Here is a 45,564-nt window from a genome sequence, read left to right as displayed (position 1 = left end):
TCGTCGGAAAAAGCGACACCGGTCTCCCAATCCACCTTAACCGTCATCCCCGGCCGCCACTTATCTGGAGCCCGATAGCAACAACCGCCACCACCGCCCTGATATGGGCCGATACTGTCGATACCCGGTTGATCATCCACAGTGAACCGGTTAATCGCCCATTTGGTATGGTTAATGGCGATAATGATGCCTGCCTGCGCCGAAAATTGGCTACAGGCGACCAACAGCAGGCATAAAACCGCCAGCCTCAATTGTTGTTTTTTCATCTTCTACTCCTTCACATTAGTGACAATCTGGACTTAAGGTGCCTGTATGCGTTACTTCGGACATACTTTTGGCTCCTTCATTTTCAAGGGTTCTTTAATTGGGTAGTTCGGGCTACCGTAGGTGTTACACGAAGTGGTGACTTTGACCTGATCACAGGGTAAGAAATGCACTGTAATACCGCAGGTGCGCTGCCCGGTATAATCGGGCAGCGGTACTACCTGGCTATGCTGGCGTTTCTGGGCGTTAATCTTGTCCCTCCACGCCAAATACTTCTCATCATTTTCATAACCGGGAAAGTCGTCGGAAAAAGCGACACCGGTCTCCCAATCCACCTTAACCGTCATCCCCGGCCGCCACTTATCTGGAGCCCGATAGCAACAACCGCCACCACCGCCCTGATATGGGCCGATACTGTCGATACCCGGTTGATCATCCACAGTGAACCGGTTAATCGCCCATTTGGTATGGTTAATGGCGATAATGATGCCTGCCTGTGCCGGAAATTGGCTACAGGCGACCAGCAGCAGGAATAAAACCGCCAGCCTCAATTGTTGTTTTTTCATCTTCTATACCTTCACATTAGTGACAATCTGGACTTGAGGTGCCTGTATGCGTTACTTCGGACATACTTTTGGTTCCTTCATTTCCAAGGGTTCTTTAATTGGGTAGTTCGGACTACCGTAGGTGTTACACGAAGTGGTGACTTTGACCTGATCACAGGGTAAGAAATGCACTGTAATACCGCAGGTGCGCTGCCCGGTATAATCGGGTACTGGTACTACTTTGCTATGCTGGCGTGTATAAGCATCCATCTTTTTTACCCATGCCAAATATTTTTCGTAATCTGCATATCCAGGAAAACCCTTCATGCTCGCCTCTCCTGTCTCCCAATCCACCTTAACCGTCATTCCCGGTCGCCACTTATCTGGGGCCCGATAGCAGCAACCGCCACCACCGCCCTGATACGGGCCGATAATATCGATACCCGGTTGATCATCCACAGTGAACCGGTTAATCGCCCATTTGGTATGATTAATCGCTTCAATGGTTCCGGCCTGTGCCGGAAATTGGCTACAGGCGACCAGCAGCAGACATAAAACCGCCAGCCTCAATTGTTGTTTTTTCATCTTCTATACCTTCACATTAGTGACAATCTGGACTTGAAGTGCCTGTATGCGTTACTTCGGACATACTTTTGGTTCCTTCATTTCCAAGGGTTCTTTAATCGGGTAGTTCGGGCTACCGTAGGTGTTACACGAGGTGGTAACTTTGACCTGATCACATGGTAAGAAGTGCACTGTAATACCGCAGGTGCGCTGCCCGGTATAATCGGGCAGCGGTACTATCTGGCTATGCTGGCGCTTTTGGGCATTAATCTTGTCCCTCCACGCCAAATATTTTTTTCTATCTGCAAAACCGGGAAATCCCCCCATGTCCCCAACACCGGTCTCCCAATCCACCTTAACCGTCATCCCCGGTCGCCACTTATCTGGAACCCGATAGCAGCAACCGCCACCACCGCCCTGATACGGGCCGATAATATCGATACCCGGTTGATCATCCACAGTGAACCGGTTAATCGCCCACTTGGTATGGTTAATGGCGATAATGATGCCTGCCTGTGCCGAAAACTGGCTACAGGCGACCAGCAGCAGGCATAAAACTGCCAGCCTCAATTGTTGTTTTTTCATCTTCTACCTCTATGACGATAATCTGGCTTTAAGGTGTTTAAGTACGAATGACTCTCTGTCGTCATCCAGTAAAATGTCTTCACCAGATGTCTCTATCATCAGGGCATAACAATTGTTGAACAGTTGTTCGCGGGAAAATTCTGAATATTCGACCTTATTATTCAGTTGCAACATCAGTACGTGAGCATCAGAAACACACAAGAGATGTTCTAGCTGCTCATCTGTGAGCTCAATTTTCTGAAAGGTTTCATCAACCGGCCCTGCATGGCCTTCACGCCAGATAACATGCGGAGCCCCATCACGATCAAGCCAGCTCCAGAACAGCGCGGGCCAGAAAAATTGTTGTTGCTGTTCCTTGTCCAATACATGGGAAAACAACACAGGAAAAATACGCGGGTCATAAAAGCGTAAGATCCCGCCTTTCCCTGCGTAGGCTGCATCCACGCACTGAATCAAATATTGGGACAAGCGATCAAACGACCATGAAGAACATAAAACCAGCAACACAGGATTTCTACCTAAGCGCATCATGATTTCATTCATCCATTGCCGTTGAACAGGTTGTGTTAAATCAATCCGAATTAAGATCGGGGCTTTATCTGTCACAATCTCCTCCGGCAACCCCTGAAATAGCGAGCACCAATCCATCTCAGATGAAAAACTTTTTAATGCCGGGATTAGGGGGAACTTACCCCCTGATTGATCCACAATCATATCGATACAACTTATGCCGGTTTCCGTTACAGACGATGCAAGTGATGCAATCCAGTCAGCTATTTGATGGTCATTCATTGGTTAACTCCTCAAAACAAACCCTTGCGCCAATTCCTGCGCTTTTTCCAAACACGTTTTACACACCGATTCAGGCAGGTCAGGCAAAGGAAAGTCCTGTTTCGCCGGTGACGTCATTTTGTGCTGCCCTTTCAGGCTTAACAGGCCCGGCCCGTGAATTTCAATTTCTCCTGCCGGAGAAAGACGGATGTACGCGCCGCCACACGCCAATGTCAGGCCATTTTTCGCCGTAATCTGGACGTGACCCTGTGTTGAATTGACGGTGACATCGTTTAATGCGGTGATACCTAAACTATCGCCATGTGATTCAATGGTGAGCGGCCCTTTCCCTGACACCAGACGCATCCCTTCGTTTTGTGCTAACAGGGAGATAGCCTGTGTCGCATTCATCCCAATCCGGTTTGCACTGGCAATATGCACATCCCCCGCACTTTGGGCATAGAGCGCCTGACCACTTTGCACCATCACGGTCTGCGGGCTGACAATCCCCACCCCTTCCGGCGCACTGAGCAGCATGGCTGCCATTTTCAGTTGATCCACATGCTGTAAGTAGGTTTTCAGGCTTTCAGTATCCGGCTGATGATTCAGGTGAGTTTTGGTCACCGTTCCCCACTCCAGCACCTGATTCACCGCACCTTTTACCAGACTGATTGCCGGGGCCATCTCCAGCACTTCACCACCCGCTCGGGCCTGTTTATCCGCGCTGATAAACAATCCCTTACCGGCCCGGATCGCGCCCCAGTCGTCGGTTCGCAGCTCAAAACCTTCACCCCGTTTATCCGGGTGTGGGCGCTGGCTATCGACGAGATGACCGAGATTCAACTGGCTTTTTCCGCCATATTCGGTACTCAGTTTGATATGTTCCCGACCGCGCTCGTCATCCATCCGCAGTTTGTTATTCGCCGGGGTGCGCAGGACGTTGCGTTTGTAGTTGTAGAGATTGACATGATCCGGGTGCATTGAATCGTGCAACGCATGAGCGATATAGGGCCGGTCCGGGTCGCCTCCTTCAAAGGCGATCGCGACTTCGGTGCCTTCCAGCAACGGCCAGTGAAAGCCATAGGTCTCCCCCGCGTACGGGCGTGCCAGACGCACCCACAGGCTTTCGCCCCCTTGCGGCCATTTCTCCCGGTCAAAGTTAAACGCCACCCGATACAAGCCGTCTTTGTCGATATCGCCGTAGGTATCATTCACTTTGGTACTGCTCACCCGCGCGGGTATCGTGCCGGCCATCACCGGTTTCGGCACCCGTTCCGGGCGAAAGCACACGGTCTCGGAATAGGGAATGGCGGTGAACGCCATCTCGAAACTGCTGTCCCGGCGGGCGCTGTTGGTGATCTGGGTGATGATCGCCCCTTTGCGAAACGCTTCCGGGGCGTCCCCCTTCACTTTCAATTCCTGCCCCGGCACCAGCGTGGCGGAGGTGGTCATTCCCCGCAGGCGGATGCGTTGATTCAGGTAACGCTCGTGATGCAGGCGGGCATAAAACACCCCGCTTTCCGTCTCCGGTTGATAGGCGTAACGGTCGCCGGGTATCCGGTAGTCGTCGCGGTAATGGTATGCTTCGCCATAGGTGGTGCGGTCGCCCCGTGTCACATCCGCCTCGGTGTTCAAGCCGGGATACGGCCGGGCATCGTGGTAGTCATAATTGCGGGTCGCAATTTTTCCCTCCACCACCTGATACGCGGTCTCCATGCCCCACACCACCGCGTCCTCCCCGCCGTGCATGCCTGACGGATTACGGGCAGGCAGGTAGACGTTGAACTGGTAGTCACGCTGGTCGTCGTAAAATTCCACCACGTCGATCTTTAACCGGTCATCCGCCGTCACTTTGTACCAGATCCCCACTTCCGCCAGCAGGCGTTGGATAAAGCGCAGGTCATCTTCGCCATACTGCATCACCTGTTCCCGCCTCGGGTAGCTGTACGCCAGACTGAACAGGAAATCCTGCCCACGAAAGCCATGCCGCTCACGCAGAATTTTCTCCACAATCTCCGGCACGGACAGTTTTTGGTAGATGGCGTATTGATGGCTTCTCGCCAGCAGCGCCAGCCGAGGCTCCAGCGTCACTTCATAGCGGCTTTCGTCCCGCGAGGTGGAGAGCAGTTTAAAGCCGCTGATCACCCCGTAAACCGAACGCAGCGGCTCCGGCGGCACAATCGGCATCCACCGTATCCCCGGGTTGATCGCAGGCGAAGTCAGGGTAAATGAAGCCTGCTGCATCAGCATCTGTGCCGGTTCAATCCCTTTCTCCGAACTGGTGAATTCAATGACATAGCGAAACGGCTGGCTTAAGGCTTCCTGCCCGGTAAAGGCCAGCACATCCAGCGGCGCTTTGTTACGCCACACTTTTAGTCTGTAGCGGCTGTGATCAAAGATGATCACCGGTGTTGGATTCGTCATATTTTCTTCCGATTATTCCTCAGTCGTTTGGGTACGCTACCGCCCATAGCCGTATACCGAGGCCCATAAGGTCATGATTTATCTGGTTTTCAATTTTTTTATCACGGGGCCTCCCGCCCCCGCGATCACGCAAAAAATGAAAAAACAGCAGACGGATTAATCCGTCTGCCAAGCTTGTTACGCCGTCGTGCGCTCATTCCACGCATCAGCGTGAATGATGTTGCCGTCTTTGTAGGTCCAGGTGATTTTTTCATAACGCAATTCAATGCGTTCCAGATGGTTGTGCTTCTCTTTGGCAGGGTCTTTGATGTCATGCATCAGCGGCGCCACTTTCACCACTTTCACGTTGTCCAGTTGGGTGATGAAGTACTCTTTCTCCTGACCTGCGTCATCAATGCTGTACCATTTGATTTCAGCAGATTTCAGGGTCTGGCCGGTAGTGACCGCTTTATACAGATAGGGACTTGATGCATCCACCTCTTTGGTGAATACCAGCGGAGCGTGTACACGGGTCCCCGTCAGTTTGCCGGTGTTGTTGTCCGTCGGGATGTGCAACATATGTTCCAACGCCACAATCTCAATACTGCCTTCCCGGCCCTGTACATCGACAGAACCCTTGATGTCAGCACCGCCGTCATCTTTTAGCCATAAATAAGCGGGAATCGCCATAATAATTACTCCAATTGTTACTTGAGTGATGTCGCCGGTAGCGGCGACGTTGTTGATGTGTCCGGTACTTTCTGCGGTCGCGCACAGGCGGCTGCATGCGGTATCAGACGAATTTCAACCCTGCGATTGGCGGCTCGCCCCGCAGCGGTTGTGTTAGTCGCGATCGGACTTGTTGCTCCCTTGCCTTGTACAGTGAAACAAGTCGGCGATATGTCGCTGGTTTGTAACATCCAATCGCGTACTGCTTCGGCGCGTGCCAGTGACAGCGCCTGATTTTTCGTGGCATCACCGGTGGAATCCGTATGGCCGGTGATGAGGATCATCCAGCCCGGTTTGGCGCGGATGTTGATTAGCGCGTTGACTAATACTCTGGTCGAACCCGTTTTCAGTTTCGCCTGTCCCACATCAAACAGCGCCAGACTGTTAAGGCTGATGGTCTGTGGTTCCACCGGCGTTACCGGCGTTTTCTCCCTCGGTTTAGCCTGATAACCGGCGATGGCCGCATGCAATGGCGGACGTAATCGCGCTCCTTGATATAGCCCCAATCCCAAACGCCACGGCACGCCATCCCGGTGATAGTTCTCAAGCCGATCAGCGTCACTCCTCAGTACTGCTTCCGCCTGTGCCTTGCGGCTATCATCCGTCGCGGCAATGGACCGGTAATGCAGCAGGTCACTCTCCACCTGACGCAATAACTGTCGGTTATGCCAGGCCGAGCAACCTAACGCAGTTATGCCCGCCAGCAGAAACAGCCCCAGTGCTATCCCCACGGCCCGTTGTACCGCTGTTTGTAGCGCACTTGTGGGCAGCAAGCGCACTACACTGTCCGGAAATGGCAATGTAACGGCAGCATTACCGGTGGCCGATGTGACTATCGGATCGCCCGCCCTGTTCAGCGCCGTTTTGGTCTGTAGCCACTGTTGCCAAACATGGCCGGTTAACCAATGCGGTAATGCCGGTACAAACTTCAATACCATCGCCAGCGGCGGACAAGGAGATAAGCCATCTTCCGGGGTCAGGCAGACGGGCAATACCTGCGCTTTCATCCAATCAGCCCAACCAGTCAGCTCAACCCCACGCTGAAAACGCGCCATCTGTTCCGACAACGTGCCCTGTTCCAACCAATCCGCGAGTGGTTGAAAAGAGGCGCCTTCACGCCAGGCCGTCACCGTGGTTCGTCCCGATTGCCACTCAAACCACGGTGAGTCGTCAGGTTGTCGGGATGGTACGGCTAAGTAGCCCGCTAACAGCAAAGGCAGCGGGATAGCATGTCGTTGACGCGCTTGAGATAGCTGCCAGCGCAGTTCTCGCACCCAACCTGCCAACACGGCGGCGTCACGGTATTGCTGTGGGTTTATCACCGCCATCACACTTAACTGTCCGCCCCAAGAGGGCCGGGCGGCCAGCAAGCTAGCTACCCCGTCGGACAGAGAAGTCCCTGACGGTAAGCACAACCAGTAGCCTTGCGGCGTCTGACGCAGCAGTTCATCACCAAACAGGCTGTCTTGGATGTTGCTATATACCAACACTACCGGCAGGCGATTACTTTCAGGCGGCAGTACCGCAGACAGGCTGTTAAAGCACTCTCGCCGTTGAGAACGCCCGCGATAAAACAGCCCCACCAGCGTGCAGAGCAGGATAATGACTGCCCCCTCCCACCGGCCCTCCGGCGATAAGGGTAGCCAGACCAGACAGAGCAATAGCGCCAGCCCGGCTCCCCATCCCCATAACACCCGTCGCAACATGACACTCATCTCGCCAACCCCGGAAATAGCGTTGCCAGATAGTGGCCTAATCCCCACCAGACACCGAGCAACACGATAACCATCCCGGAGATCGCCGCGGCTAGTTGGCCGACGATGGGACGTAGCCTGTAACGGGATGGCGGCACAGTGGTTAACGCCGGTGATTGTTGAGCAGTGCCGAAAGGTACGACCTGTTGACGTAAGCGAGTCACCAGTTGTTCACGTATCAATGAGGTATCCTCCTGACACTTTCCCTGAAATCCCAACAACAACACGCGGTGAAAACAGGTCAGTACTGCCCGATCGGGGGCCGGTTCATGCAGTACAGTACGCATCCGTTCATACAACTGATTACCGGCCTCGGCGGTATCAAAGAAATGTTCCTGTAATGATGTTGCCCGCCAGGCTGCATATCCCTTTTCCGGCGCTCGCTCCAGTACGGTTTCATCCAACAGGGCGCAATGAGCGTAGCTGATATGATTAATCGCGGATTCACTGACATCCGCATCACGCAGCGCTTGCCGTGTCTGTTCTATCTCACGGGTGCAGTGCTGCCACACCACTTCCGCCTGTTCCACCGCTGCGCCCTGACAAAGCTCTGCCACCAACAGGTAGCTGTTCTGTAACAGGGCATCGATATCCGGTGGCGATTTTTTAGTTAATAAAGGTGATTTATTCATGTCCTCAATACCGCAAACAGTTCAAGCTGAATATCGCCCAGTACTCCGGGCACGTAGAAAGCACAGCTCCCCGCCGCCAGCATGGCTTTGCCCGCCGGATGGGTGAGATCAAGGGCAAAGTACTGGTTCTCCAGCCGCAACGGGATCGCGGCCGGGACATGGCTAAGTGCGACTAAGGGGATGCCGGTTAATGCCCGGCTAATCATCCGGTCAACCTCGTCCGGCGCACCGGCTTTACATAACAGCGGAAACCGGGTGTACAACTGGTGCGCCGGTATGGAAGAGCGGACAGAGAGATAAAAATCCGCCGCTTCACATAAGCGAGTATCGTGGAAAGTGGCTATCCACTGCTGTTCCGATGGTTTCTTCAACTCAATCGTCACCATCCGCGACGGCAAGCTGATCTCCAGCAATTGACTCAGCAAGTCAAATAGCGGCGGGAATACCGCCGTCAAATTATCGTGCTGATAACGCGGGATCACGCTGGCGTTATGGTCCAGTGAAAAGGTCAACAGACTGCCCGCCAGCCTTACCGCTTCACGGTAGAACAGTTCTGGATGCACATCTGGATGAGCCTGAAAATCACTCAATATCGGTTCATAACTGTTAAGCGCGTTAAGCAGCCAGAACAACGACACATCCGCCACCGCAAAATCCGCCATCCGCTCATTGCTCTCTCGGCGCATTGCCATCAATCGAGCCTGTTTTGCACGTAGCTGCGTCAACAGCCGATCGAGCCGAGCTATCGAACCGGCATGTGCGCTAAGACGCAGTAATGGCGGTACAAATTGCTCATCAAAGACCCACTTTCCCTGAGCGTCGCGCAACAGACGCGCCACCGGGCAGGTGAGATATTGACCGTTTTCCATGCTGTCAAAACGCAGCGATATCGCATAACGAGCGACCGCCATCGATTCACTGCGATCACTGAATTCATCCTGTACCGGCACCCATTCCTGCTGGTAACGCACCGGTCGATCGGCGCGTTCATCTGGTTTAAGGCAGTTACCGCCATTGGCGTGAGTGTGCGGCAATGCCAGTAAGACCGTGACCTGCTGCGCGTCTGTCGGCAAAACGGCTGCCAATTCCAGCACCGGCGGTAAGCGATCCGCCTGATCGGTGTCAATCAGCGATCCATCGGCAAAACGCACACACAGGTGATCCGCTTTCAACTGCCCCAACGCTAAGGTGTGTTGATCAAACACTGCGGTCAGCACGCCCCAAGGATGCGCCAATCCCAGACGAGCAATCGACTCATTGGCATATGCCTCCCAACGAGCCTGTTGCTGAAACTGTTGGGGAGACAAGATGGTTCCTGTCGCCCATAGCGGGCGCTCAATTTTCATGATGTTCCCCTATTGTTAACCTTTGGATTTCGGCATTTGAGAAACCAGAGAGAGGTTGACGTCGAGTCCCTCTACCTGAAAATGCGGCACTGCATACAACTTGACGCGGAAGAAACCTGGGTTGTCGTCAATATCTTCAACCGTGACGTGCGCTTCACGCAGCGGATGAGAAGCCTGCAAATCATCGGAAGGATCGGTCATCTCAGTTACCAAGGTGTTGATCCAGTTGTTCAGTTCAATTTCGAGCAGACGTCGATCTTTCGTGGTGCCGATGTTTTCCCGTTGAATCAATTTCAAATAATGGGAAATACGCGACAGTAGGAAGATATAGGGCAGACGCGCATTGATACGGCTGTTAGCCGTCGCTTCATCGGTGTCATACAACGCCGGTTTTTGCGCCGAGTTAGCGGAAAAGAAGCAGGCATAATCCCGGTTTTTGTAGTAAGAGAGCGGAATGAAGCCCAGATTGGCAAATTCAAATTCGCGGGTTTCTGGAATCATCACTTCTGACGGAATTTTGACCTGATTACCGGTCCCCAAATCGTAGAGATGGATCGGCAAATCAGTCACCGCGCCCCCTGCTTTTGGACCGCGGATCTGGACACACCAGCCATTACTGACAAAGCTCTTGATCATGTTTGCGCCAAAAGCAAAGGCGGCGTTGGCCCATAAATATTTATCGTGATCCGGACCGGCCACCTCTTCAACATAGTTAAAAGTCCGCACCGGTACGGTGTCTGGGCCATAGGGCAAACGCCCTAGCACGCGGGGTAAAGTCAAGCCGATATAACGAGCATCATCACTGTCGCGGAATGCTTGCCACTTGATGTATTCGGCACGGTCGAAGTAGTTGCCGATATCTTTAATCGCGGCCACTTGATCCATCGTTTGTTTGCCAAAAAAAGCCGGGCCAACAGCGGCAATGAATGGCATATGCGCCGCCGCCGAGACTTTGGCGATATTACGCAACAGCGCAATATCTTGCGTTCCGGCATCAAATTCATAATTGGCAATCACCGATCCGATGGGTTCACCGCCCGGCGTATCGTATTCTTGAATGTAAGTGTGGTGATAAAAACCGCTCTGAACAATTTCCGGCGCATCGTCAAAATCTTGCCGCAAATCCTCTTTGGTGACGTCCAGTACTTCAATCTTGACGTTCTGACGGAAATCAGTGCGATCAACCAAGAATTTCAGGCCGCGCCAGGCAGATTCCACCTGCTGAAACTCAGGGTGATGCATGACCACATCCAATTGACGGCTGATTTGCTCATCCAACTCGCGGATATGGTTATCCAATAATGCTTTATCCAGCCGTTTAACCCTTTGCGCCGAGGTTTTCAGCATAGAGAGAAAAACGCTGACGGCCGCCGTGACTCGCTCGTCCGCCGTCACATCAGCCAGCGCATCACTGCTCTGAAAGCGTTCAATATCGCTTAACTGTTCTACCGGCTGTAAATTGATTTTCTTAAATAACGATTGATAAACACTGCCTTCGGCGTGAGTCGTTATCGCCGCCGCAGCGGTTTGTTGTTCTTGTTCAGTCATTAATCCTATCTCCTGATATCAATACTGTAATAATCAAATAGTTTTTGGCGCCAGTGCGGCCAATTCAGCCCGTAACTCATCGCTTAACGCTTGATCCTGGAGGATATGTTCCAGCTCCCGGCGAAAGGTGGCGTTGTCGAGCAGGTTAGATCTCAGATCGCGCAATAGATGGCGCATAGAAAGCAAGGCCCGCAGTTGCGGGATTTGGCGAGCGATTTGTTCAGGCTCGAAGTCTTTTATTTGCCGAAAAATAAGGGCGATATTCTCCTCGCTGCCATCTCCGGCCAAGGTATTTTCGACCGTCAAGTTAATAGCGGGGCTGAATTCAGCCAGTACGCTATCAAAGTTATTTTTGTTGATAGCCACTTTTTTTCTTTCCGCGAGAGGACGATGCTCCTGCCCGTTGCTGTAATCTCCCATTACCAATAATTTCAGCGGCAGCTCGACTTTTTTCTGCGCACCTCCTGTATGCAAATCTAATTTGATATTAATACGCGATTTAGGGATCTCGTTTTGAAAACTATGTGTCATAAGTGACTCCTCAACAACAAAATAGAATGAATGGCATGATGTTCATGCCACAACGCATTTCAGAAACAAAACCGGATTCAGATATTTAAAAGCAGGCACTAACCAAGCGGAAAATAAGAGAAAACCGACAACACCCGCCTCAATAGATAAATTGATTTATCAGACAGGCTATTTTCTGGGTAAGGGGATTTTCTAAACAGATTTATATAAAATCAAGTCATTTTTTATCAAAAAGCATTTTTTGCTTCACTCCACCAGATATAAAACATCTTAATCAAGAGATTAAACAAACAATATATCAACGAAATCTAAACGAAATTGAATTTATTTTCATAAAAATTGAACTTGTTTTAAAAATATCAATCGGCCGGTAAATCATATTATTTATATAGGTCAAAAAAATGATTAAAATATAAAATAATCATTTATTTTCATTGACTTAACAACAAAATAAACGACCAAAAAAAATTTTCACCCCTACGGCACAACAGGTAAAAACATTTAGTAAAACAAGTAAAAGAAGCATGATTATCAGCTTAAGTTAATGCGAATGAGAATAAATTCAGTTACACAGAAGAGAATAGTCGATTACGATGGATTAATAAGAACTGCCATTACTGACATTTTCATAGAATATCTTCTGTTTTAAAGGATAGCAACATAACTATTATTATTTTAAACCTCATAGGATTATAAGTGCGTAAATGACAGAAAATAACTCCCATTACATTCGACATTGAAGCGTTAAGAGTGTTTAAATTCATTTAAAAGTGTAATAATTGTTTAAAAGTGTAAACATCGTTTACATGTGTAGGCAATGCTGAAAAATAGGATTTCTCCGCTAGCATCAGGTTTAAAATTTGATAAAAAAATAAGGCACCGAAGTGATTAACATTCGGTGCCTTATACTCAGCGAGATTGTCCGGCTATTATAAAAATCTTTAACCGGACAAACTGATCTTTAACTATTTTTATTTAAGTATAACTTTTCATCCCGCAATATCACTGGCATTACAGTGCCTCCTCCTCACAATTCATTGCCAACGCCATGCTTAAGGTCTTAGCCAAAATAGTTTTATTTTCACTATCCTCCATCAGGCTAAAATGGTCCCCCGGCACCGAGGTTAACTGTAGCGAAGAGTCGGGAACTATCTGTTCCCAACCTAACGACGGTTCCATCGTTACGGACTGTAGCGCAACATCGGTGACAAACGGGATCTGCGGATAAGATTCCATTGCATAGAATTGATGTAGCGTTATCGCCAGAGCTTTCGGCTGATAATCCTTGACCATTTGGACATAATTTCCCATCTGTAGCCAACGTTTGGCAATTAAGTCAGGACGCAGATTTGATGGGTATAATTCCAGTTCCTGCGCTGCGGCAATAAATTGCACTAAATTTAGTTCGTCCATTTTCTCATGCAATGCGGCAATCTCTTGAGGATGCTCATCCACTGACTGCCTTGCCAATTCAGCAAGGAACTGAAGTTTAGGTTGATCGACTCGTGTCTTGAAGCAGTGCGGAGCCGGTGTATCAATTAGCCCCAAGAAATTAACTGTCTCTCCGGCATGCAACAGTTGCTGAGCAATGGCATAAGCCAGTATACCGCCAGAAGAGTAGCCGTATATCCGATACGGTCCTTCTGGCTGCACCGCCTTCATAAAGGTGATCATTCTGCTCGCCAGCGCTTCAATGGTCGATGCCTGTTCCTCATTGATAGACGGCCAAGGTAGCGCATAAATCGGGTAATCCGCCTGAATATGCTGAGCCAGCCCGAAAACATATGAGTAATCATCCATGCCGCTCGGTACGAAGAATAGCGGCGGCTCGGTACCATCCGGTCGTACCGGTATGGCGCTGATTTGCCACTGAGACAGCGGATCTGAGGTGATCTCCGCCACCAGTTCCGCTAACACCGGGAATTGGAACAGATTATTCAATGAACAAATCAATCCCCGTTCTGCGGCCAGATTGATCATCCGCATAGCGAGCAGCGAGTGTCCACCCAAGGTAAAGAAGTTGTCATGCCGACCAATCCGCTCGACCCCCAGTAATTCACGCCAGATAGCCGCCAAGGCGATCTCTGTTTCTCCTTGCGGCGCCTCATAGATCTGACGGGCAAATGCGTTCTGATCAGGCGCTGGCAATGCCCGGTGATCCAACTTGCCGTTCGGCGTCAACGGAAAAGCGTCCAGACGCACAAAGGCTGACGGCACCATATAGTCAGGCAATAAGGCTCTTAAATGACGATGTAATTGGCTTGCCAACTCGTTATTCTCTGGCGCCGCCACATAAGCCACCAGACGTTTATCCTGATTATCACCTAACGCCAAAACAATCGCCTCACGCACATCAGGGTACTCCGTCAACCGCGCTTCAATTTCACCCGGTTCAATGCGGAAGCCGCGGATTTTAATCTGCTGATCGTTACGACCAACGAACACCAGATTGCCATCCGGCAGGTAGCGGGCTAAATCCCCGGTGCGGTACATACGAGCATCAGGTTGATCGCTGAACGGATCGACCAGAAAGCGTTCAGCCGTCAAATCAGGGCGGTTGAGGTAGCCACGGGCAACACCAGCACCTCCAATGTACAGTTCTCCCACCGCCCCAAACGGCACTGGCTGGCCGTGATTATCCAGGAGATAGATACATGTATTCGCTGTCGGGCGCCCAATCGGGATCAGCACATCCGCATAGTCTGACGGGCAACGCCAACAGGTTGCACAGACGGTGATTTCTGTCGGGCCATAAGCATTAAATAGCGTTGCCCGATCACGTAGTGTCTGCAACAACGCCGCACCGGGCGCTTCTCCGCCCAGGATTAAAGTGGGCTTTATGGTTATCGCCGGTAAATCGGCCCCATCCCGTAGCAGAGCCGGGGTTAAACAGGCATGGGTTACTCGCCGCTCTTCCAGATAATGCCAAAGGCGCAGCGGGTCCTGACGAACCGTATCAACCGGAATGTCCAGTGTCGCTCCCCCACACAGCGCCATCATGATTTCCCAGACACTGGCATCGAAACCAAATGAGGCAAATTGCAACAGCCGACTATCCGCGTGAATGTCAAATTGAGTGATTTTCTCCCCAATCAGATTGACCAAGCCACAGTGTTCCACCATCACCCCTTTCGGCGTACCGGTGGAGCCAGAGGTGTAAATCACATATGCCAAATGTCGTGAGGTCAGCGCCGGGATGTGTGGATTGCTGTCCGGCTGATCAGGCAGGATCGTGGGATCAAGCACCGTTAATGCAGCAAGCGCCTGTTCGCCTAGCGCAGTACGGCCCGCATTATCCGCCAGTACCACTGATGGCGCCGCATCCGTAAGCATATAAGCCAACCGATCACTCGGATAGGCTGGATCTAAAGGAACATAAGCGCCGCCCGCTTTCAGTACCGCCAGCAGCGCTATCACTCTCGACGGTGAACGTGTGACGCAAATCGCCACCCGTTGATCAGGCTCTACGCCGAGTTCAATTAATTGATGAGCCAGTCGGTTAGCACATGCATTCAATTCTGCATAGCTGAGGGTTTGCTCTTCGTATATCAGTGCTGTAGCCTCGGGATTGCTCGCCACTTGCTGTTCAAACAGGTGGTGAATGCACAACAGGTCGGAATAGGCCGTTTGCGGACCATTGCCGATTTCCAGTAACAATTTCCTTTCTACTGCCGGTAAAACTTCTAACTGCCGAATCGGAGTTTCTGGAGCGCGTTCAAGTGCTTCTGCCAGACTTTCCAGCGCCCGTTGCATATAACCACACACCCGCTCGGCATCAAACGGCTGGACGATTTGCGCGGTCAGTCCCAGTGCATCGCCAAAATCTTCCACCGATAGCGTAAACGGATAGTTGGTCCGCTCCTGCGCACCGAGGAATTCGACGCCGCTCATGATTTCATTCGACGTCGCCGACGACGCATTGTGTCGATAGTTCAGCAAAGTACTAAACAGCGGCGTTCCACCTTGTACGCCACTACAACGTTGAGCCAGTGCCAACGAAGCATATTCGTGTTCCAATAATCCCGCCAGCCGGTGATGTGCTGCCTGTACGCTGTCTCGCACCGAGGTATCATCCATATTCAGGCATAGCGGCAAGGTATTGATAAACAGCCCCATGCCATTTTCAGCCCCTTCACCCGCCGCCATACGTCCAAACAAGACGGTGCCAAATACCACTTGCTGCTGTCCGCTGGTACGCGACAATACCTGCGCCCAAGCCAAATGGCACAGCGCCGCCAGACTGACGCCCAACCGCCGCGCCTGACCACGTAAACGGTCATTTAATTCAGGGGCCAACATCCGGTGCGATTCGGTCATCTGCGAACCATCATGGCGAACTTCCGCCAACCCGAACGGTAATGTTGGTTCAGTCACCTCAGCCAACATTTCAGTAAAGAAATCCGCATGTTCTGCCTGGCTCATCCCTAACCGGGACTGGGCCACCAGATTACGGAATGGCGCCGGGTCAGATAAGTTGCTTTCCTGACCGTCAAGGTATGCCTGAACTTCGTGGCTCATCACATCCAGTGCGGTATGGTCGCCAATCAAATGATGCATCAGTTGCAACACAATCCAGCGACCATCACGCTCCTGCGCCACCACAAAGCGCAACAGCGGCGCCTGCCCCAAATCGAGGCGATATTGGCGTGGGTTAAAACGTTGCGTTAGTTGGTCGCTGATCGGCCCGTCCGCCGGATCTAATGTCAATTCCGTCACCGACAACCGCACCTGACGGCAGACAATCTGTGCCGGTACGGATAATCCTTGCCAGATAAAGGCAGTCCGCAAGATGTCATGACGATTAATCACCTGTTGAACCGCCGCCAGATAACGATCCAATAATGGCCGATTAGCAAAGGCCATTTGACCGGCCAACAGATAAGGATCGCCTTCGTCTGCCAGCAAATGGTGGAACAAGATCCCATCCTGTAACGGCGATAATGCATAGATATCTTGAATATTGGCTACCCCGCCCGGTACCTGTTCGACGAGGTGATCAATTTCAGACTGAGTGAGATCAATCAGCGGCAACATTTCTGGTGTTAATAAGGTGGTGTCCGGTGTAATAACGTTGACCGGCACTTTCTCGATCTGATTCAACTTCAATGTTTGCGCCAGTTCAGACAGTACCGGGGTTTGGAACAGATCACGCACTGCCAGCGTTAATCCCAAGTTACGCAGACGTTCAACCATGCGTACCGCGAGCAATGAATGCCCTCCCAAAGCAAAGAAGCTGTCGTATCGGCTGATCTGCTCAATGCCCAATAATTCACGCCAGATATCGGCCAATACGGTTTCAGTTTCTCCCTGTGGCGCGGCGTAAATCTGGCGGGCAAAAGCTTCTTCCCCCGGCGCAGGCAGCGCCCGGCGATCCAGCTTGCCGTTAGGCGTCAGCGGAAAAGCCTCCAGTCGCACAAAGGCCGCCGGTATCATGTAATCAGGCAACAACCCGCTCAGATATTCTCGCAGGCAGTTAACCAACCCGTCATCTTCTGCCGCCACTACATAAGCCACCAGCCGTTTGTCCTGACCATCACCCAAAGCCAGTACCAGCGCTTCACGCACTGCGGGGTGTTCTGTCAGCCGGGTTTCGATTTCCCCCGGCTCAATGCGGAAACCACGGATCTTAATCTGTTGGTCATTACGGCCAACAAATACCAGATTGCCATCCGGCAGGTAACGCACCAAATCCCCGGTTCGATACATCCGGGCATCAGCAATTTCACTAAATGGATCTGCAAGGAAACGCTCGTCAGTCAACTCAGAGCGATTGAGATAGCCACGCGCTACACCGACGCCACCAATATAGAGTTCACCTACTGCTCCCAATGGCACCGGCTGGCCGAGGGCGTTCAACAGATAAATACGGGTGTTGGCTGTCGGGCGCCCAATAGGAATGAATTCATCCCCACAGTTTGAATAACTTGCATAGTTTGATGGGCAACGCCAGCTAGTGGCGCAAACGGTGATTTCCGTTGGACCATATGCATTGAACACTGTGGCCTTGTTGCGCAGCGCCTTAAGCAATGCCGCACTGGGCGCTTCACCCCCCAGTATTAATGTGGGCTTTATCGCTATCACAGGCAAATCAGCGCCATCCCGCAACAGAGCCGGTGTCAGGCAGGCGTACGTTACCGCGTGCGCTTCCAGATAATGCCAGAGAAGATTGGGGTCCTGACGAATAGTGTCAACAGGAATATCCAAAGTAGCGCCACTGCACAGCGCCATCATGGTTTCCCAGACTCCCGCATCAAAACCAAATGAGGCAAACTGTAACATTCGGCTAGCGGGCAGAATGCCGAATCGGGCGATTTTATCCCGAATAAGGTTAACCAACCCACGATGTTCCACCATCACCCCTTTTGGCGTGCCGGTCGAGCCAGAAGTGTAAATCACATACGCCAGATGGCGAGCGGTCAATGTAGGCAGTTGTGGATTGCTATCCGGTTGATCAGGTAATGAATTTGGATCAAGGAGAGTCTTCCCGGCAAGCATCTCCTCGCCTAAAGCTGAACGTCCGACATTATCGGCCAGTAAAATCATCGGTTCAGCATCAGTCAAAATATGGGCCAGACGTTCACCCGGATAGGCCGGGTCCAATGGCACGTAAGCGCCTCCCGCTTTTAACACCGCCAACAGCGCCACTATCCGCGCCGGTGAACTTGCTACGCAAATCGCCACCCGCTGATCCGGCGTTACACCCAGTGCAATAAGTTGATGCGCCAACCGGTTAGCATCAGTATTCAATTCCGCATAACTGAGGGACCGCTCTTCACACTCCAACGCCGTGGCATCCGGGGTCTTCTCCACCTGCTGTTCAAACAGTTGATGAATGCACAACCGCTCAGGATACGCGGTTTCAGTGGCGTTCCAGGTTTTTAATAACAATGTGCGTTCGGTTGTCGGCAGAATGTCTAACTGCTGTACCGGCATATCGGGCGTCCGCTCAAGGGCATCCACCAGACTTGCCAACGCCTGTTGCATATAACCGCATATCCGTTCTGGATCGAATGGTTGCACTACTTGCGCTGTCAGCCCTAAATCAGAACCCCCATCCTCTACCGACAAGACAAACGGATAGTTGGTCCGCTCCTGTGCGCCAAGGAATTCAATACCGCTCATAATTTCATCCGGCGTTACCGGCCGGGTGTTATGTCGATAGTTCAACAGCGCATTAAAAAGCGGCGTTCCACTGGCTACGCCACTGCAACGTTGCGCCAGCGCCAGTGAAGCGTGTTCATGTTCCAACAATCCCGCCAGTCGGCTATGTGCTGTGCGTACACTGTCACGCACCGGGGTATTATCGATATCCAACCGTAACGGCAAGGTGTTAATAAATAGCCCCATGCCACTATCAAATCCTTCACCCGCCTGCATACGTCCAAACAGCACGGTGCCAAACACCACTTGTTGCTGACCGCTGGTACGCGACAATACCTGTGCCCAAGCCAAATGACACAGCGCCGCCACACTGACGCCCAACCGCCGCGCCTGACCACGTAAGCGATCATTTAGTTCCGCTGTCAGCATTCGGTGAGATTCCGTCACCTGTGAACCATCATGATGTGCTTCCGCCAACCCAAACGGCAACGTTGGCTCATCCACCTCAGCCAGCATGTCAGTAAAGAAGCGAGTATGTTCTGCCTGACTGACTCCCTGCTGAGCCTGTGCCACTAAATGACGGAACGGAACCGGCGCAGGCAAGCTGTCTATTCTCCCGGTGAGGCAAGCCTGTACTTCGCTGTTCATCACCTCCAACGTGGTGTGGTCGCCAATTAGGTGATGCAACAATTGCAATACAATCCAACGGCCATCACTCTCCTGTGCCACAACGAAACGTAATAACGGCGCCTGATTCAGGTCAATACGATGTCGGCGCGGGTCAAAACGTTGAGCCAGTTGGTCACTGATCGGTCCATCAGCCGGATCGAGGGTCAATTCCGTCACTGACAAAGGCGCCTGACGGCAAACCACCTGAGCCGGTACGGATAATCCTTCCCAGATAAAGGCAGTACGCAAGATGTCATGACGGTCAACCACCTGTTGAACCGCAGCCAGATAACGGTCTAGTAAAGACCGATCAGCAAAAGCCTGTTGAGTGATTAGCAAATAGGGATCACCCTCATTTGCCAACAAATGGTGGAACAAAATACCATCCTGTAACGGCGACAGCGCATAGATATCCTGAATATTGGCAATCCCACCCGGTACTTGCTCAACAATGCGGTCAATTTCAGCTTGTGTCAGATCAATCAGCGGCAACATCGCTGGCGTCAGCACTGTCGTATCCGCTGTAATACGGTTATCAGGCACGCTAATTTCACGATGCTGCGCCAAAGATTGGGCCAATACACTTAATGTCGGATGCTGGAATAGCGTTTGCACCGATAGGCCCAAACCTATACGTCGTAAACGTTCGATCATCCTGACCGCCAACAGCGAGTGACCGCCCAAGGCAAAGAAACTGTCATGTCGGCCAATCTGCTCAACATTCAGTAATTCGCGCCAGATAGCAGCTAATGCTATTTCAATTTCCCCTTGTGGCGCTTGGTAAGCCTGACGGGCAAAAGCGTCCTCCCCCGGTGCGGGCAGTGCTCGGCGATCCAACTTACCGTTAGGGGTCAGCGGAAAGGCATCCAAACGCACAAAAGCCGACGGTATCATATAGTCAGGCAAAATATCACTCAGGTGCTCACGCAGTCTGGTGGCCAGTCCGTCATCCGCTGGCGCCACCACATAAGCCACCAGACGTTTATCCTGCCCGTCACCCAACGCCAATACCAGCGCTTCACTTACCTCAGAGTGTTCAATCAGCCGTGCTTCAATTTCTCCCGGCTCAATGCGGAAACCACGGATTTTAACCTGTTGGTCATTACGGCCAACAAACACCAGATTGCCGTCCGGCAAGTAGCGAGCCAAATCTCCGGTACGGTACATCCGGGCATTCGGTTCATTACTAAATGGATCATTCAGGAAACGTTCAGCCGTCAATTCAGGGCGATTGAGATAACCACGCGCTACCCCAACGCCGCCAATATACAATTCCCCCACTGTACCCAATGGAACAGGCTGGCGGTGTTCATCCAGCAGATAGAGACGTTTGTTGGCGGCCGGGCTGCCGATGGGGATGACTCCTCCGGTATAATCGGCCGGACAATCCCAAGTGGTCGCGCACACGGTGGTTTCCGTCGGTCCATAAGCGTTAAACAAATCGGCCCGGCTGCACAGTGCCTGAAATAACGCGGTACTCGGCGCTTCTCCTGCAAATATTAAGGTTGGTTTTATCGCTATCGCCGGTAAATCGGCGCCGTCATGAAACATAGCTGGCGTCAAACAGGCATGAGTTACCGCCTGTTCTTCCAGGTAATGCCAGAGACGCTGTGGATCTTGCCGCACGGTTTCGGTAGGAATAACCAGCATGGCCCCACAACTCAGCGCCATCATGATTTCCCAGACACTGGCATCGAAACCAAATGAAGCAAACTGCAACATGCGGCTGGTGGCACAAAAATCAAACTGGTCAATTTGTGTCAGCGTCAAATTAACCACGCTACGATGTTCAATCATCACGCCTTTTGGTCTGCCGGTTGAGCCGGAGGTGTAAATCACATAGGCCAGATGCTGTGAGGTCAGTCCAAAAACTTGCGGGTTACTATCCGGCTGCTCCGGTAAGGTATTCGGATCGAGCACCGTCAGCGTCGCCAGAACGTCTTCACTTAATGCTGCCCGCCCGGCATTATCCGCCATCAAAATAACCGGCGTCGCATCAGTGAGCATATAAGCCAGACGTTCACCGGGATAGGCTGGATCTAACGGCACATAGGCCCCGCCCGCTTTCAACACCGCCAACAACCCGATTATCCTCGCGAGTGAGCGTGTCACACAAATCGCCACCCGCTGATCCGGCGTTACACCTAAGGCGATAAGCTGATGAGCTAACCGATTGGCGCGGGCATTGAGTTCCGCGTAACTGAGCGTCTGGTTTTCATAGATTACTGCTATGGCGTCCGGGGTCTGCTCTGCCTGTTGTTCAAACAACTGATGCACACATACCTGAGTAGGATACGATTCTTCGGTCGCATTCAAATTCTCCAGCAATAGCTCCCGTTCAGCGGATGATAAAATGTCGATAGCCGTGACAGGCTGTTGAGGCTGGTTCACTATTGCCCGCAATATAGCCTGCAAATAACCCACCTGTCGTTCAATGGTTTCATGGTCGAACAGGGCAGAAGAGTAGTTCAGCTCTCCAACAATTTCGCCCGCCTTCTCCGTTAATTCCAGTTGCAGATCGAATTTCGCTATATCATATTCCAGCTCGAAGGGTGTTACCGTCAATTCCGGTAATTGCCATTCCTCTGTTTCATTCTCCTGCCAGGCAAACATTACCTGGAACAGTGGTGTATGCTCCGGTCTGCGCGGCGGTTGAACAATTTCCACTACCTGCTCGAAAGGCAGATCTTGATGCTCCTGCGCTCCCAGTGTCGTCTGCCGTACACGCCGCAGTAGTGTGGCCACATCCGGCATGTCGGATAAATCGATACGCAACGCTAATGTGTTAACAAAGAAGCCAAGCAGTGGTTCAATTTCCCGCAGATTGCGGTTAGCGCTTGGTATACCAATGACGACATCATCCTGACCAGACAAACGTGACAACAGCGCAGCCCAAGCGGTCAGCAATGTCATAAACAGTGTGGCGCCGTGTTGTTGCCCCAGATGTTTTAGGGCCTGTACCAACGGAGCATCAATGTGCACCGCTACCCGGCCGCCGGTAAATGATTGTTGGAAGGGTCGAGGTCTGTCTATCGGCAACTCAAGCAATACCGGTGCGTCTGCCAACGTCCGGCGCCAGTAATCACTCTGCGCCTGTACTCCTTCACCAGAAAATACCTGCCGCTGCCAGGCCGCATAATCAGGATATTGAATGGTCAATAGCGGCAATGGATCAGGCTGTTGATTTAGACCAGCAGCGTAGAGTGCAACCAGTTCTGATTCAAGTATCTTTAAAGACCAAGCATCGGAGATAATATGATGCTGAGTCAGTAAGAATATATGCTCTTCATCGGCCAGTTGGATCAATGCGCAACGAATTAGGGGGCCACGAGCAAGATCAAACGGCGTTTTGGCTTCCTGTACACACAAGAGCTTAAATTGTTCGTCCACGTTAGATGCTTTACGTAAATCGTATTTTTTCACCGGTAGACCAAATTCCGCCGGTAACAGTTCAACCTGAGGCTGACCATCAACTGTGATAAAAATAGAACGAAGCGCCTCGTGGCGAGCGAGCAGGCGATTCAGGGCCTGCTGCCAGGCAGAAAAGTTTAGCCGTCCACGTAAACGCAAGGCTGTCGGAACATGGTAGGTATCACTCACCCCCTCAAATTGCGCCAGAAACCACAGACGCTGTTGACCAAACGATAAGGGCAAGACACTATCGCGAGATATTGGCCTAATTGCAGGCAATTTATCATTGGCCGCATGACGTTGTGCGCAGATCTTCTCGGTAAACGCAGACAATGACGGAAACATAAACAACTCAGCCAACGGCAGATCGACACCGAAAACCGCTATCCGGTTCATCATCCGTACCGCCAACAGGGAATGTCCGCCCAAGGCAAAGAAATTGTCATGTCGGCCAATCTGCTCAACGCCTAGCAATTCACGCCAGATAGCCGCCACTGCAATTTCCATTTCCCCTTGTGGCGCGACATAAATTTGACGGGCAAAGGCATCTTCCCCCGGCGCCGGTAATGCCCGATGATCCAATTTACCGTTTGGCGTCAGCGGGAAAGCCGCCAGACGCACAAAAGCTGCGGGCACCATATAATCAGGCAGCATAGCACTCAAATGGGTGTGCAAACTGGCCGCCAGTCCGCTATCCTCTTCGGCTACAATATAGGCAACTAAACGCTTATCCTGTCCATCCCCCAAGGTCACGATCCGTGCTTCGCGCACCATAGGGTGTTCTGTCAATCGAGCTTCGATTTCACCCGGCTCGATACGGAAACCGCGGATTTTAATCTGCTGGTCGTTACGACCAACAAACACCAGATTGCCGTCCGGCAAGTAGCGCGCCAAATCCCCAGTCCGGTACATTCTGGCATCGGCAGCGTCACTAAATGGATCAGCCAGGAAGCGTTCGTCGGTCAGATCAGGACGATTGAGATAACCGCGAGCAACACCATCTCCACCAATATAGAGTTCCCCCACCGCGCCCAATGGAACTGGCTGACCGTGGTTATCCAGTAGGTAAAGACGAGTATTCGCCGTCGGGCGACCAATAGAGACCAACACATCAGTATAGTGTGACGGGCAACGCCAATTGGTGGCACAGACGGTAATTTCTGTCGGCCCATAGGCATTAAATAGAGTCGCCTGATGACTAAGCGCCCGTAGTAGCGCGGGGCTAGGGGCTTCACCGCCCAATATCAAGGTCGGTTTTATTGCTATCGTTGGCAAATCAGCCCCTTCTCGCAACAAAGCAGGAGTCAAGCAGGCGTGCGTCACCAATTGCTCTTCCAGATAATGCCAGAGGCGACGCGGGTCTTGACGAACGGTTTCGTCTGGAATAACCAAGCAGGCTCCACCGCCTAATGCCATCATGATTTCCCAAACACCGGCATCAAAGCCAAATGAAGCAAACTGTAACATCCGGCTAGCAGGGCGAATGTCGAATCGGCTGATTTTATCCCGGATAAGATTGACCAGCCCACGATGTTCAATCATTACCCCTTTGGGCGTCCCAGTCGATCCGGAAGTGTAAATCACGTAGGCCAGATGGCGAGAGGTCAATGCAGGAACTTGCGGATTGCCGTCCGGCTGGTCAGGTAAGATATGCGGGTCTAGTACCGTCAGCTCCGCAAGCGTTTGCTCACCCAATGCAGCCCGCCCGGTACTATCCACCAACACGATTGTTTTCAACCCCGCCGGGGCTGCATCGGTCAGGATATGCAACAGTCGTTCTCCCGGATAAGCCGGGTCCAACGGCACATAAGCTCCGCCCGCTTTCAGCACCGCCAGCACCGCTATTACCCGCGCCGGTGAACTTGTCATGCAGATCGCCACTCGTTGATCTGGCACGATACCCAAGGCAAGCAGTTGATGGGCTAGCCGGTTAGCATCGGCATTCAATTGTCCATAGCTGAGCGTCTGATTTTCATACACCAGCGCCGCAGCCTCTGGGGTTTTCTCCGCTTGTTGTTCAATCAACTGATGAATACAGAGTTGTTCAGGATAGGGTGTTTCTGTCGCGTTCCAGTTTTCCAGCAATAATGTACGTTCCGATGCAGGCAAAACGTTGAGCGCTCGCACCGGTGTTTCCGGCGCCAGTTCAAGGGCATCCGCCAGACTTTCCAGCGCCTGTTGCATATAACCACATACCCGCTCTGAATCAAACGGTTGTACCACCTGGGCAGTCAACCCCAGTGTGGCGCCGCCATCCTCTACTGACAGGACAAACGGGTAGTTGGTTCTCTCCTGTTCACCCAGAAATTCGATTCCTGGCATCGCCTCATGCGGGATCATCGGTTGCTCATTGTGCCGGTAGTTCAGTAGGGCGCTAAAAAGCGGCGTGCCTCCCTGTACTCCGCTGCAACGTTGAGCCAACGCCAATGAAGCATGCTCATAATCCAGCAATCCGGCTAATCGGGTATGCGCCAACTTAACGCTATCCTGTACCGGAGTATCATCAATATCCAACCGTAGTGGTAAGGTATTGATAAACAGCCCCATGCCATTGTCAGCCCCTTCCCCCGCCGCCATGCGTCCAAACAGCACGGTGCCGAACACCACTTTCTCTTGTCCGCTGGTCCGCGATAACACCTGTGCCCAAGCCAGATGACACAGGGTTGCCAGACTGACGCCCAGACGTCTTGCCTGCGCACGCAGACGATCATTCAGCGTGGGAGACAGCATCCGGTGCGCCTGTACGACCTGAGAACCATCACGATGTACCTCAGTCAGCCCAAACGGTAACGTCGGTTCATCCACTTCTGCCAACATGTCGGTAAAAAATCGGTGATGTTCTGTCTGGTCAACCCCTTGCCGAGCTTGAGCCACCAGATTGCGGAACGGTACCGGCGCCGTTAGGTTATTGCCCTGTCCGTCAAGATAGGCCCGAACTTCGCGGTTCATGACTTCCAGCGTAGTATGGTCGCCAATCAGGTGATGTTGTAATTGCAGTACGTACCAGCGACCATCCGTCTCCTGTGCTACCACAAAGCGTAACAACGGCGCCTGACTGAGGTCGAAACGGTGTTGCCGCGGATCAAAACGTCGCGCCAGTTGGTCACTGACCGGCCCGTCAGCCGGGTTTAACGTCAGTTCAGTCACTGACAACGGGGCCTGACGCCAAACCACCTGCGCCGGGATGGATAATCCTTGCCAGATAAAAGCGGTACGCAAAATATCATGGCGGTCAACCACCTGTTGTACCGCAAATAAATAGCGGTCTAACAAGCCACGGTCAGCAAAGATCATTGGGTAGGCCAGCAAGTAAGGATCACCCTCTTTCGCCAGCAGATGGTGGAATAAGATACCGTCCTGCAACGGCGATAGCGCATAAATATCCTGAATATTGACCACTCCACCCGGTACCTGCTCGACGATGCGATCAATATCTGGCTGAGTTAAATCGATTAGCGGCAACATCGCTGGCGTCAATTCAGTGGTCGCCGGGGTAATGACATTCGGCGGCACTGCCATAATCTGATGCTGCCCCAATGTTTGGGCCAACTCCGCCAGTATTGGCGATTGAAACAGGTCGCGGGCAGATAACGTCAGTCCTAAATGGCGTAGCTGTTCAATCATGCGTACGCCGAGTAGTGAATGACCGCCCAGTGCAAAGAAGCTGTCATGCCGACTTATCTGCTCAATACCCAATAACTCGCGCCAGATAGTAGCCAATGCAATTTCCCGTTCTCCTTGCGGCGCGGCGTAAATCTGACGGGCAAAAGCGTCTTCCCCCGGTGTCGGCAACGCCCGGCGATCCAATTTGCCATTGGGAGTTAGCGGGAATTCATCCAGACGCACAAAGGCCACCGGCACCATATAATCAGGCAACCGCGCACTTAGATGTTCACGCAAGTGAGTCGGCAATTCGTTATCCGATTCCGCCAACACATAAGCAACTAACTGCTTGTTCTGCCCTTCGCCTGATGCCAATACCACCGCTTCTCGTACTGTTGGATACTCCGCCAAGCAAGCTTCAATCTCCCCCGGTTCAATCCGAAAGCCCCGAATTTTCACTTGCTGATCGTTGCGGCCAAGGAATTCGAGATTACCATCCGGCAGGTAGCGAGCTAAATCTCCGGTCCGGTACATCCGCGCATCCGGTACATCATTAAATGGATCAAGCACAAAGCGTTCGGCAGTCAATTCAGGGCGATTGAGATAACCGCAGGCCACCCCGTCGCCTCCAACATAAATCTCGCCCACCCTTCCCAATGGCACCGGCTGGCCCTGCTCATCCAGTAAGTAAACCCGCGTGTTAGCAATTGGTCGGCCAATAGGAATGTTGGTTGTTCCTGCGGCCAAAGCATCAATCCGGTATGTGGTGGTAAAGGTGGTGCCTTCGGTCGGTCCATAGGCATTCAATAACTGTTGAGGCGGGTTGTTGCGTAAAATTTGGGCAATTACATGAGGATCAAGGACATCGCCGCCGACAATCAGGTTTTTCATCTGTGGAAGGAGTGGAGACAACTCCGCCGCCAGCCGGTTAAACAGGCCGACACTTAACCATAAGATATTAATTTGATAACGGTCTAATGTTTGGACAAATTCCTGTGGCGTTAACAAAGTCGTGTGGTCAATAACGACTAGTGCCCCACCATTGAGCAAAGGGGCCCAAACTTCAAAGGTGCTGGCATCGAATGCGGGGTTAGCTGCGAAGGCGACTCGATCATTAGGTTCAATTTCAACATAGCTATTATTAATAACCAGTCGAACCACAGCGCGGTGAGGCACAATCACCCCTTTGGGGATGCCAGTCGAGCCGGAAGTGTACATAATATACGCTGGCGCGATACTGGAACAAGGTAAGTCAGGATTAAAGCCCTCCTCTTTGTTCACATCTGTCTCATCAGAGAGACGAATTAGCGGAACATCCAGATCAGCCGGGATATCCACTTCTGCACCGGTGAGCAGCAATTTGGCTAAGCAATCGTTTATCAGCCAATTTTTTCTCTCGTTCGGCGCTCCCGGATCAATAGGGACATAAACCGCCCCCGCCTTGAGGATAGCCAATTGAGCTACCACCAACTCGATAGATCGCTCTAACAGGATTGCCACATGGTCATTTGGGCTAACCCCTTGTTTAATCAGTTGATAAGTCAGTCGGTTAGCACGAGCATTCAATTCCTCATAACTCAGGACCTTATCACCTGCTATTAACGCCGTAGCTGTCGGGTTTTTTTCTACTTGTCGTTCAAACAACTGATGGATACCCAACTGATCAGGATAAACGGTTTCAGTGGCGTTCCAAGTTTCCAATAGCAGTGTACGTTCAGCCTCTGACAACAAATTAAGTTTCTGAACAGATATGTCATCACCAACCTTTTCTGGCGGTACTTGTACTAATCCAGCGTCAAAGATAATTTCCTTTTTAGCCATGCTATCTTTCATCTACTTACTACCTCAACGAATCTGTTAGTTATTTGAAAACTGTCATTCTCAACAGTCATCACAAATGTTTTGCCCTTCTTTCCTCAAAGAAATAAAAACGGGCACACACCAGGCATCAATTAAGATCCTCAGACAGCACATTCTTTTGGACGCTGGATGTAATGGCCCGGTTGATAACCGCATAATTAACAATTCTGCGACAATTATTTTCCTGATAACGGAATAAACGGTTCACCCAGTGAACCGGCAAAAGATATTCCATTTTTGTTCCTATTTTTTAATAAGCGCCTTTGATTTTGTGCAATTTTTTATTGGCTGACGCTGAATTCCATAACTAAATAAAAATGGATTCATTGAATATATTTACTGGCATGAGTGATAAATCCCTGCTGTATTTGTCCATTTTGAATTAATATCATATGTAAATTATTTCATAAAAAAATTAAACAGTTAGCAAGACAAATTAAACCTCCTGATCCTCAATTAACACCGCATTTATTTTGATAATTCTCTGCAAAATGGACCTACCCATATTCCAGCAGGAAACAGATTGCACCATAAAAGACATGATTTATCATTTAGTTATATTGATTAATGTATATTTATACACGTAAAAATTATCAACCTGCCTGATTACATATTATTTTATAATAATCAAATTATACAACTGATGTAAACGTTAATTATATTTAACACCGGCATGAAACAATTTCAAATTAAAACTAACTTCCATATATATTGTTTTGTCATAATAAAATAATACGACTGATGTATATATTAATTATGTTTAATATCACCAATAAATAATTTTAATTTAAAAATAAATTATTTTGAGATTGTTTTTAAATAAAAAAATCACACAATTAATTACTTATTCAAATGTATTTGACTTATTATATAATAGAAAAATGGTAGATTAGGAACTCCAACCACATGGACAGGAAACAGATGACAGAATACGGAAGACAGAAGATGGAAGACAGAAGGCAGCAAAATTACACGTTCAGATGCTCAAAGTGACTAAACGAATAACCGCATCCGGTCAGATGCGGTTGTGTTGTTGTGTTATGAAAGGATGAAATCAGCCTCTGTCAGCGCTTCTCCAACGATCTTCACCCCAAAACCATTTTGGGATAATTCTCCTCCCATATTAATAACGAAATCATTTACCTTGTTAACGCTGTCATAGCTGATCACAGCTTCCCCAACAGCACCGGTAAATTCCTCGACAAATTTAATAGTGTCTTTTCCTGCTTTACCCAAATCGAACAATGACAAATCAATCTTGTCTTCACCGGAAACAAAGTCATGAATCCAATCACGCTCAAGGAAAGGTGATTCTTTGGCATTCAAGTAGACAAATGTATCTTTGCCTTCCCCGCCCCAAAGATGATCAGCTCCCAGTCCACCGTAAATGATGTCATCACCTGTACCACCCTTCAGAGTATTATTGGCATCATTCCCGATCAGAATGTCATTACCACTGCCGCCAATCGCATTTTCAATTGTGACGCCACGAGCAATAGAGACATTTCCTTTCAGACCGCCAACATCCGAGAAAGAAGCTTCATTCAAGTTAATACGTTGATTTTGAGTAAAACCAGAGAAATCAAAGGTATCATTACCACCCGCATCCCAGGCAGTGAACACGAGTTTGCTCTTTGCATCTTTTGCCGTATAGAAATCGCGATCGGTGTTGGAATTAAAACCATATACAGTGTCGCCGGTACGGGTAGTATTATTTGCGCCATACAACAACTGAATAGCAGAAATATCGTTAAGTAATGGCGCAGAAGAATCAATACCTTTAAAGTCCTGTCCGGTATTTTTTTCACTGAAATAACCCATGATGGTATAAGCACCGCTATCTTCAAAATAAATAGCCTTATTCTTGTAAGTCGGTACTACCTTATCAGACGCATCATAATCAGCCGGATGATCCAACCCCAGTGTATGACCAATCTCATGAGTAAATGTATGGCGGCCATAACCATTCACTCCAATATCATTTTTTAAGAAAGTACTGCTTTCCGCGTTATACCAAGTTCCGACTTGTTTCAAACCTGAGTTTGGCATCTCAGCAAACGCATAATCCCCGGTTAAACTAAAATCAAAGAAACCAAAAGTGACATTCGCCTTATTCGCATCGGAGGTTTCCGTGAATTTAATATTTGCGACATCAGTCCAAGATTGAATTGACAGTTTTGCAGCAGCTTTTTGCTGTTCATTAAATGCTGAAAATCCATAAATACTCCACGGCATGTCATCCGGTTCACTCTCCAGGAAATTATACGTTAATTGGAAAGTTTCAGATTTGTCATTACTCTGATGCCCCCAACGGTAATCACTTCGGATTAACTCTTTCGCCGCATCTTTACTAGGCTCATGCCCAACGACAATATTAGGATCTTTACCTGGAATATAAGCCTGTAACCAAGTCAATACCTCATTTGCCTTTGCTGAACCACTAACTTCTTCCAAATATGAAATTTTCCTCTTTAAAGACATATATTTCTCCATAAGTTCAAAGCTTAAATATAAAAAACTTTCTATTTAATTAAACACCTGTCAATAAAACCTATAAGTGATGGGCTATCCCGGCCACGCAATTTAAAATCCCTGTCCATAAAAGTAACACTAAAGTTAATTACGTAAAAAACAATTAACATATTTTTTTAATATAAAGGTGATAAAAATAGCATAAAACAAATAAACAATTGTTTTATATAACATAGCTATTTAAGACAAAAAATATCGCTAATTTTTATCAGTATTTTCTTTTAAAATTATTACCAATTTAATTATCCATATAGTAAACTTAAAAAATTTTATAAAATCATTATTAATAATTTTATAAAGTAACTATTAAAACAAGCAAAAAAAATAAGGGAAATATGTATTGCCAGATAATACTTTATCTATTATATAAAGTTTTTCTCTGAGAGAATTAAATTGGATTTATTAATCGAATCCACTTGGGATGATTATTCTTTAAAGCCCGATTTACCGTTTTTGGCTCGCCATTCTTTTATTACTTTAAGCACGCCTTTAGGACTATCTTCAACTCCATTCTCTGGATAGAAAATTAGTCCATTTCCGTTTGGATGTTCTACAAGTTTTTCAAAATGATCTATTAAATCATCATGTTCTTCCTCTGAAACATCCACCGCCCATATTTTATTCAATAGAGATAAGAATTCAGCTTCAGTATAATCTTCCAGTTTGTTTTTCAATTCCATCTTACATGCCCTCTCTGTTAGAATGGAGTTCAATATGTTTTTTCGGTGTTACCACTCGTAAATTATCTATATCATAGACAGCTCCACCATCTTTAATTGGTTTTACATGGTGGATATCGAATTTTTTCTTTCCACCTATTTGTTCAGTTGGAATGGAAAATGGCGCATACCCAAACTCTCTAATTCTTTTTTTATTTACATCAGAAAAATCCTTTGCCAATTGAGGATCATTACCAACCTCTTTCCAAAACGCCCTTCTGAAATCATCAAAGTTATTAAATGTCTTCCCTCGCAACTTATCCGCTATCTGACTGGGAATCGGTGCTCCCATATCTTGTCCTGCAAGACTTAATCAATTACCCTCAACTTTTTGCCCTCGACCAGTCACCACTCCCGGTTGATTTCGAGGGGTATTAAACATCACATAGATCGGTTTAATACCTAAATTGGCTGGAAATACCAGAATATAATCGCGAAAATCCTTCTCTTCCGGTATAGGCAACGATTCAATATCACTACCCACTTTATCTGGAATCGGTAATACCGTTATCTGCGATGGAATAAACGGCTGTTCCTCATTCCCGGTATGGGATGGAATCTTGAATTCCTGTTCGTTTGGTGTCCATAGAATCGTTGGCCGATTTTCTCCCGGCTCCCAGAACTCATAATTACCGGTGGCAGGATTCAGTTTCATCATACGAACCGGCACTTTATCCAGACCACTTTCCCGGCTGACGTGATAGCCTTGAACCGTCATCCTGCCGCTTTTTTCGTCTCTGATCCAGCGAAAACGAACACGAGTCGACGCTTTACCAAACTGTTCTGCAATCTCACTAAGATGATGCTGGTTTAAATAATCTTCCTCGCCTTCATTTAATCCGGACGAATAAAACAGCCCCATTAATCCAACTGTCAACGGATTTGGTACCGCCAGCCAACGCCCGGCGCTGGTAATGCCACCACCAATGTAACGCATCACCAATGTTTCACTATCCGCTACAGCGCTGCGGGTAGTTGCAGCCACAGCGATGGCAGCGGCTTCGGCCTTATCTTTGCTGCCGCTAAACCACCGTTTATACCAGGGTAATTTTTTATCTTGCGGTTTATCCGGTTTGGGTGGATGTTTGTTACTCTGCGGGGGCTGTTCAGGTTTTGATACTGTTACCGAAGCAGGAGATAACGGAACCTGATATATCGCCATCCTGCCAAAGTTATCTACCAGTTCAGTCTCCGTACCGGCATCGGTACAACCTTTACCTCGCTGGCGGGATTTGGCAAATACCGGGCTCGGTGGAGGAGGTGCCTGTGTTACAGGCGGTGGTGAGGATTGGATATTCCCCACTTCCTTCACCGGTGATGAGAAGTTTTGCGCTGCCATATGAGCAGGCGCTTGTTGACGAGGCTGATCCTGTTTCTCGTAACTGTCCATCACAGAATTAATAAATCTGGCCCGACAGGGACAAGTGCTAACACTATCCAATGTGCCAGCCAACTTACGCCACAAGTTGTTTTATCACCAACCAGCAGGAAATACCCTATTGCCATCTATTCACTTCTCCATTGATTTATATACCCGTCATCTTTCAAGTTGCCTCTTTGTTGGCTGTACTCACTCACCCCGGTAACATAGTTCTCTATGCTCCCGGGGATTCGCTCCCTTGCCATCGCGATCCATCTTGAAATCTATAAGGTATAGCATGAAGAGTGGTTCTAACTGAAATCATCATGTTTTCACCACTTATGGATTAATAAGTGTTCAATGATGCAATGAATTTGACCTAAAAATATATAGGAATATTCCGAAATTTATCGAAATTAAGTTGCTTGATGCCGGTATTACCTTATATTTTTTAACAATCATTAAATATTTATTTATCAAAAGCGAATATCACGAATAAATTTGAAACCAATGACGATATTGGTTTTGCATGCAAGTGATTTCTGAGGACACAGGACAAGGGGCAAGGGATACAACGCCAAATTGACAGGATGATGGGGAAGGTTTTCTCAGTATAAAAGTTAGCTCTTTTTATATGAGCCTTGATTAGATCAAAAAAGTGCTGACCAAAAGGCCAGCACTTTGTTATGAATCTAAAACAGCATCGAAACACTGTTTAGAATAAGCAATAACTTGTTATCTTCAAACTTAATCGTAGATATTCACGCGATCACGTAACTCTTTACCAGGTTTAAAATGGGGAACGTATTTACCTTCCAGCTCCACTTTATCACCGGTTTTAGGGTTACGGCCTACGCGCGGAGCACGGTAGTGAAGAGAAAAACTGCCGAATCCGCGCACCTCTATACGTTCACCATCTGCCAATGTTATTGTCATATGGTCGAGTATTTCTTTCACTGCATCTTCAACGGTTTTGGCCGAAATATGAGATTGCTGGCCAGCAAGTCTTTCAATTAATTCAGACTTGGTCATAAGTACCTCCCTAAACTACCGCACCTGGATAACACTTACGTGTTATCCACCGTTATTCACTTGAATTATTCGCCTTTCGCTGCTTTGAAAGCTTCAGCCATTGCATTGTTTGCAAAGTTTGCGTCTTCTTGTTTGTTCACAGAAGCGATAGCGTCTTTTTCGTCAGCTTCGTCTTTGGCGCGAACAGACAGGTTGATAACGCGGTTTTTGCGATCAACACCAGTATATTTAGCTTCAACTGCATCACCCACGTTCAGAACCAGTGTTGCATCTTCAACACGGTCACGAGAAGCTTCTGATGCACGCAAGTAACCTTCAACGCCGTCAGCCAGTTCTACTGTCGCACCTTTAGCATCAACTGCGGTAACTTTACCATTAACAATAGCACCTTTCTTGTTCACAGACAGGTAGTTATTGAATGGATCTTCTGCCAGTTGTTTAATGCCCAGGGAGATACGCTCACGCTCTGCATCTACTTGCAGAACAACAGCCGCGATTTCATCGCCTTTTTTGTATTCACGAACTGCTTCTTCTCCAGCAACGTTCCAGGAGATATCAGACAGGTGAACCAGGCCATCAATGCCGCCATCCAGACCAATGAAGATACCGAAGTCAGTAATAGACTTGATCTTACCTTCAACACGGTCATTTTTGTTGTGAGTTTCAGCAAATAGCTGCCAAGGGTTAGCTTTACACTGTTTCAGACCCAGGGAGATACGACGACGTTCTTCGTCGATATCCAGAACCATAACTTCCACAACGTCACCAACGTTAACCACTTTGGATGGGTGGATGTTTTTGTTGGTCCAGTCCATTTCTGAAACGTGTACCAGACCTTCAACGCCTTCTTCGATTTCTACGAAGCAGCCGTAATCAGTCAGGTTAGTTACGCGACCAGTCAGTTTAGTGCCTTCTGGATAACGCTTAGCGATTGCCACCCAAGGATCTTCGCCCAGTTGTTTCAGGCCCAGAGATACACGGGTACGCTCGCGGTCAAATTTCAGTACTTTAACTGCGATTTCATCGCCCACATTGACGATTTCACTTGGATGTTTAACACGTTTCCAAGCCATATCAGTAATGTGCAGCAAGCCATCAACGCCGCCCAAATCAACAAATGCGCCGTAGTCAGTCAGGTTCTTAACGATACCTTTAACTTCCATACCTTCTTGCAGGTTTTCCAGCAGTTGATCACGTTCTGCGCTGTTTTCAGATTCGATAACAGCACGACGAGAAACTACGACATTGTTGCGTTTCTGATCCAGTTTGATGACTTTAAACTCAAGCTCTTTACCTTCCAGGTGAGTTGTATCACGAACTGGACGAACATCAACCAGAGAACCAGGCAGGAATGCACGGATACCGTTCAGTTCAACAGTAAAGCCGCCTTTTACTTTGCCGTTGATGATGCCGGTAACAGTTTCTGCGTCTTCGTAAGCTTTTTCCAGCATCAGCCACGCTTCATGGCGTTTTGCTTTCTCACGAGACAGAACAGTTTCACCGAAACCATCTTCAACAGCGTCTAGCGCAACATCAATTTCATCACCAACCTGGATTTCCAGCTCACCCTGAACATTTTTAAACTGTTCTACAGGGATAGCGGATTCTGATTTCAGACCTGCATCAACCAATACAACGTCTTTATCAATAGCAACAACGATGCCGCGAACAATAGCACCTGGACGAGTTTCAATAGATTGCAGGGATTCTTCAAAGAGTTGAGCAAAAGATTCTGTCATGTTAATGATCTTCAAGATTTTAATTTAACGTCCATTTAGCTTCCCGCCGAATGGGGTTGTTTTACATGCCCCGCTACGATTCCTGTAACAGGGTTGTTTAGTTTGCGGAAAAATTCTCTACCCGCGTACCCAATTTTTAGTACATCGTCACCAATTATAAGCTAAAAACTTAAAATCGTTCAGGTAATTGAAAGAATTTTTTTCGCATAATTTAGCGCCTGGTCGATAACTTCCTCGATAGACATACTGGTTGAATCCAATATTAATGCATCTTCAGCCGGCGCTAATGGTGCAACTGCCCGGTTACGATCGCGGTAATCACGCTCCTGTATCTCGGACAAAAGACATTCAAAGTTAACACTAAAGCCTTTTTCCTGCAACTGTAGCATACGTCTGCGCGCACGTTCTTCTGCGCTGGCATCAAGGAATATTTTCACCGGAGCATCAGAAAACACCACGGTTCCCATATCACGACCATCGGCAATCAAGCCCGGCGCAACCCGAAAAGCACGCTGACGCCGTAACAACGCTTCACGAACCCGAGGGAAAGCAGCCGCTTGCGAGGCAGTATTACCGACCGTTTCAGTACGGATCTCATTACTGACATCCTCGCCTTCAAGCATCACACTGAGCTTCCCTTTGCCAGGGACAAAACGTACATCAAGATTAGCAGCCAGAGGAACTAACGCATCTTCAGACTGGATATCCACCTGATGATGAATCGCGGCCAGTGCCAACACTCGATAAATAGCGCCTGAATCAAGCAGTTGCCAGCCTAAAACCTCTGCCAATGCCTGGCATAACGTTCCTTTACCTGCGCCGCTTGGCCCATCAACAGTTATTACTGGGGCTATCGCCACCATTATTGTTCTCCTTTAGCATGGCAAGTTAACACTTCATCAGATGCTGAATATTTACTCAATAAAATAATCAATATCTGCCGTTTATTATATGCACTCAAAGAGTGAACGAAATAAGCGCATGCCATGTAGATAGATTTTACTCAAAGAAATACGCTTTATTGAATCATAATAATCGATAATTATGACTTTCGCTGGCTTAATCTCTCCAATTGATCGAAATAGTTGGGAAAAGTCTTTGCTGTACAACCTGGATCGAGAATGGTAACTGGTGTATCGGACAGTGCCACCAACGAAAAACACATCGCCATTCGATGATCATTATAGGTGCCAATCTCAGCAGGTAATAACCTTGATGGCGGTGTGATGCGAATGTAATCAAGCCCCTCTTCCACCTCTGCGCCGACTTTACGTAATTCAGTCGCCATCGCATGGAGCCGATCCGTCTCTTTTACCCGCCAGTTGTATATATTACGAATGACGGTCTCCCCTGCCGCAAACAACGCCGTGGTTGCAATGGTCATAGCCACATCAGGGATCTCATTCATATCCATATCAATGCCAGTGAGGGTGCCGCGCTCACATTCAACAAAATCATCACCCCAACGAATTTTCGCCCCCATTTTCTCCAGCACATTGGCAAATTTGGTATCCCCTTGCAGGCTATGTTTACCAATTCCAGTCACCCGCACAGTGCCGCCTTTAATTGCTGCGGCCGCCAGAAAATAGGAAGCAGAAGAAGCATCACCTTCAACCAAATAATGCCCCGGAGAAACGTATTGCTGTCGGCCTTTAATATGGAAAATCTGATATTGATCGTGATTTACGGTAATACCGAAACTTTTCATCAATGCCAGAGTGATATCAATATAAGGTTTGGAAACCAATTCCCCTTGAATATGAATCTCAGAATCATTTTCTGCCAATGGCGCAGCCATCAGCAATGCGGTCAGAAATTGGCTGGAAACACGGCCATCTACCGTCACTTTGCCGCCAACAAAACCCCCTTTGATGTGTAACGGTGGATAATTTTCCTGCTCCAGATAATCAATTTCCGCCCCTCCCTGACGTAAAGCATCCACCAGATGACCAATCGGACGCTCTTTCATCCGAGGTTCGCCGGTAAGAACGACGTTATTTTCACCCAAGCATAACGCGGCAGTTAGGGGGCGCATTGCCGTACCGGCATTACCCAGAAACAGTTCCAGCGGGCTTTTATGGGTAATCAACCCACCAATACCGTCAACTTCACAACGAGTACGATCATCAGATAAACGATAACTAACACCCAACGCAGCCAAGGCATTGAGCATATGGCGAATATCATCACTATCCAATAAGTTAGTTAAGCAGGTAGTGCCTTTGGCAAAAGCCGCCAATAATAGCGCACGGTTAGAAACACTTTTTGACCCTGGCAGGTTAATAATTCCATTAACGGAGGAAATAGGTTGTAGCATCAAGGATTGCATAAATAACAGGCTCTCTGATTCTCGATTAGATTATTTTAATTATTGAGTCATTTTTGCGTTTGAGGAAATATTTTTTACCTTGAATAAACCGGGAACCATTGTTCCCGGCAATGGTTAGCAAATTAGCCGTTACGACGCTCAAAATCAGCCATAAAATCAACTAAAGCCTGAACCCCTTCTATCGGCATCGCATTATAAATAGAAGCGCGCATACCACCGGAAATCCGGTGTCCTTTCAATGCCTGCAACCCTTGTGCATCAGCTTCTGCCAGAAATTTGCTGTCCAGTGAGGCATCTGCCATCTGGAACGGTACATTCATCAGAGAACGATTTTCAGGTGCAACCTGATTGCGATAAAAATCACTCTTATCAATCGCACGATAAAGCAGTTCAGCCTTAGCTTGGTTACGTTTTGCCATCTCTTGTACCCCACCTTGCTCTTTCAGCCATTTGAAGACCAAGCCAGAGAGATACCAGGCAAACGTCGGCGGTGTGTTGAACATAGAGTCATTCTCTGCCAAAACCGCATAGTCAAAAATAGACGGGGTTTCTTTACGGGCTTTGCCTAATAAATCTTCACGTACAATAACCAATGTGATACCCGCTGGACCAATATTTTTCTGCGCTCCCGCATAAATCATACCGTAACGGCTCACATCCAATGGCCCGGAAAGGATAGAAGAAGAGTAGTCGGCAATAATAACTTTATTATCATCAAATTCTGGTTGTTCATAAATGGCGATACCATCAATAGTTTCATTCGGGCAATAATGAACATAAGCCGCATCATCGCTCAATGACCATTCACGCATTGGCTTAACGCTTCTCAAACCATTAACTTCGGTTTTGATATTAATCACATTCGGCGTACAATATTTTTTGGCCTCTTTAACTGCACATGCAGCCCAATAACCGCCATCAATATAATCGGCTTTAACATTGTCACCCAGTAAGTTCATCGGGATAGCGGCAAATTGACCGCGGGCGCCGCCATGACAGAACAATACCTTATAGTTTTCAGGCACTGATAATAAATCCCGCAAATCATTTTCAGCTTCCTTTGCCACTGCGATAAATTCCTTACCGCGATGACTGACCTCCATAATTGAAGTCCCAATACCATGCCAGTTGCAGAGCTCCTGTTCAGCTCTACGCAATACTTCAACCGGTAACATAGCGGGACCTGAACTGAAATTATATACCTGATTCATTTACCTCACCTTATTCTGACGAAATAACAATGATTGATAGCAATAAATAATCTGATATATCGGTTGTACCACTCCCATTTCATTGCTGCAATGGTTATTCAAACGTTGAGCAAAACTATCGCAAAAATAGCCAATAAACTGGTGCATTCAGCGCTATTACAGGTGAACTGCTTATTTTTTTACCTTGTTTATCTACAGCAATGAGAGGAAGGAATAATGTGTTGGATATCGTGGCAATTTCTTAATAGTAGCCGTCGGGAAGTTGTTCAACTGGATACCGGCAGCAGCCAGAGTATAATATCCCGCTAAACGGTGATCATGAAGCGCAACAAAACAAGCTGCTACGCGGCGCCTAACATCCTGACCAACCTGTCTCTGAAAATAACCATCTAGAAATTCTGAACCACTGTAGAACGAATCACGATCGTGTTCTTCGTTGAGTTGCATAACATCAAACATCGTGGAACTCATTCTGATCGTAACAAAGATCGGTGCTGTGCAAATGCACGTTCAAGCGCCGGAGTCGATTCCGGTGGATTCAGCAATGCCTGCGCAAAACATTGCTGATCGGCCAGAGACAAACGGGGTACTTCTGACTGCTCAATTGCACGTTGCGCCGCATCCTGTGAAGCAGACACAACAAAATCAGTCATAGTACGTCCTTGAATTTCAGCGGCCCGTTTAATCAGGGCATGTAGTTCAGGATGCATACGCGCCTCAAAACGCACGGTGGAAGCAGCCATAATAGATCTCGACTAAAATTATCCGGCAAATTTCCGTACAAATAATATTTTGGCTACTTTTTGTAGCAGAATGCTACTTTCAACGACTAGTTTTAATCAGCACATTCCCTCGCTATAGAGCGCGGAATTCCATCACCCGCGCGCCCTATTTGTTATCTCTGAATCACGAATCAATATTTCACAAACATCTCGTGAATTTTCACCGGATCATGCGTTTCAGTCAGCGCTAATTGTAAAAGTACTCTGGCCTTTTGCGGATTCAGACGCTCAGAAGCGACAAAGCCATGCTTGCTATCATCCACTTCCGCATCCTGAGTAACATACCCCACCGGTACACGGCTTGATCTGACAACCACAACCCCATCTTTAGCCGCTTGAGCCAAAGTGTCGAAAATCGCCTTGTACATATTACCGTTGCCCACACCGGCGCTGACAATACCTTGATAACCATCTTTCAACAAAGCTTTCGCCGGCAGGTCAGACGCATTGGCATAGTTATAAACAATACCTACTTTCGGCAATTTATCGAGTTTACTGACATCAAAAATAGCCTTATTGGCTCTCGGCTTCGCGTCAGCGTAATAATTGACTTTGCCATTATGAACAAAGCCCTCAGCACCCGCATTAATTGGCTGGAATGCCTGAACTCCGGTGGTGCTCATTTTCACCACGGTACGCCCACTGATAACCGCATCATTCATTGCCATCAACACACCACGTTTGGCTGATGCTTGATCACTGGCAACCACCACAGCGTTATACAGATTTAACGGGCCATCGGCACCAAGCGCCGTAGATGGGCGCATCGCACCAACCATGACAATCGGTTTCTGGCAGTGGGTAGTGAGATCGAGGAAATAAGCAGTTTCTTCCATTGTGTCAGTACCGTGGGTGATAACAAAACCATCGGTCTTGTCACAATCAGCGTTGATTCTTTTCGCTAGCGTCAACCACACCTGATCATTCATATCCTGCGAACCAATACTAACCACCTGCTCGCCTTTTAGGTTGGCGATATTTTTGATCTCAGGAACAGCATTGACTAATTCATCAATAGCAACTCTTCCAGCAACATAGCTGGATTGGATTGCAGATTTCCCACCTCCGGCAATCGTTCCTCCCGTCGCCAAAAGTGTAATATTTGGTAAAGCAAAAGCAGAACCACTAATTAATGCCAATAAACTGGCTAATGCTGTGTGTTTCATCTTTTTCATGCTTCTTCCTTAATAAAAAATATCCTATTAGATTATGGATGATGATAACAATAAATCTGTGATAGATACCAGACTTTAGCTACTGAAAAAAAACTCGTATGATGAGCGCCCCATAACGAGCACTCATAAGTGAATACCATGACGCAAACCTTTATCCCCGGCAAAGACGCCGCCCTGGAAGACTCAATCAACGGTTTTCAGCAAAAACTACAACACCTTGGTTTTAACATCGAAGAAGCTTCATGGCTGAATCCGGTTCCCAATGTCTGGTCAGTTCATATCCGTGACCGCGATTGTCCTCTCTGCTTTACCAATGGCAAAGGCGCCAGCAAGAAAGCCGCTTTAGCCTCTGCTTTAGGGGAGTATTTTGAACGCCTGTCAACTAACTATTTTTTTGCTGACTTCTATTTAGGAGAAGCTATCGCTAACGGTGATTTCGTCCATTATCCCAATGAAAAATGGTTTGCTTTACCGGACGATGATTCTCTACCCGAAGGCATTCTGGATAACCGGTTACTCCAATTTTATAATCCTGAAAATGAGTTATGCGCCAGTCAGTTAGTCGATTTGCAATCAGGTAATGAAGAGCGTGGTATCTGCTCCCTGCCGTTTACTCGTCAATCTGATCATCATACCGTCTATATTCCTATGAATATTATTGGCAATCTTTATGTTTCCAATGGTATGTCAGCTGGCAACACGATGAATGAAGCCAGAGTTCAGGGGCTATCCGAAGTTTTTGAACGTTATGTGAAGAATCGTATTATCGCCGAAGGCATCAGCCTGCCGGAAATTCCCCAGGAAGTGATGAATCGTTATCCTGGCGTTGTTGCCGCAGTCAGCAAATTACAGGATGAAGGTTTCCCACTCTATTGTTATGACGCTTCCCTCGGTGGGCAGTTCCCGGTTATTTGTGTAGTGCTGTTTAATCCTAATAACGGGACTTGTTTCGCCTCTTTTGGGGCGCATCCTGAATTTGGTGTGGCGCTGGAACGTACTGTTACCGAATTATTACAGGGCCGCAGTTTGAAAGATCTGGATGTATTCAATGCCCCCACTTTCGATAATGAAGAAGTGGCAGAACATACCAATCTGGAGACTCACTTCATTGATTCAAGCGGTTTAATCAGTTGGGATCTGTTTAAACAAGATGCTGATTATACGTTCACTGACTGGAATTTCAGCGGCACGACCGAAGAAGAGTTCGCCACTTTGATGGCAATCTTCAAACAATTAGGTGCCGAAGTTTATATTGCTGACTATGAGCACCTCGGTGTTTATGCCTGCCGTATTCTGGTTCCGGGGATGTCTGATATTTATCCTGTGGAAGATTTACATCTTGCTAATAACACGATGGGAACCCATCTGCGGGAAACTTTATTAGCGTTACCGGATAGCCAATGGCCAGCCGAAGAATATCTGGCGCTGATTGAGCAATTAGATGAAGAAGGTTTAGATGATTTTACCCGTGTTCGTGAATTGCTTGGCATTGCTGTAGGTAAAGATAATGGCTGGAGTAATTTACGTATTGGTGAGTTGAAATCCATGTTGGCACTGGCTGGCGGTGATTTAGAACAGGCTTTAATTTGGGTAGAATGGACCCAAGATTTTAATGCCTCAGTCTTTACCACCGAACGCGCTAATTATTATCGCTGTTTACAAACACTACTTTTACTTGCTCTGGAAACGGATAAAGCGCCTGCACAATATTATCAAGCATTCGTAAAAATGTACGAGCAAGATGCGGTTGAAGCAGCATCAGCAGCTATTTCTGGTGAACACTGTTTTTATGGCCTGTGGTCAGTCGATTCAGATTTAAAATCACTGCCCGCTCATCAGGCTTTATTAGCCGCTTATGAGAAGCTGCAAAAAGCAAAACGCGATTTCTGGAACGCAAAGTAAAATTGTAGAAAAGACCATTCATAATTAAAAGTAAAATTCAGGTTAAATTAACTTTATTCTCAACAACAAATAAACAACAATTTGGCCTGTAATTTTACTTATCAAACTTCCTACTTGCGGATGAAATAAAAAAATATCATAATTTTTAAAATTTTTTTATTGCATTAAAATCAATAAATTAACTGTAATTTTCACCATTTCCCTTCGCTAAAACAGCATCTACTCTCAGAGGATTATTGATCTATATCAAATTCTCCCCTTTAAGCCTTTGTTACTATCGTTACGTACCGTAACTTATTAATGATAAAGAGTATGTTGGTATGAAAGCTGACACCCCCTTTAACCTATTACCACCTGCGGTAATGACACAGATCGCCAATGACATTAGTGTTTATAAAACCACTAAACCTGTCGCCATTACTTATCTATCAGCAATAACTGCCGGGGTTTTTATTTCCATTGCATTTGTCTTTTATATTACCGCGACTACAGGAACTGCATCTGTCTCTTATGGGCTGGCTAAATTAGTTGGCGGCATCTGTTTCTCCCTTGGATTAATGTTAGTTGTCGTATGTGGCGCAGATTTATTTACCTCCACTGTGCTAACGATTATTGCCAAAGCAACCGGGCGTATAACCTGGTATCAAATGATTAAAAACTGGATTAACGTTTATCTCGGTAATTTGATTGGCGCACTATTTTTCGTCGCCATTATCTGGTTTGCCGGTCAATATCGTGTTGCCGACGGATTGTGGGGCTTGAATGTATTGCAAACAGCAAACCATAAAATGCACCACTCTTTTATTGAAGCGCTATTTTTAGGTATTCTCGCCAATTTAATGGTTTGTCTCGCTGTTTGGATGAGTTATGCCGGACGTAGTTTAATGGACAAAATATTTGCCATGATTTTGCCAGTAAGTATGTTTGTCGCCAGCGGCTTTGAGCACAGTATTGCGAATATGTTTTTAATCCCGCTTGGCATTATTATTAAACACTGCGCCCCAACTGAATTCTGGATTAATGTGGGTACGACGCCTGAACAATTTTCTCAACTCACCATTTCACACTTTATTACTGACAATTTAATTCCGGTCACTATTGGTAACATTATTGGTGGTGCCGTCTTGGTGGGTTTAACTTACTGGTCAATGTATCTGCGTAGTGAGCAAAAATATTAATTCGCACCCTTATTTAGTTTCTCAAAAGTTCGATTATTACAAAGGTAGAAGTATCATGGCTGAATTAAATAAAAAATTCTCTATAGCATGGCAAGATTTTAACCAAGGGGATTGGCAGAATGAAGTCAACGTTCGTGACTTCATCCAAAAAAATTATATTCCATATGAGGGTGATGAATCTTTCCTGGCAGGTTCGACAAAAGCGACCGATACCTTATGGGAAAAAGTCATGGAAGGCATCAAAATCGAAAACCGCACTCATGCACCGGTTGATTTTGATACTGATGTTGCCGCTACGATTACCTCCCACGATGCAGGCTACATCGAAAAAGATCTGGAAACTATTGTTGGCTTGCAAACGGAAGCGCCATTAAAACGTGCGCTGATCCCATTTGGCGGCATCAAAATGGTGGAAGGCTCATGTAAAGTTTATGGTCGTGAACTCGATCCTAAATTGAAACAAATTTTTACTGAATACCGCAAAACGCATAATCAGGGTGTTTTTGATGTTTACACGCCAGATATTCTGAAATGCCGAAAATCCGGGGTTCTGACCGGTCTACCTGATGCCTATGGCCGCGGTCGCATTATTGGTGATTACCGTCGCGTTGCGGTATACGGCATCGATTTCTTACGTGATGATAAATTAGCTCAATTCAATTCATTGCAGGAAAAGCTAGAAAACGGTGAAGATCTGGCAATGACGATTCAATTGCGTGAAGAGATCGCTGAACAGCACCGCGCTCTGGGCCAGATTAAAGAGATGGCGGCTAAATACGGCTACGATATTTCTGGCCCTGCTACTAATGCTAAAGAAGCGATACAGTGGACTTATTTCGCTTATCTGGCGGCGGTTAAATCTCAAAATGGCGCTGCGATGTCCTTCGGTCGCGTATCTAGTTTCCTGGATATCTACATCGAACGGGACCTGAAAGCAGGTAAACTAACAGAAGTTGAAGCACAGGAGTTGATTGACCATCTAGTGATGAAACTACGTATGGTTCGTTTCTTGCGTACCCCTGAATACGACGAACTGTTCTCCGGCGACCCAATCTGGGCAACAGAATCGCTGGCAGGTATGGGGCTGGATGGTCGCACACTGGTGACTAAAAACAGCTTCCGTTTCCTGAATACTCTATACACAATGGGTCCATCACCAGAACAGGGCGGGATTCCACTTTGTATTTAATTTAATCAAAGATAAGTTGACTACGGAATTCCCCTGACCAAATGGCTCTTCGACGTTTAGCCGCCTGACTGTCTTTTATACTGGTATTCTGTTTAATCAC

The 45,564-nt window shown here is 48.1% G+C and carries 28 protein-coding genes and 1 pseudogene; 3 read left to right on the top strand and 26 right to left on the bottom strand.

What is annotated here, in order from left to right; genetic code table 11:
* The 26 genes from EAE90_RS19545 to ansB form a co-directional block, all read right to left on the bottom strand.
* On the bottom strand, nt 1–266 hold a 266-nt coding region (locus tag EAE90_RS19545), incomplete at its 3' end, for a DUF3304 domain-containing protein (protein ID WP_214054898.1).
* A 51-nt stretch (nt 267–317) separates the two neighbouring features.
* Nucleotides 318–830 (bottom strand): Tli1a family immunity protein, encoded by a 513-nt coding sequence (gene tli1a / locus EAE90_RS19540; RefSeq protein WP_214054897.1) that lies wholly within the window; start codon nt 828–830, stop codon nt 318–320.
* Nucleotides 831–881: 51 nt separating this feature from the next.
* Complete coding sequence (tli1a, locus tag EAE90_RS19535; protein ID WP_214054896.1) at nt 882–1,394, bottom strand: Tli1a family immunity protein; 513 nt, start codon at nt 1,392–1,394, stop codon at nt 882–884.
* 51 nt (nt 1,395–1,445) lie between these two features.
* The gene (gene tli1a, locus EAE90_RS19530) at nt 1,446–1,958 is read right to left on the bottom strand and encodes a Tli1a family immunity protein (protein ID WP_214054895.1); all 513 of its coding nucleotides are present in this window, start codon (nt 1,956–1,958) and stop codon (nt 1,446–1,448) included.
* A gap of 9 nt (nt 1,959–1,967) precedes the next feature.
* Nucleotides 1,968–2,750, bottom strand: a complete 783-nt coding sequence (gene tla1 / locus EAE90_RS19525; RefSeq protein WP_214054894.1) for a toxin Tle1 chaperone Tla1 — start codon at nt 2,748–2,750, stop codon at nt 1,968–1,970.
* A 3-nt stretch (nt 2,751–2,753) separates the two neighbouring features.
* The gene (locus EAE90_RS19520) at nt 2,754–5,153 is read right to left on the bottom strand and encodes a type VI secretion system Vgr family protein (protein WP_214054893.1); all 2,400 of its coding nucleotides are present in this window, start codon (nt 5,151–5,153) and stop codon (nt 2,754–2,756) included.
* Nucleotides 5,154–5,330: 177 nt separating this feature from the next.
* Complete coding sequence (locus tag EAE90_RS19515) at nt 5,331–5,822, bottom strand: Hcp family type VI secretion system effector (RefSeq protein WP_036779179.1); 492 nt, start codon at nt 5,820–5,822, stop codon at nt 5,331–5,333.
* A 17-nt stretch (nt 5,823–5,839) separates the two neighbouring features.
* Nucleotides 5,840–7,576 carry an OmpA family protein gene (locus EAE90_RS19510; protein ID WP_214054892.1) on the bottom strand — a complete coding sequence of 579 codons (1,737 nt, stop codon included), beginning with the start codon at nt 7,574–7,576 and terminating at the stop codon, nt 5,840–5,842.
* Nucleotides 7,573–8,247 (bottom strand): type VI secretion system protein TssL, short form, encoded by a 675-nt coding sequence (gene tssL / locus EAE90_RS19505; RefSeq protein ID WP_214054891.1) that lies wholly within the window; start codon nt 8,245–8,247, stop codon nt 7,573–7,575. The genes EAE90_RS19510 and tssL overlap by 4 nt, the downstream gene beginning before the upstream one ends.
* Nucleotides 8,244–9,593 (bottom strand): type VI secretion system baseplate subunit TssK, encoded by a 1,350-nt coding sequence (gene tssK, locus EAE90_RS19500; protein WP_214054890.1) that lies wholly within the window; start codon nt 9,591–9,593, stop codon nt 8,244–8,246. Before tssK ends, tssL begins: the two co-directional genes overlap by 4 nt.
* A 15-nt stretch (nt 9,594–9,608) precedes the next feature.
* Nucleotides 9,609–11,141 (bottom strand): type VI secretion system contractile sheath large subunit, encoded by a 1,533-nt coding sequence (tssC, locus tag EAE90_RS19495; RefSeq protein ID WP_214054889.1) that lies wholly within the window; start codon nt 11,139–11,141, stop codon nt 9,609–9,611.
* A 33-nt stretch (nt 11,142–11,174) separates the two neighbouring features.
* The gene (tssB, locus tag EAE90_RS19490) at nt 11,175–11,672 is read right to left on the bottom strand and encodes a type VI secretion system contractile sheath small subunit (protein ID WP_214054888.1); all 498 of its coding nucleotides are present in this window, start codon (nt 11,670–11,672) and stop codon (nt 11,175–11,177) included.
* Between the two features lie 1,011 nt (nt 11,673–12,683).
* Nucleotides 12,684–28,289: a non-ribosomal peptide synthetase gene (locus EAE90_RS19485; protein WP_214054887.1), complete on the bottom strand. Its 15,606-nt coding sequence runs from the start codon at nt 28,287–28,289 to the stop codon at nt 12,684–12,686.
* Between the two features lie 115 nt (nt 28,290–28,404).
* On the bottom strand, nt 28,405–28,551 hold the full coding sequence (locus tag EAE90_RS19480) for a hypothetical protein (protein ID WP_161786695.1): 147 nt from the start codon (nt 28,549–28,551) through the stop codon (nt 28,405–28,407).
* Between the two features lie 803 nt (nt 28,552–29,354).
* Nucleotides 29,355–30,797 carry a serralysin gene (gene prtA, locus EAE90_RS19475; protein ID WP_214054886.1) on the bottom strand — a complete coding sequence of 481 codons (1,443 nt, stop codon included), beginning with the start codon at nt 30,795–30,797 and terminating at the stop codon, nt 29,355–29,357.
* Nucleotides 30,798–31,273: 476 nt separating this feature from the next.
* The gene (locus EAE90_RS19470) at nt 31,274–31,528 is read right to left on the bottom strand and encodes a bacteriocin immunity protein (protein WP_214054885.1); all 255 of its coding nucleotides are present in this window, start codon (nt 31,526–31,528) and stop codon (nt 31,274–31,276) included.
* A 1-nt stretch (nt 31,529) separates the two neighbouring features.
* Nucleotides 31,530–31,859: an HNH endonuclease signature motif containing protein gene (locus EAE90_RS19465; RefSeq protein WP_214054884.1), complete on the bottom strand. Its 330-nt coding sequence runs from the start codon at nt 31,857–31,859 to the stop codon at nt 31,530–31,532.
* A 21-nt stretch (nt 31,860–31,880) separates the two neighbouring features.
* Entirely contained in the window at nt 31,881–32,957 is a 1,077-nt protein-coding gene (locus tag EAE90_RS19460; protein ID WP_422616005.1) for an S-type pyocin domain-containing protein, read from the bottom strand.
* 717 nt (nt 32,958–33,674) lie between these two features.
* Complete coding sequence (gene ihfB, locus EAE90_RS19455) at nt 33,675–33,959, bottom strand: integration host factor subunit beta (RefSeq protein WP_214054883.1); 285 nt, start codon at nt 33,957–33,959, stop codon at nt 33,675–33,677.
* 65 nt (nt 33,960–34,024) lie between these two features.
* Complete coding sequence (gene rpsA / locus EAE90_RS19450) at nt 34,025–35,698, bottom strand: 30S ribosomal protein S1 (protein ID WP_036781169.1); 1,674 nt, start codon at nt 35,696–35,698, stop codon at nt 34,025–34,027.
* 179 nt (nt 35,699–35,877) lie between these two features.
* Entirely contained in the window at nt 35,878–36,561 is a 684-nt protein-coding gene (cmk, locus tag EAE90_RS19445) for a (d)CMP kinase (RefSeq protein WP_110086175.1), read from the bottom strand.
* A gap of 179 nt (nt 36,562–36,740) precedes the next feature.
* On the bottom strand, nt 36,741–38,027 hold the full coding sequence (gene aroA, locus EAE90_RS19440; RefSeq protein WP_214054882.1) for a 3-phosphoshikimate 1-carboxyvinyltransferase: 1,287 nt from the start codon (nt 38,025–38,027) through the stop codon (nt 36,741–36,743).
* Between the two features lie 122 nt (nt 38,028–38,149).
* The gene (gene serC / locus EAE90_RS19435; protein WP_214054881.1) at nt 38,150–39,238 is read right to left on the bottom strand and encodes a 3-phosphoserine/phosphohydroxythreonine transaminase; all 1,089 of its coding nucleotides are present in this window, start codon (nt 39,236–39,238) and stop codon (nt 38,150–38,152) included.
* Nucleotides 39,239–39,430: 192 nt separating this feature from the next.
* Entirely contained in the window at nt 39,431–39,697 is a 267-nt protein-coding gene (locus tag EAE90_RS19430; RefSeq protein WP_246550976.1) for a hypothetical protein, read from the bottom strand.
* An 8-nt stretch (nt 39,698–39,705) separates the two neighbouring features.
* Nucleotides 39,706–39,981, bottom strand: a complete 276-nt coding sequence (locus tag EAE90_RS19425; RefSeq protein ID WP_214054880.1) for a type II toxin-antitoxin system TacA family antitoxin — start codon at nt 39,979–39,981, stop codon at nt 39,706–39,708.
* A gap of 170 nt (nt 39,982–40,151) precedes the next feature.
* Complete coding sequence (gene ansB / locus EAE90_RS19420) at nt 40,152–41,195, bottom strand: L-asparaginase 2 (protein WP_214054879.1); 1,044 nt, start codon at nt 41,193–41,195, stop codon at nt 40,152–40,154.
* A gap of 138 nt (nt 41,196–41,333) precedes the next feature.
* On the opposite strand from ansB, the gene ycaO reads away from it, so the two are divergent.
* The 3 genes and pseudogenes from ycaO to EAE90_RS19405 form a co-directional block, all read left to right on the top strand.
* On the top strand, nt 41,334–43,097 hold the full coding sequence (gene ycaO, locus EAE90_RS19415; RefSeq protein ID WP_214054878.1) for a 30S ribosomal protein S12 methylthiotransferase accessory factor YcaO: 1,764 nt from the start codon (nt 41,334–41,336) through the stop codon (nt 43,095–43,097).
* Between the two features lie 320 nt (nt 43,098–43,417).
* Nucleotides 43,418–44,275, top strand: a complete 858-nt coding sequence (focA, locus tag EAE90_RS19410) for a formate transporter FocA (protein ID WP_214054877.1) — start codon at nt 43,418–43,420, stop codon at nt 44,273–44,275.
* A gap of 55 nt (nt 44,276–44,330) precedes the next feature.
* Nucleotides 44,331–45,437: pseudogene (locus EAE90_RS19405) on the top strand (pyruvate formate lyase family protein); the annotation flags it as partial.
* Between the last annotated feature and the right edge of the window lie 127 nt (nt 45,438–45,564).

This window comes from Photorhabdus caribbeanensis, assembly GCF_018448885.1.
GTDB lineage: Bacteria > Pseudomonadota > Gammaproteobacteria > Enterobacterales > Enterobacteriaceae > Photorhabdus > Photorhabdus caribbeanensis.
The sequence above is the reverse complement of the archived record's forward strand: the minus strand, read 5'-3'. Positions and strand labels throughout refer to the sequence as shown.

Coding starts and splice junctions, on each gene's coding strand:
- tli1a (WP_214054897.1), bottom strand. CDS start 830: ATGAAAAAACAACAATTGAGGCTGGCGGTTTTATTCCTGCTGCTGGTC.
- tli1a (WP_214054896.1), bottom strand. CDS start 1,394: ATGAAAAAACAACAATTGAGGCTGGCGGTTTTATGTCTGCTGCTGGTC.
- tli1a (WP_214054895.1), bottom strand. CDS start 1,958: ATGAAAAAACAACAATTGAGGCTGGCAGTTTTATGCCTGCTGCTGGTC.
- tla1 (WP_214054894.1), bottom strand. CDS start 2,750: ATGAATGACCATCAAATAGCTGACTGGATTGCATCACTTGCATCGTCT.
- EAE90_RS19520 (WP_214054893.1), bottom strand. CDS start 5,153: ATGACGAATCCAACACCGGTGATCATCTTTGATCACAGCCGCTACAGA.
- EAE90_RS19515 (WP_036779179.1), bottom strand. CDS start 5,822: ATGGCGATTCCCGCTTATTTATGGCTAAAAGATGACGGCGGTGCTGAC.
- EAE90_RS19510 (WP_214054892.1), bottom strand. CDS start 7,576: ATGAGTGTCATGTTGCGACGGGTGTTATGGGGATGGGGAGCCGGGCTG.
- tssL (WP_214054891.1), bottom strand. CDS start 8,247: ATGAATAAATCACCTTTATTAACTAAAAAATCGCCACCGGATATCGAT.
- tssK (WP_214054890.1), bottom strand. CDS start 9,593: ATGAAAATTGAGCGCCCGCTATGGGCGACAGGAACCATCTTGTCTCCC.
- tssC (WP_214054889.1), bottom strand. CDS start 11,141: ATGACTGAACAAGAACAACAAACCGCTGCGGCGGCGATAACGACTCAC.
- tssB (WP_214054888.1), bottom strand. CDS start 11,672: ATGACACATAGTTTTCAAAACGAGATCCCTAAATCGCGTATTAATATC.
- EAE90_RS19485 (WP_214054887.1), bottom strand. CDS start 28,289: ATGAAAGATAGCATGGCTAAAAAGGAAATTATCTTTGACGCTGGATTA.
- EAE90_RS19480 (WP_161786695.1), bottom strand. CDS start 28,551: ATGGAATATCTTTTGCCGGTTCACTGGGTGAACCGTTTATTCCGTTAT.
- prtA (WP_214054886.1), bottom strand. CDS start 30,797: ATGTCTTTAAAGAGGAAAATTTCATATTTGGAAGAAGTTAGTGGTTCA.
- EAE90_RS19470 (WP_214054885.1), bottom strand. CDS start 31,528: ATGGAATTGAAAAACAAACTGGAAGATTATACTGAAGCTGAATTCTTA.
- EAE90_RS19465 (WP_214054884.1), bottom strand. CDS start 31,859: ATGGGAGCACCGATTCCCAGTCAGATAGCGGATAAGTTGCGAGGGAAG.
- EAE90_RS19460 (WP_422616005.1), bottom strand. CDS start 32,957: ATGGACAGTTACGAGAAACAGGATCAGCCTCGTCAACAAGCGCCTGCT.
- ihfB (WP_214054883.1), bottom strand. CDS start 33,959: ATGACCAAGTCTGAATTAATTGAAAGACTTGCTGGCCAGCAATCTCAT.
- rpsA (WP_036781169.1), bottom strand. CDS start 35,698: ATGACAGAATCTTTTGCTCAACTCTTTGAAGAATCCCTGCAATCTATT.
- cmk (WP_110086175.1), bottom strand. CDS start 36,561: ATGGTGGCGATAGCCCCAGTAATAACTGTTGATGGGCCAAGCGGCGCA.
- aroA (WP_214054882.1), bottom strand. CDS start 38,027: ATGCAATCCTTGATGCTACAACCTATTTCCTCCGTTAATGGAATTATT.
- serC (WP_214054881.1), bottom strand. CDS start 39,238: ATGAATCAGGTATATAATTTCAGTTCAGGTCCCGCTATGTTACCGGTT.
- EAE90_RS19430 (WP_246550976.1), bottom strand. CDS start 39,697: ATGTTTGATGTTATGCAACTCAACGAAGAACACGATCGTGATTCGTTC.
- EAE90_RS19425 (WP_214054880.1), bottom strand. CDS start 39,981: ATGGCTGCTTCCACCGTGCGTTTTGAGGCGCGTATGCATCCTGAACTA.
- ansB (WP_214054879.1), bottom strand. CDS start 41,195: ATGAAAAAGATGAAACACACAGCATTAGCCAGTTTATTGGCATTAATT.
- ycaO (WP_214054878.1), top strand. CDS start 41,334: ATGACGCAAACCTTTATCCCCGGCAAAGACGCCGCCCTGGAAGACTCA.
- focA (WP_214054877.1), top strand. CDS start 43,418: ATGAAAGCTGACACCCCCTTTAACCTATTACCACCTGCGGTAATGACA.